Genomic DNA, 40,661 nt, shown 5'->3' on the forward strand with positions numbered 1-40,661 from the left:
TTTTTCAAAATATTAAAGTTGTAAGTTCAATTTGTAAAATTAAAATTTTAAATTTCACTTATGATGTAAATACTAAAAGAAAGGAGTGATTGTCATTGAATATTTATTTTGATAATAGTGCTACTACAATGCCTTATGATGAAGTAATAGAAGAAGTAAGTAAAGGTATGAAGGAGTATTTTGGCAATCCATCATCTTTACATAAGATAGGAATGAGCTGCGAGAAAAGATTAAATGAAGCTAGAGAGTATTTTGCATCTACTATTAAATGCAATAAAGAAGAGATTTATTTTACATCTGGCGGAAGCGAAGGAAATAATCTTGTTTTAAAGGGATTGTTAAAGCCAGGTCATCATCTTATAACAACTACTTTTGAGCATCATTCAATAATTAATACATGTAAAGAGTTAGAAGATAAAGGTGTCAAAATTACATATTTAGATGTAGACAGTGAAGGAAGAATTTCATTAGAAGATTTGGAAGAGTCTATATGTAAAGATACTGTTTTAGTATCAATAATGTATGTTAATAATGAAATGGGTGCTATACAAAATCTTGAGGCTATAGGAAATCTAATAAAGGAAAAAAGTTCTAGAGCAAAATTTCATGTAGATGCTGTTCAAGGCTATGGGAAGTTACCTATTGATGTTAATAAAGCTAAAATTGATTTATTAACAGTAGCAGGGCATAAAATTCATGGACCTAAGGGAACTGGATTAGTTTATATAAAAAAAGGAATAATATTAAATTCTCTTATTTCAGGCGGAGGCCAAGAGAAAGGCTTTAGAGCAGGTACAGAGAATCTTCCGGGTATAATTGGCTTTGAAAAAGCTGCAAAAATTACTTTTGAAAATATAGATAAAAGATATAAAGAAATTTCTGAACTTAAAGCTTATTTTATTGAAAGATTAAAAGAGATAAAGGATATTAGAATAAATAGTGGAATAGAAGGATTTAGTCCTTATATTTTAAATGTATCTTTCCTAGGAGTAAGAGCAGAAGTTTTATTACATTTATTAGAGGAATCAGGAATATATGTTGCTACTGGTTCTGCATGTACGTCAAAAAGTAGTGCTGCTCATGGGAGCTATGTAATAAAGGCTTTAGGATTGAATAATAGAGAAATTGAGTCAGCTATAAGATTCTCATTCTCATACGAAAATACAAAGGAAGAAGTAGATTATACAATTGATGTACTGAAAAAGTCATTAATGTTTTTAAGGAGAATAAAAAGATGAATAATAAATTAATATTAGTTAAATATGCTTCAGAAATATTCCTAAAGGGATTAAACAGAGGGAAGTTTGAAAGAAGATTAAAAGAAAATATAGAAAAGAAACTTTCTGGATTACAATTTGAATTTGTTACTGATCAAGGAAGAGGATTTATTAAAGCAGAAGATATAGATGCAGCTGTAGAAAGAGTAAGAAAAGTTTTTGGAGTATCTGAAGTATGTATAGTTACTGAAGTAGAAAGAGATTTAACTGCAATAAAAGAAGAGGCTTTAAGAAAAGTAAAAGAAGCTAATCCAAAGACATTTAAAATAGAAACAAATAGAGCAAATAAAAAGTTCCAATTAAATTCTATTGAAACTTCTAGAAACGTAGGAGGATATGTACTTCATCATTTTGGAGATGGATTAGAAGTTGATGTTAAGAATCCAGAGTGTTTAGTAAACATTGAGATTAGAGAAAAAGCATATGTATTTACAAGCAAAGATAAAATAAAGGGCGTTGGGGGATTACCTTATGGAATGAATGGTAGTACAATGCTTATGTTATCAGGAGGAATAGACTCTCCAGTTGCAGGATATTTAATGGCTAGAAGAGGTGTAGAGCTTAACTGTGTATATTATCATAGTCATCCATATACTTCAGAAAGAGCTAAAGATAAGGTTAAAGAATTAGCTAAAATCCTTTCTAATTACACAGAAAGAGTTAATTTATACATAGTACCATTTACAGATATTCAATTAGATATAATGGAAAAGTGTAGACAAGATGAATTAACTATATTAATGAGAAGATTTATGATGAGATGTGCATGTGTTTTAGCTGAAAAGTATGGAGTACAATCAATCTCAAGTGGAGAAAGTATAGGTCAAGTTGCAAGTCAAACTATGGAAGGATTAATAGTAAGTACTGATTGTGCAGATAGACCAGTATTTAGACCATTAATTGCAATGGATAAATGCGACATAATGGATATTGCAAAAGAAATAGGAACATATGAAACTTCAATTTTACCATATGAAGATTGTTGTACAATATTCGTACCAAAGCATCCAAAGACTAAACCACAATTAGAAGCTATGAGAAAAGCAGAATCTGTTTTAGATGTTGATGCAATGGTAGAAAAAGCAATTAATAATACAGAATTAGTAGTATTTTAATTTAAATATTAAATAAATTATATAAAAGATGGATTGTTTTAATAGAGCTTAAGATAATCCATCTTTAATTATATTACATAAATTAAAACTTAAAGTTCATTATTAAATTAAAAATTATAATAAAGATTTTTAATTTATAGTAAAGTATAACTTAGCTAGATAAAATCGTATTATCTTTTTGAAGTGTTTATAATGTAAAAATAATTTTCAAAAATAAATGCTACAAGTAATAGTGGTTTCCATAAATTAGAACCATCAACTTTTATAAATATGCTCAATATAAAACTACTTAAAGAAAGAAAAATAATGAGAAGCAAAAATAAATTTAAATATTTAGATTTATTAAAGCTTGAGGATATATATTTAAAGTCATAAATTAATTTTATTATAAAAAGGAAACATAACAAATAAAAAATAGTGTTATTCATAAATTACTCCTGATAATCTTAATTAATAATTTGGTTTCAAGAAATAGACTTTTGTTATAATAAAAAATTAAATGTAGTAGTTAAAAAATTAATTTATTAGAGAACCAAGCCAATAAGCTAAATCATAGGCTAAACTACTTCAAGATATTTGAGGTAAAGTAAAGTTATCTAAGTTTGTGAAGTTTTCCATATTATAAATATATTTTATAGTTTTAACAATGTACTAGTTAAAAATATAATTAAAAAAACAATAAGAAAAAAAATTTTTTTAGGAGAATTATCTAACTTTTTTAATAATATAAAACTAATTCCTATAGATGAATATTGAAATATATCAAGAATATAATTTTGGGATGTAAATAATGTAGCTAATATGCTTAAAAGACCAAAACTTAAAAAATATATCCTACTATATAAAAAAATGAATTTCTATTAACGTTCATTAAATTCACCTATAAAACCTTTCCCAAATTTATAAATAGTGTCAATAGCAAAATAAACTCCGATAATAGCAATTAACAATGATATAAATGAACCATCATTAATTGAGTTTAAATTATCATTTTTGATAGCTAAAAAATTAGTATTTAAAGTTATTTCCATAATAAAAATCCTCCATTTCATATTTTTATTTAATTAATCTTGTATTTTTATTTAATTAATATTTAGAATATATAAACTAAATATAATTCTTACCATATTTATATTATTTTCATCTTCTTATATTATAATATTTTTAATTAATAGAAAATATTTACAAAATAATAATATCGTATAAAAAGAGAAAAGTAAATATTTCACAATAAAAGATTGTATTCAAAATATAAAATATAATAATAAGGATAAGAGTATTTAGATTATATACTCCCTAATAACTTAAATAAAAATTTATTAGCAATATACATAGTAATGATTAGACTATAGATTTTTAATATAATAACAGAATTCTTATTAAATAAATAACAAGATATTCAAATAGAAAAGAAAATTATGTAAATTTTATAGTGTAGTTATAATATTTACTTAAATTATTATAAAAATTTAACGTAATATAGTAATAATATTTACAATAATACTTTATTTACTACTAATGTTAATAGTATAATCAATATTAGTTTGAATAAATTAAGATAAAGAGGATGTAAATAAAGATGGTTGAAATAGCAATAGCAATATTAGTAATTGGTTGTATTATATATATATTTAAAAGTGATTTTATAAGAAGAGATGTATGTGTAACTGTTATTGAAAGTTTACCGTTATCTATTTTTAAAAAGTGGGTTAAAGAAGATAGCAAAACAAAAACTAATAACTTAATAAAAGAAGAGTCAAAAGTTGAAGAAAGTAATGTAAAAGAAAATAGAACTGAGAATACTTGTGATATAAGTAAAGAAGTGTTAGATGAAGTAGCAATGACTACACTTGAAGAAGATATAGAAGTTATAGAAGAAAATATTATAGATGAAATAAGCAATATAAATGAAATAAATAATATGGATGAATTAGATAATACTGAAGAAGTAGTTAGTGAAGATAAAGTAGATGATATTGCAGATACAACAATAGAAGAAAATGAAACTACAGTAGCTATAGATGAGATAGAAGAAAACATAATAACAGAATCTATAAACGAAGTACAAGCTATTACAGAAAATAATTCTGAAGAAATACTTAATGACTCTGAAGATACAAATGAAGATATAAAAGAAATAATTGAAGATGTGGAAGAATTATTTGAAGAAGTTAATAATTTAGATGAAATACGAACTTCTGAAGTTGAAGAGTTAGTTTTCTGGACTCCTAATGGAAAAACTTATCATACTAAAAACACGTGTAGATCACTATCAAGAAGTAAGATAATAAATAGTGGAACAGTATATGAAAGTGGTAAAGATTTTAAATGTGAAAACTGTAAATAAGTAGCAAAGGGTTTTTAGTTTATTATTTAGAATATATTTTATGAAGATAAACATTGATAATATGTAAGGGTTGACTTAAATAGGATATAATATAAATAATTAAAAAAGTTTAAGGAGTGACTTAGGTGAAAAAGAAGTTACCTTATGGGCAAAGTAATTATGAAACTTTAGTAAATGATAATTTTTTATATGTGGATAAAACTAAATATATTGAAACTATGGAAAATTTACATGATAGATTTATATTTTTTTTAAGACCGAGAAGATTTGGAAAAAGCCTTTTCACATCAGTTCTAGAAAATTATTATGATGTAAATAAGAAAAATGATTTTGAAAAACTATTTAAAAATACGTATATAGGTAAAAATCCAACTTCTGAAAAAAATAGTTGCTATATTCTTAAATTTAATTTTTCAGGGCTTATAACTGATACAAAAGAAGAGTTAGTTAAAAGTTTTTCAGAGCAATGTAATAAATCTTATGATAAATTTTTTAAGAAATATAATTTAAATTTTGAATATAATAAAGAAGGTTATCCTTCAGATGTTTTTAATAGTTTTTTAGGTAAGCTAGAATTTGAAATAGATAAGCCACTTTATGTAATAATTGATGAGTATGATCACTTTGCTAATGAACTTTTAAGTTTTAAATTAGATATGTTTTCTCAAATAATAAGTAAAACGGGCTTTGTGAGAAAGTTTTATGAAGTATTAAAAATAGGAACAGAAAGTATAGTAAAAAGAATATTTGCTACAGGGGTAAGTCCAATAACTTTAGATAGTTTAACATCAGGATTTAATATAGCAAGCGATTTTACTAAAGATCCTAGATTTAATGAAATGATGGGATTTACTGAAGAAGAAGTTAGAGATTTAATTTTAAATATAGATGAGTCCCTAGAAGAAAATAAAGTTGATAGTATAGTTAAAAGGATGAAAAAAAACTATAATGGATATTTATTTTCAGTAGATTCAGAAAAAACTGTATTTAATAGTGATATGGTATTATATTATTTAAAATCATTTGAGGATTTTAGAAAAGAGCCAAAAGAACTAATAGACAAGAATATAGCTAGTGATTATGCTAAACTTGGAAATATGTTTACATTAAAAAATAAAGATAGAAATATGGAAGTTTTAGAAGATGTTTTAAGTGGTGAAGAGATAACTGCTGTAATAACATCTCAATTTAGTTTAGAAAAAGACTTTGATGAAGATGATTTTAAATCTTTATTATTTTATTTAGGACTTTTAACGATAGAAAGAGAAGATTTAGGAGATGTAGTTTTAAAAGTACCTAATAATGTAATAAGGGAATTATATTTTGATTTCTTTGGAAAGAAAATAAGTGAAGAAATTGAATATGAATTAAATACTTCTGAAATTAGAGGGGCTATTAAAACAATAGCTCAAAAAGGTGATAATACTAAACTTATAAGCATTGTTGAAAGGACTCTAAATAAACTTTCAAAGAGAGATTATATACAGTTTAATGAAAAATATGTTAAATTAATATTTTTAACTTATTGTTTTTTAAGTAAATTATATTTGGTAAAATCAGAATATGAAGTAGAAAATGGTTTTATTGATATTGCACTTTTAAAGCAAATTAACGTAAACCCAACTTTCTTTGCAATATTTGAACTTAAGTATATTAAGAAAAAAGATTACGAAGAATATGGAGAAAAGTTAGTAGAAGAAAAGTTAACAGAAGCTAAAATACAATTAAAGCAATATGAAACTGCAGAAGAGCTTAAAAATATTAAAAATTTAAAGAAATGGGCAATAGTTTTTGCTGGTGAAAAGTGTGTTGCTAATGAAGAAATATAGATAAAGATTTTATAGAGTTATTAAGAACAAAAAAAAGAGATTTTGCAAAATGCAAAATCTCTTTTTATATTTAAATTATCTAGTTCTCATTCTAGTAGCTTGTTGTCTAGCTTTCTTTATTTGGCTATGATCAAATGGGTGAAGATCTTTTCTTGTAGTTAAGTTTGCAATGTTTGAAGCCATGATAACTTCAGAATTTGCTTTACCTTTTTCACCTTTAATTCCCATAACAATTATTTTGTGACCTTGAGATATATCGATAAACTCTGGTTTTTTAAACCATCTATTTCTCTTATATTCACATTTAGCTATTTGTTTACCAGCATCAGACTTAACAACTAGCCAAACATGTAATCTATTAAAAATTCCTAGAAAACTTTTAGTTTCTGTTTTAACTGATAAAACCGTACCAGAAACACTTGTCATTCTATCTCCATATTTATTCATGTATGCATCAGAGTAATATTTAGTCATTTTATCTTTGAAACCCATTGCAAAAACTCCTTTTATTATAAATTATACTATATTAACAAAAATTATATAGACATTATAGCATAAAAGTTATAGATATAAAACAAAAAATAGTATTAATGAAAGGAAGAATAAATAAGTGGATTTGTTTTCAAAAAAATTCCAATATTCTATTATAATAAGTCATAATCTTATGTATAATAAAAAGTGAAGACATGTAAAATAAATACATAAATAATAAAAAATTCCTTATGTAAGGAGGAGTATTATGGGCAATATTACAGTAGAAGAAATTCAAAAAAATGATATTGTATCAAAGGTACAGGAGGTTAGGGATAAGGGAGGAAGATTAGTAGCTATAAATGGTTACGTCGATACTGAGAAAAATAATGTAGTAGTTTATACCTTAGAATATGATGATGTTAGAAGACATTATCATGTAAAGGGAGAGAAGGTATTACCAACAGTAACTAATGTATATAAAGGTGCACAATGGTTTGAAGAAGAAATACAAGAAATGATGCCATTAAAGTTTGAAGGATTAATATTTAGTGGAAGATTATTTTTACCGGAAGAGTTTAAAGAAGGTGAAGGGCAAATACTTATAATGCCCCTAAATGAACTTAAAAAATTAAAGGTTAATTAGAAGGAGGGGGAAAGATTGAGTTACGTTTTACCATTAGGACCATATCATCCTGCATTAGAAGAGCCAGTGCATGTTAAACTTCTTACTGAAGGTGAACTTATAAAGGATTCAGAAGTTTTTATAGGATATAACCATAGAGGAATAGAAAAATTAACGGAAATTAGAAATCCTATTCAAACCATAACCTTAGTTGAAAGAGTATGTGGAATTTGTTCCCATTCCCATGCTATGACTTATTGTCTAGCAATAGAAAATATTGCTAAGATGGAGGTTCCTAAGAGAGGAAGCTATATAAGAGTAATATTAAGTGAATTAGAAAGATTACATTCTCATTATCTATGGTTAGGGTTAGCGGCCCATATAGTAGCATTTGATTCTTTATTTATGATGTGTTTTGCATCAAGAGAAAAAATAATGGATATGCTGGAGGTTATATCAGGAAATAGAGTTAATTATGCTATGAATATAATTGGTGGCTCAAGAAGGGATATAAGTAATGAACAAAAGGAAATTTTAATAAAAATGATAGAAGAGCTAAGACGTGAATATAAAAAAATTTATAATATTTATGCTAAAGATTCAAGTATAGCGGCAAGAACGAAAGGTGTTGGAATATTAACAAAGGAGGATGCATTAAATTATGGAGCTTGTGGACCACATGGAAGAGCTTCTGGAGTTAATTTCGATGTAAGAAAAACAATGCCCTATAATTGCTATGAAGAATTTGATTTTAATGTAGCTGTGGCAAATGATGGTGATGTTTTTTCAAGAGCTGTTGTAAGACTAATAGAAATTGAAGAAAGCTGTAAGATAATTGAGCAAGCTCTTAATAATATGCCAGATGGTCCTATTAATCTAGGAAATAAGATTCCTAAGGTTCCAGTAGGTGAGTATATGGCAGTAACTGAAGCTCCCAGAGGTGAAGTTACTTATTATGTAGTTTCAAATGGTGGACAGACAAATGGAAGAGTTAATATTCATGTACCAACCTTCAAAAATGCAATGACTGTTCCAGTTATGTTAAAAAATAATACCATTGCAGATGCAGGACTTATAGTAGCAAGTATAGATCCTTGTTTCTCATGTTTAGATAGGTAGAAGTATGCATGAATTATCAGTAACTCAAGGAATACTTAAGATATGTTTAGAAGAATGTAAAAAGCATAATATTAAGAAAATAAAAGAGATAAATATTAAAGTTGGTGAATTAACAGACTTAGTACCAAGTTGTATATCCTATTATTTTAATATTGTTGCTAAAGGTACTATTGCTGAAAATACCAAAATAAATATAGAAAGAATATCAGTAGTAATTAGATGTAATGAATGTAGCTATGAGGGAAAGCTAGGAAAAAATAATTATGTTTGTCCAAATTGCAAGGGAAATAAATATGAAATTACAAAGGGACGAGAGTTTTATTTAGATACTATGGAGGTTGAATAAATGCAAATAAAGGTTGTAAGACAAATTTTAGAATGGAATGAAGATTGTCATAAGGAAGTACAAGAAGAGCTTGGCAATAAGAATGTAAAAATGATTAATATAATGGGATCTCCAGGTGCTGGAAAAACAACGTTTATATTAAATTTAATAGAAGAACTTAAAAGCAAAGACTTAAGAGTTGGTGTAATAGAAGGTGATATAGAAGGTACGATAGATGCTAAAAAGATACAAGAGGCAGGGATACCAGTTGTACAACTTAATACACAAGGAGCTTGTCATATAGAGGCTATGTCTATAAAGAATATAATAGAAGATTTTGATTTAGATGAATTAGATATTATTATAGTTGAAAATATAGGTAATTTAGTATGTCCAGCAGAATTTGATATTGGAGAAGTATTAAAGGTGGCATTATTAAGTATACCAGAAGGAGACGATAAGGTTGTTAAATATCCATTAATGTTTTCAAGGGCTGATGCATTAGTGCTTACTAAATACGATATGATAAAATACTTTAAATTTAACGAGGATGAAGTAAAGGAGCAAACACTTATTAGAAATCCAAATTCAAAAATTTTTAAAATTAACTCATTAGAAAAAGCTGAAACTAAGGAATTCGCAGAGTGGTTAATAAAAAAAATATAAGATAGAAGGTGATTATGGATGAAAAAATGGACATCATTTGTGGGAACTTTCATTTTGTCATACTTATTTTGGATTTTATTTTTAATTCAGGATTTTAATATTCTAAAATTAGGAGCTCAAGAACTAATAGTAGGTGCTATTGTAGCTATAGTTGTTTCGTATTTTTCAAGTTCATTTTTTGCTAGAGAAGATGGACTATGGATATTCAAAAAGTTTAGGTTTATAAATTTAATAATTTTTATTCCAGTCTATATATGGGAGTTAATAAAAGCAAATTTTAGTGTTGCTATAAAATCATTATCGCCAAATTTAAATATTAATCCAGGAATAGTAAAGATAACTACAGAGTTAAAATCTGATTATGGATTAGCAATGTTATCTAATTGCATAACCTTAACACCTGGAACTATAACAATGGATATATATGAAGAAGGGGATAAAAATGCAATGTATATTCATTGGATAGATGCTAAAACAGAAGATACTAAAGAGGCGTCAGAAATTATAAAGGGAAGATTTGAGTATTTTGTAAGGAGGCTTTTTAGGTGATGAATATGAATTCTATATTTACTATAGTTTCAATAATTTTAGCCATCCTAGCTTTGGTTTTATTATACAGAGTATTTAAAGGGCCTAATATGATAGACAGAGTTTTAGCTGCAGATTCAATAGATATAATTTTAGGAATAATTATGATTTTATTTGGAGCAGTAGAAGATAGAGCAATGTATTTAGATCTTGGACTTATAGTAACTCTTCTAGGGTTTATTGGAACTGTATTGATTTCTAAGTATTTAGAGGGGGAATTGTAATGTCTATAGTAGAGATAATAGTTTGTGTATTACTTGTAGTAGGTATTTTTTTTCTTCTTGCAGGTGTTGTTGGTGTAATTAGGATGCCAGATACATTTTGTAGATTACAAAGTGCAACTAATATAGCAACAATGGGAGCCATGCCAATAGCATTAGCATGTAGTATATATGGTTTCGGAAATGGTAATACTTCCTTAGGCATAAAGGCTTTAATAATGGTAGTATTTCTACTTATAAGCAATCCAGTAGGTGCACATGCAATGGCAAGGGCTGCATATAAAATTAAGGCTGAACTTTATGAAAAAACAAAATTTGATCATTATGGGAGGGATATAAATGAGTAGTTTTGATGTATTAAATACTTTAATAATAGTTGGATTAGTTGCATCAGCACTTTGTGTATTTTTCCTAGATGATATACTTCAATGTATTATTGCTATGGCTGTTTTAGGAGGGTTTTTAGCTTTAGAGTTTTTACTACTTAAAGCACCAGATGTTGCTTTGGCAGAGGCAGCTGTTGGAGCTATATTAACTCCAGTAATCTTTATAATAACTTTAAATAAAGTTAAAACAAAAAAGGTTAAGGAGGAAGAGAAATGAGAAAAAAGATAACTTATTTAATTCTTTTCTTACTACTTGTGATTTTTACTTTTTTAGGTTTTAAAATGGGCTTAAACCCACAAGTGTTTGGAGATGCATCTCAAATAATAATAGATGAGACTATTAAGGAAACAGGTGCTATAAACTCAGTTACAGCAACAGTATTTGATTTTAGAGGATATGATACTTTGGGAGAAGCAATAGTATTATTTACTGCAATTTGCGGGGTTGCAGCAGTTTTAAGACCGGAAAAGAAGGCAAAGGAGGAGAAATAATATGAAAAAGAGAAGAGATTCTATCTTAATATCTTGTACAAACTTAGTATTACCAATTTTGCTTACGTTAGGATTATATATTATAATTCATGGTCATTTATCGCCAGGTGGTGGTTTCCAAGGTGGAGTTTTAATAGCTGGTGCCATAGCTATTATTTATATTGGATATGGATTTAAAGGGGTAAATAAAGGAATAGCAGCAAATACATTTAAAATTGCAGAGGATATTGGAGCCTTAGGATTTATAATATTAGCATTTATAGGACTAATAGGATCAGGTGTCTTTTTTGGAAATATTCTTGAAAAGGGTAGTCCAGGGGATTTATTCTCATCAGGAAGTATATTTTTAATGAATTTTGCTGTAGGTTTTAAAGTTTTTGCAGGAATTTCATTTTTAATATTAATTATAATAACTAATTTAAAGAGTAAAGGGGAGGAGTAGATGACAATTAATTATATTGGAGCTTTTCTTTTAATTGTAATTGGACTTGCAATAATTGTTTTAAAGAAAAACTTAATAAAGATAGTTATTGGAATGGGAATTTTAGATTCTGGAATTAATTTGTTGCTAATTTCAATTGGATTTAGAACTAATGGTACAGCACCAATATTTAGTGATAATAGTACTTATTTCGTTGATCCTATTCCTCAGGCTTTAACTCTTACATCTATAGTAATTGGAGCTTGTGTTACAGCACTAGCATTATCTATTGTGATTAAAATTAAAAAACATTATAACAGTATAGAAAGTGATGATGTAAGGAGGATTAGAGGATGAGTACAGAATTGATTAATAATCTTCCAATAATAGCAATAATGACTCCATTTATTTTAGCTTTTGTACTTGGATTATTTAAGGATAAATATATAAGGGTAAAGAGAGCACTGGCAGTTATTGCAACAGTAGTATCATTTTTATGTGTAATATTATTAGTTAAGCCAATTCTAATTAACGGAGAAATTATAGTAAGTTGGATGGGAAATTGGAGTCCAATAGGTGGAAAGGCTTTTGGTATTGGTCTTGAAATAGACTCATTAGGAATGTTTTTAGCTTTAATAATTACAGGGGCATCACTTTTGTCAGTAATTTATTCTTTAAAATACATGAGTCATGATAATGGATTAGAAAAATACTATGTATTATTTCTATTATTGACTTCAAGTATGATAGGCTTTGTATTTACTGGTGATTTATTTAATATGTATGTAATGCTTGAAATAATGACATTTGCAGCAATTGCATTAACTGCATTTAGAAATTATAAGGATAAATCAGTAGAAGCAGCATTTAAATATATAGTAACAGGATCTTTAGGATCATCATTAATTTTATTAGGAACTTGTTTAATATATAGTGAAACAAAGACATTAAATTTAGCTGAGATAGCAGTAGTTATGAAAAATATTGAGTCTATGACTCCAACGTTAATAATAGCATTTTCACTTATGATGGTTGGATATGCAGTTAAGGCCTTCATGGTTCCCTGTCATACATGGCCAACAGATGCACATATGGCAGCACCATCATCAATTTCAATGATACTTTCAGGAGTAATGAGTAAAACTGGAGTATATGCAATTATAAGATTAGTATTTATGATTTTTGGACTAGCATCTAATAAGCCAGTAGGATATTTAATATTAGTTTGGGGTGTTATAACAATGGTAATAGGAGTATCTATGGCATTGTTACAACATGATTTTAAGAGACTTTTAGCATTTCATTCAGTTTCTCAAATTGGATATATTATAACAGCTCTAGGGATGGCAATAATAGAAAGTGGAGAAATAAGTGTTTTAGCAATGGCTGGTGGAACTTATCATATGATTAACCATGCCATATTTAAAGGGTTATTATTCTTAACTGCTGGAGCTATACTTTATACTACTGGAACTACAGATTTGGAATCAGTTTCAGGCTTAGGGAAAAGGATGCCATTTACTATGGCAATGTTTTTATTTGGGGCTGCGGGAATTAGTGGAATTCCACCATTTAATGGCTTTGCATCAAAATGGATGATATATGAGGCTGGATTTACTGGTTCATTAGGAATAGTATCTATAATAGCTGTTGTGGTTTCTGCTCTTACTTTAGCATCATTTATAAAAGTTGGACATTCTGTGTTTTTTGGACCTATAAAGAAAGAACATAAAAATATAGAAGATGTTCCAGCATCAATGAAAATTCCAATGGGAGTGTTAGCTTTATGTACAGTTATATTTGGACTATTCCCAAAGGTAATAGTTAATAAGATATTACTTCCAGTAATTAAAAGCGTATATGATTTGGCTAGATATGTATCTTCAGCATTAGGAAATACTTATGATTCAGTATTTTCTTTTGATGGTATTAATAATGTTGAATTTCTAACAAAAGGTATATATAATCCAACTAATTTTTTAATACTTTTTGTAATATTATTACTTGCTGTTTTAGCATTTGTTATTTTTAAAGGTGATAAAGCAGGAGAGGAAATACATGAAAAATCAGATAATGAATTTGATATGAGTATATTTAAGAGATATAAAAATAATGATTTAAGTGGAGTAAATTATTCAGAAGCTCCTTTAGATGCAGCTTGTAAATATAATATTTATGTTGGAGGAGAAGATGTAGAAAATGTAAAGGTTGGTGCTAATGATTTATTTTGGGGAATGAAGTATCAATTAAGGGGATATTTTAATAGCATACAAAAGGCTCATAGTGGTAGCGTTAATGATTATTCTTTATGGATAGTTGCAACTTTAGTAATAGTATCTGTAATTACAATTATATTTTTATAGGAGGTGGGAATATGGAGTATTTAAGTAAGTTGATATATTTAATTATATTTCCAGGCTTCATTTTTACAGTGATTGTGGGATTATTTTTATCAGGATTAGATAGAAAAATAGTAGCTAGAATGCAACGAAGAAGAGGGCCTAAAATTACACAACCATTTTATGATTTTGTAAAACTTTTAGGAAAAGATACTATAGTTCCAAGAAATGCAAGTGAAAGGTTATTTATTTTATCACCAATAATAGCATTAGTTAGTATCTGTATAATACCAGTATTATTTCCTATATATGATTGGTCATTTTTTGGAGGTACAGCTGATGTAGTTGTAATAATTTATTTATTAATTATACCAACAGTAGCAATGATAGTTGGAGGTATGGCATCAGGATCACCATTTGCATCAATTGGGGTGTCAAGAGAAGTCGTAGCAATGGTTGCCTATGAATTACCTCTAATAACATCGTTACTTGCGGTTTGTAAAAAAGCAGGAATGATATTAGGGGACGGAACAACATATTCTTTATCAGCTATAGCTAATGCACAACAAGGAAATGGAAGCTTCCTATTTACAATATCTTTACTTCCAGCTGCAATTGCATTTTTAATGATATTGCCAGCTAAGATTGGAATAGCCCCTTTTGATGTATCTGAAGCTGAAACAGAAATTTGTGAAGGTGCCCTAGCTGAATATAGTGGACTACATTTAGGCTTATTTAAGCTTACTCATAATATAAAGGTTTATGTTATGACTGCATTATTCGTAGTGTTATTTTTAGGTGGAATAGGAGTAACTACAGGGAATAGAGGAATTGATTTATTAGTTAATACATTAATATTACTAGTTTTAGTAATAGTTATAGCTATAGTGTTTTTATCAATAGTTAGAGGGCTTATGGGAAGATACAAAACTAATCAAATGTTTAAATTCTATTGGACAATACCAACAGTTTTATCTTTATTAAGTTATGTATTAGTAAGCTTTAATCTATAGGGAGGTATAGAAATGTCAATAATTGAAAAAGGAAGAAAAAGATCTCCTTGGATATATCATGTAAATACAGGATCTTGTAATGGATGTGATATTGAACTTTTAGCACTACTTGGGCCTAGATACGATATTGAAAGATTTGGAGTTAAACTTGCTGGTTCACCAAGACATGCAGATATAGTTGTTGTAACAGGACCTGTAACAGTGCAATCAAGAGATAGAATGTTAAGAGTTTTATCTCAAGTTCCAGAACCTAAGGTTGTTGTATCTATTGGTTCATGTCCGGCATCTTGTAATGTTTTTAAGGGAAGTTATTCTGTTGATGGACCTTTAGATAAATGGACAAAAGTTGATGTAACAGTGGTAGGTTGTGCACCAAAGCCAGAGGCTATAGCAAAGGGGATATTGGAAGCTGTTGAAATATTAAATAAAAAGAGGGAGGCTGAAAATTATGTTTAAACTTCCTTACTTTTTAGAAGGAATCTCTAATATATTCAAGCCAGTATTGACAGATGAAAAACCAATTGATGAGGTACAGGGAGCGGAAAATTATAGGGGAAGGCTTTCTTTTGATTCAAATGCATGTATTGGATGTGGAATATGTATTAGGGTATGTGCAGGTGAGGCAATAACTAAAGAAGTAAAGCCAGTAGAAGGCGGCCAAGAGATAAAAATGAATTTTGATTTAACTTCATGTACATTCTGTGGATTATGTAAAGACTTTTGTCCTAAAAAGGCAATAACATTAACAGATGAAGTACTTATGGTTTCAGAAAATAAGGACGAATTAAAGGTCGGTGGAAGTTTTATTAAAAAGTTACCTCCAAAGCCATCAGCTAAGAGTAAAGAATCAGCAAAACAGAAGGAAACTGTGGCAAATAAAGAAGAAGTAAAAAAGAAATAATTATAAGATAAAATATAAAGGCGCACTTAATGTGCGCCTTTACTATATATTTAAGAATAAAAACTTTCTATTTTTGATTTTTTACTAGTTATAAGAACATCTGAAAGATTACCTTGAATTTTAGTAAATTTAGCTGATTGCCAAAGCCCAAAGCATTTATCAAATTTATACAGTACATTATCTATTTCAACAATTGGTGTATTATTTATATCAAAACCTTTAAATGAAACTTTTTGACCTCTATCTTTTAAATATTTTAAAGCTTTACCTAGCATCTCATCTGGATCAGGTATATTTCTTTCAGTTAAAAAAATTTGAAATGAATCTTTTACGTTATTATGCTTATCTCCCATAAAAAAACCTCCTAAAAATTCCCCTGCGTATTAATATTATATGCGTTATGTAAAATATTTACAATGAGAAAAATGATAAATTATCAAAAAAATATTGGAATCAATTCCAAAATAATAAATTTATTAAGAAAAAACGAAATTATAATGATATTATAATAAGAATATTTATACTATAAAAAATAATTAAATCAAAAGTATCCTGTATTTTGATTTGTGTATAAAATATATTAATAAGAAATTATAAAAAAAGCATATATGTAACTGTATATTTTGATTTGAATATCATGTATTGAAGAGCAATTTCAAATTTAAGTTTATGAAAAAATGTAAAAGTAAGAATAAAAGAAATAAATCAAAAAGTACTAATGATAATACTAATAGTAATTCAAATTCAAATAATAATTCAACTATTACAGATGAAGAAAAAAATGCGTTAATTAAGCAAATAGGAATTGCTAATTTATCAGAACTTGGAATTAGTTTAATTATATATGCTTCTATACTTAATATATTATATCTTGAATGGCAAAAAGTAAGAATAGCAGATCAATTAAATTCTACCAACTATGCAGAGACGCTACAGGATTTAACTGAAGTACCTAAAGGAGCCAATACAATATATTTATTTGTAACAGCAATTTTTACAGGGATTTTATTTGATAATTATAAAACAGCCTTATCACAAACTGGAGAAAATAGAAGTGAAAAAGAAATTAGAGATACTTATAAGAGCTTTATCGCAATACTTTTAATACTTTTAGCAACTACCATGAATTTTGAGGTATTAAATTGCTAAATAATTTTAATAAATTAATATATATTATGGTTATTTTTATGAAAAGAATTAAAAATATTTACTTAGATGATTAAAATGGTATAAAATATATATTATTCAATATAATGATAAAATTTTAATTATTTGTATAAAAGTATTGATTGAAAATTATATAATTATATATTTTTTATAAAAGTATTAGGGGGATAAGTATTATGAGAATAATCGTAGGAGCAGGAAAAGTAAAATATGACGGATGGGTTTCAACCCAGGAGAATGAGCTTAATTTATTATCAATAGAGCAATGGGAAAATCTTTCAAAGAATGATGATATAGAAGCAATTTTAGCGGAACATGTATGGGAACATTTATCCTATGAAGATGGATTAAAAGCGGCAGAAAATTGTTATAAGTTTTTAAAACCAGGGGGATATGTAAGATGTGCAGTTCCAGATAAAAATTTTAGAAATCAATGGTATCAAAATATGGTTAAGGTTGGGGGACCAGGACATGAAGCTCATCCAGCATATGCACATAAAATTGTATATGATTATAAAACATTAGTTAATGTATTTGAAAGTGCTGGTTTTGAAGTTACACTTTTAGAATACTGTGACGAACAAGGAGATTTTCATTATAGAGAATGGGATGAATCAAAGGGGAAAATATGTAGAAGTTATAGATTTGATAGTAGGAACTCTAAAAATAATTTAGGAATGGTTTCAATTATTATAGATGCTGTAAAGCCAATAAATAAATAATTTGCTTGTAAATAAAATTTATTATTAATATAATTAATTTAAATGTAATGACAAAAGAGGTGTAATTATGAGTTCATTTAAATCAATTAATAGTATACAAGCTCAAAATTTAATCAAAGATTGTAAAGATTTAATGATTATAGATGTTAGAAGATATAGTGAATTTAAAGAAAATAAAATACCGAATGCAATAAACATACCAGTTGAAGAGTTAGAGTGGGAAATTGAAGAGTTAAAAGAAAATAAAGATAGACCAATTTTAATTTATTGTAAGGCTGGACATAAGAGTGCATTAGCATGCCAAATGTTAGAGGAAGAAGGTTTTACTAAATTATATAATTTAGGACAAGGACTTTTAGGATACACAGGTACAGTAGAATAGAAATAACGTATTTACAATAGTAGAGAGTCAAATAGTGCATATATAGTAATAATAAAATAGTAATTTCAAGGACCTAAATAATAGTAGTATATTACTGTTGTTTAGATCCTTTTTTGTTTTATTCATTGGTATCATCTCTATATTCAACAATTGCTTTGTAAAGTACATTTGCACAATTAGCTTGACCTATGTCTGAAGTAAGATATTTTTCATCAGAAGAGTTTGTTAGAAACCCTAATTCAACTAAAGCTGATGTTGTAGAATTTAATTCTAAAACTGCAAGCTCTTCACCAGGAACATAGGATTTTACTCCTCTATTAGTAGTATAATCTAAATCGATTAGAGCTTGTTGTAGATATTTTGATAAGGTTAAACTACTATCATCAGAAGGATTATACCAAGTTTCAACACCTAAAATTTCATTAGAGTCAGAGCTATAGTTGCAATGAATAGATATAAAGATATCTGCATTACATATTTTTGAGATTTTAATTCTTTCTTTTAAACTATCATTTGCTGTTTCTATCCAATCCATAGTATCTGTTGCACGGGTATAAATAACCTTAAAACTACCATCTTCCTCTAATAGCTTTCCTAACTTTAGGGAAACAGCAAGTGTAATATCTTTTTCTGCTGTGCCATTTGGACTAATTGCACCATAATCCCAATCACCGTGGCCTGGGTCTATGCAAACAGTATAGATTTGTTTTTCTTCTATTTTAGGTATGGCTAAATTAAAGGTTGCAACTGTATTGTTTCTATTTGACATAATAACTATTATGGTTATTAATAGAATTAATAGAGGAATTGATAAAGTTATAAGCTTAAATATTTTCTGCCTTTTTCTTTGTCGTTCATGAAGTAATTTTCGTCTTTCGGTTAAGTTGAAATTATTTTGGTCTATATAAATCACCTCATTTCATAAAAGAGAAACTCCAGAGTTATCTAATTGGTAATTTTATTAATAAAAACTTTTACCTTTGACTTAAGGATGGATTATGTTTCTTAATATAAGTATAATTAAAATAATTATAATTGTAAATGATTGGAAATAAATAAAAATAAAAAAATTAAAAAGTTGGGAACAATTTAAATAAGAAGACAGTCTAATGAAGTGATAAGACAATTGACATAACAAAAGAATAAAGTGAGGTTATAATAATGAAAAAAATATTAGTAAGTGCGTTAATAGCAGTTATGGTTGGAGCAACTTTAACTGGATGTGGAAATAAAAATTTAGGAAATGCTTCATCAGCTGAGCAAAGTACACAACAAACAAATTCAGTATCAGCAAAAGAAGTAGTTGAAAAGTTAAATGAAGAAGGATATGTAAGAGCTGCTGCTGAAATTGATGATACTGTAGCATCAGAAATTTATCATTTAAATTTAGATGATGTAGAAGATTACGGAATATTAGAAACTCAAATGTCTCCAGGACCAGGATTTATTATGGTTGTAAAAGCAAAGGAAGGTAAAGTAGATGAGGTAAAAGCTTCAGTAGAGCAAGTTTTACAAGATAAAATAGGAAGTGCTTTTTATCCAGAAGAACAAGAAGTTGCTGAAAGTGCAGAAGTAAAGGTTGATGGAAATTTAGTTTCATTATTTATAGTAAATAGTGAAGTAGCATCAGATGCACAAGCAACTTATGAAGAATTAATAAAATAGTTAAATTAAAAAAGGAGTATATTGAAATCAAGATACTCCTTTGTATTTTATACGATAAAGTTATGTTACCAATATAGATTTTTAACTTTAGCGCATTTTTTACAAGTTAGCTTTTCATAATAGCCACCTTTAAAACAAATATTTCTTACTATTTCAGAATTATATTTGTGTATACAAAAAATAAATTTAGGTATTAACAAAATCAACCCTCCTAATTAAAATAAAAAGCATTACTTTAATTAGTATGAACAATAGTAAATGAATTATTACTTATTAATTTTACCATTCTCCAGGATAGGCCAGGACATATAAGGTGACATTTTGTCTTCCCCATTCATTACATTCATTTTCAGAATTTAAAAATAAATCGATTCTATGGCCTTTGATAGCTCCACCGGTATCAGCGGCAATAGCTTCACCATATCCAGGTATATAAACTTTTGAACCTAAAGGAATTATTGATGGATCTACAGCAATAGTACTAAGTCCATTTGAGTTACGAACAGGGGTAACACCAGTAGCAGTGGTAGTATCTCCAGTATATGCAGTAGCTTCCATTGTGTAGGTAGCTTTATATGAATTACTGGATTCTTGAGTTTCAGCTACAGTTTCAGCAGTGGTATCAGCTTCTGCTTTCATGTTATCAGACTTCTCATTAACTTGTTTTTCTTCCACTTTTTTATTATATATAGAAACATCATTCATTATATTATCAACTGTAGAAGTAAATTTAACATTTACATTAGTATTGGTAGTAATGTCGTGAATAATTACATCATTATTAGAGTTAATTAATATAGCATTACCTTTATTAGTTGAAACATCATCTGAGTTTGTCCCATTATTATCATTATGTTTTTCTAAATAACTAACATTAATAACTTTTTTATTTTTATTATTTAAAACACTTGCATGTGCATAAAATTCATTTATACCAAACATTGATAGAGCAAGTGAAGTTGTTAAAACAAAAATCTTCTTAAACAGAAAATACACCTCCAAGATTGTGAATTTAATTCCTTCGTCCTGCAACTAGTTTATACTATAGATCAAAAATACTGTCAAATTATTGTGGGATAATATAACAAGGAGTAAAATTCCAAAAATAAAATAGATAATAATGGAAAAATACTTCTAACACCTAAAGCTAAAGAGGTTGAAGCATATTAATAAATAAAAGTCAAGAAAAATAAAAAGTATAAATATGGATAAATAACCTTGAATATTATAATAGAGTAAATTGAAATTTTAATAAAAATATATAGACAAATTTAAAAATTGTGTTCTATTAAAATTAAATTTTGAGATATAAAATAGAATTGGTATTTTGAATAAATTATAAAAAAATATGGTATAATTTTATAGGTAAAGAATTATTAAATTAGGGGGAGAGAGATGGCTGTTATTACATATAAATGTCCTAATTGTGGAGCAGAGATTAAATTTGATCCAAAATTACAAAAAGGTAAATGTGATTTTTGTCTAAGTGAGTTTACTGTAGATGAAATAGAGAGGTTAAATGGTTTAGATAGTCAACATATAAATAAGGAAAATTTAGAATATACTTATAATAAAGAATGGGATAACATAGGGGAAAAAACTAGAATTTATTCATGTCCAAGATGTGGAGCAGAGGTAGTAGCAGATAATAATACTACAGCTACATTTTGTTGTTATTGCCATGGACCTGTAGTTTTAAGTGATAAGTTTAATGGAGAATTTAAGCCATCTAAAGTTATTCCATTTAAAATAGATAAAGATGAAGCTATTGAAAATTTTATAAAGTGGAGTAAAAAGAAATGGTTTTTACCTAAAGAATTTTCTTCATCTAAACAATTGGAAAAAATAACTGGTATTTATATTCCTTTCTGGATAGTTGATTCTAATGTAACTGGACAAATGAGTGCAAGAGGCAAAAAAATTACAACATGGGTAAGGGGAGATTATAAATATACTAAGACAGATATATATAATATTTATAGAGAAGCAAATTTAACATTTAAAAATGTACCTAGCAATGCATCAAGCAAAATGGATGATAAGGTTATGGAAAGTATAGAACCATATGATTCTAAAGAGTTTAAAGATTTTTCTATTGCTTATTTACCAGGTTTCTTTTCGGAAAAATATGACAAAACAAAAGAGGAGGTTTTACCTTTAATAGAAAATAAAATAAAGCAAGGAACTAATGATATATTAAGAAGTTCAATAAGTGGATATTCAATTGTTGATGTTATAGGAACTCATGAGAACTTTAATAAAACTTCTTGTAATTATGCATTAATGCCTGTATGGATGATGACATATAGTTCAGGAAGTAAAAATTATATTTTTGCTATGAATGGACAAACAGGAAAAGTTTTTGGTGCATTACCTGTATCTAGGGGGAAAATATTTATATTATTTTTAGTTATTTTTATAATAGTATTTTTATTAGTATTTATAGGGGGTATGATTATATGAATAGTTTAAAGAAAAAGTGTATACCTTTTATTAGTACATTAATTTTTATATTATCATTTAGTTTTATAGTTAAGGCCAATGTAAATCCAATAGTTGATGATGCAAACCTTTTATCACAGAGTGAAAAAAATGAATTAATAGAGGATATTGAAAACTTTAGAGAAAAATATAATATGGATGCAGTTATAGTTACATCCAATGATTTGGAAGGGAAAACTCCTAGAGATTATGCAGATGATTATTATGATTATAACGGTTATGGATTAGGTAATAATAAAAGTGGATTATTATTATTAATAGATATGGATGATGGAAAAATATCGATTTCTACTAGTGGAGATGCAATAGAATATTTTACTGATAATAGAATAGACTCTATTATTAGTGATATAAGTAAGTATTTGAGTAATGGAGAGTACTTTCATGCATGTAATATATTTTTGACAGATATACAATATTATATGGATAGCGGAGTACCGGAAGGGCAATATACCTATAGTGAAGAAGAGAATACTTTAAAGGTAGGCTTAATTGCTTTAGGTGTTGCAGCCATAGTAGCAAGTATAACATGTATAATTGTAGTTAATTCTTACAAAAATGCAAAGTCAGTATCTAGTGTAAATTATGTAGATAATAACTCTATAGTATTTACTAGAAGAAGGGATACTTTCGTAAATACATTTACTACTAAAACAAAAATTGAAAAAAATAATTCAAGTGGTGGTGGCAGAAGCTCCACTCATAGATCAAGTAGTGGAAATACCCATGGCGGTGGGGGCGGAAGCTTTTAAAATTAGAAATAGCTCTTTAAGATTATATTTTAAAGAGCTATTTCTATTTTATAGTTAGCTAATAAATAAAAAATGAAATATAATAGTAGAAATTGATTAATATCTTTAAATAAACTATACTAAATTTATATATAAATAATATACATAAAGGAGTGATTATTTGTTTGGTTATGTGACTCCGCTTAAACCTGAACTTAAAATAAGAGAATATGAAATGTTTAGGGGATATTATTGTGGTGTATGTATGCATATTAAAGATAACTTTGGAAATATTCCAAGATTAGCTTTAAATTATGATATGGCTTTTTTGGGTTTACTTTTAGATGCGTTACATAGCGAAGAACCTAATATTCAATTTAAAAAGTGTATGGCTCATCCATTAAAGAATAAGCCTATGATTATAAATAATAAAGCATTAGAATATACAGCGGCTATGAATGTTTCATTAGTATATTATAAGCTGATTGATGATGTAAATGATGATAAGAGCTTAAAAAGTAAACTTGAAAGTGCTGCTCTAGCTCCATATAAACGAAAATTTAACAGAAATGTTACTATGATTAATGATATAATAGAAGAAAATTTAAATATGCTATCTAATTTAGAAGAAAATAAGGAATTTTCATCAATAGATGAAATTTCGCACCCTTTTAGTTTAATAGTAGCTAAAATTTTAGAGTTATATCCTGAGAATATTGATGATGATTGTGATGAATTAAGATATCAACTTTATGATTTAGGCTATGCCCTTGGAAAATGGATTTATTTAATAGATGCATTAGATGACTTAAAGGAAGATATAGAAAAAGATAAATTTAATCCAATAAACTATTTATATAATAAAGAAAATAAAAGTTATGAAGAATTATTGAAGGAAATTAAACCAAGAATGGAATTTACTATTCTAAATTGTGGATACAACTGTAAATATGCATTAGATAAATTACCTTTAAAAAGAAATAAATCTATATTGGAAAATATAATTAGTCTTGGTATGATGGATAAATATGAAAATATAATTAATAATTGTAAGTGTAAGAATAAGAAAAAATAAACATTAAGATATATTTAAGGTTTATAAGTCATAATGATAGCAGAGGATAAAAGGAGTGTTTTAAAATGAATCCGTATGAAGTATTAGGAGTGAAGCCTGGAGCTTCTCAAGAAGAAATAAAATCAGCTTATAGGAAATTAGTAAAACAGTACCATCCAGACCAATATGTAGATAATCCGCTTAAGGATTTAGCACAAGAAAAATTAGCAGAAATAAACAAAGCTTATGATATGTTAAAAAATGGTGGTGGGAATTCAAGTTATAATTCTTCATCAAATGGATATAATGCTAGTTATAATACTGGATCTAATTCATATAGTAGTAATACTGTCATTTATGCAGAAGTAAGAAGTCTTATTCAAATGAGAAGTATAACGGCTGCAGAAGCAAAGCTTAATGCTATAAAGCAAAGAGATGCAGAGTGGTATTACTTATATGGAAATGTTATGATGGCAAAGGGATGGTTTGAATCAGCTTATAATAATATACAAAGGGCATGTGCTATGGATCCTAATAATTTTGAGTATAGGCAAGCATTAAATCAACTACAATCAAGAGGTAGGGGATATAGTCAAACATATAGAACTTCAACTGGAAATATGGATACTTGTGATTGTTGTATGAATTTATGGTGCTTAGATTCATTATGTGAATGCTTTGGTGGAGATCTTATAGGCTGCTGTTAGTTTAGTGACAAGTTTTAAGCTAATGAATAAATTCAGCTTAGGATGAATTTAAAAAATATATTATAAAAACTCCACAAGGAATTTCAAACACAATTTGTCACTTGCCACCTGTCACTTATCACTGAATAGAGGGGGGAGTTTTATGAAGGCTAGGGATATAGCTCTTGGTGGGATTTTAGTTGCATTAACGACTATAGTATTATATGCAACATCAATACTACCAATAAGTACATTAGCAATATTAACAATTGCATCGGCGTTAATACCAGTATGTATTATAAGAAGTAATATTCAGACATCTATTTTTGTATATATATCATCTAGTTTAATTGCTTTTTTCTTAGTTCCAATTAATATATCATTTTTATATTTTATATTCTTTGGAATATATGGAATAGTTAAATTTTTTATAGAGAGAATTAGAAAAGAAAAACTAGAGATACTATTTAAGATTGTATTTTTTAATATAGCATTTATAATTGGGTTTATAATAATGCAGAATGTTTTAGGAATAAATATAATAGCTGGATTAGAAGTATTAATGTCTAGATTCTTTGATACTTCAGGTAGAACTATTGCATCTATAATATTATGGATAGTAGCACAACCAATTTTTCTAATTTATGATTATGCAATGACTATGATTATTACATTCTATATGGAGAGAATACATAAAAATATATAGAGTAATAGTAAAAAAATGAACTGCTAATAGTAGCAGTTCATTTTTTGCTAAATATCTAATAAATTCTTCTTATATGAAGAGTATAGATGTCTTAATAAGCTCATTTTATCTTCTAATTCTAAATAAAGATCAGAAGCAAGGGATAAGTTATCTTCATTAATTGCATCTTTAAGTCTTGTGAAAAGACTCTTAGTAGAATTAGTATCTTTCATTATATAAAGTCTTAATTCATGAATTCTCATCCAGTTAGTTAAATCTAAATCAAGAGCTTTATTTACATCGTGAAGGCATTTAGAAGCTCTTATTTCAGTAGTAAACTTATTTACTATTCTATGAGATATTTCCATTTTCCATCTCTTAATAGTTGCCATTCTAAAGCTGTTAATAAGTTGATCTGTTAATACACCATTTCTCTTTAGAACTTCTACTTTTTCAGGGTATTTGTCTAAAGCACTGATATTTTCATAAATTGTAGCTGGTGCTTTACTAAAATATTTATTTCTCTCTTCTTCAGTGAAGTCTTCAAATACATCTTCTTCGGCTCTGTATTTTCTATTCTTTTCTAAGTAATCTGCCTCTTCACCATATTCTTTAGAAAGTTCATCTAGTAATTCATCATCAGTTTTATTATTATTTACTGCATAAAGAATACCATCAAGCATAGCCATATAGCATACAGCTATAGTTATATATGCATTTGAATGAGGATTTGGAGATCGTAATTCAAATCTTGTAGCCAGAGGATTAGCTAAATCTCTAATAAGTCCAACAAGTATAGATCTATTTCTAGATGGATTACTTGGAGATAATCCAAGTGAAGTAACTATACAAACTGGAGCTTCAAATCCAGGCTTTAATCTCTTTAAAGAATTATTAGTTGAAGAGATAAATGGATTCATAACTTCATAGTTTTTAAGAAGACCCATTAATGAACCATAACCAATAACACTTAAGAAGTGATCTTTTGTAGTATGGAATAAGTTTATTCTCTTACCATTTTTAAGTTTTAAGCTAATACCTAGATGAACGTGCATACCAGAACCAGCAACACCATCAAGAGGTTTAGCCATGAATGTAACGTCTAATCCATATCTTCTATAAGTTTCTTGAACTAATATTTTTATAAATAGTTCATTATCAGCAGCTTGAACTGCATCAGAATATTTCCAGTCAACTTCAATTTGTTCCATTACATGGTTAAAGTTACCAGAGGCATCTAGTTTGGCTCTAACGCCACCAACTTCCTTATGTCCCATTTCTGGTTCAAATCCATAGGCTTCCATTAGTAATAAGCTCTCTTCTAATGCTGTACGAACTTTACCTTTAGTTCTTGTCCAATATTGCTCGTGAAGTACTTGAGAAGTAGATAATTCTTCAAGTTCAGCATCAGTATTTGGTGTTTTAACCCAAAATTCTAACTCTGTAGCAGAAGTTATAACTATTTCATCAATATCATCTTTTTTTATGTTATAAATATCTAACACTTCAGGATGTGTTTCAAAGATATTCCATAAGTTATCTTTAAATGTTTTAACTGCATTATTTAAAATGTTTCTTGAATCTACAGGTTTGTTATCATGATATAAGAAACAAGGTATTCTTAAAGTACCTACAGGTTTATTTGTTGAGTAATCAATAAAATCATAGTTATAATCAACAAACCATTTGCAGTTTAGATCAGCAACCATATCTACTTTTGCGTTATTTAATGTAGCTATTCCAGGTAAAACAACTGATGAACCATCTGTTTGAACTGCAACTCCATGTAGGAATGAATCTAAGTCATCTAAAAATAAATTTACTGGAATTTTTTCATCAGTATCATTTCCAGAAAGATCAATACCAACAAATGATACAAATTTTATTTCTGGATGGGCAGATAGAATTTCTCTTACTTGCTCTTTTGTGTGATTTTCTTTAGGTATAGTGTAAAGTAAATTATCAATCATAAGCTTTAATTTCGTAATATCTATATAATATTTACGAAATAAGTTCACATCCTCTCATTTAAAAGTCGAATAATAATAAGGATAAGAAGAAAAATATTCGCAATTTCCTTATAGTGATTTTATTACAAATTTGATAAATATGTCAATATATTTATCAAATTTGTAATAAAATATCACAATTTTTCATAAATTATTCCTATTTACAAATTATAACATACTTTTAAAAATTTGATAAACATATATTTAAAAAAGTTAACTACTATAATTGCATAATAATATTTAAATGATTAATAATAAAAATATATAAATATAGTTTTAACAATAAGAGGAGATTTATTATGAATAACGTTGTATGTCCTAACTGTGGAGAAATAATTTTTGAGGAACCAGGTTGTGAGGCTAATGGAATTATAACTTGTGATAGCTGTAAAGAACAAATTAAATGGAAATGTGATGGTAAGAAAACAATAACTAAAATAGGAAATTAAAATATTAATTTAAAATCTCACGTCTAAGTGAGATTTTTATTTTTTTACAAAAAAAAGGAAGTGGCGTGGAAAAATATGGAATAATATGGTAAAATAGTATTGTAGTATACGTTTTAATTAGTAGTTTATATATAGTAAATAAAAAATAGGGATGAATAATAAAGGAGATGGGGAAAATGAATAAGTGCAAAGAAAAGGTGAAAGAAGAAAGGTATGGAGTAGTAATTACATTAGTAGTAATGCTTGTTAGTGTACTTCTTTCTAAGAGTTATTTAAATAAGTATTTTGACGTAATATTATATGCAGGTATATTTTCGGTTATTGGTGGATTTTTATATTCAATTATAAATATTGATAACATAAAAATAGCACAAACAGTAATTATAGGTGGAATAGCTACTATGCTTTTAAGTTGTGTATTATAAAGTTTGTTAAGTAAAATAACATATTATAAAATAAAAAAGTCTGAAGTTCAGACTTTTTTATTTTATGAATAAATATCTAATTTTCTGTTAAGTTTGAATTTGTGTATTCTTCATACCATTTATTAAATAAAACTCTAATAGAAGCTGCTACTGGAACTGCAAGTAACATTCCAAGTAAACCACCTACATTACCACCTATTATAATTGCCATCATAGTAAAGACAGCATGAAGCCCAACACTATTTCCAACGATTTTAGGGGCTAATAAATTATTATCAATTTGTTGAACAACAAGCATAGCGATAATAGCATAAATAACTTTAATAGGTCTACCACTCAATAGTCCCATAATTGCAGCTAGAAGTGTACCAACTAAAGGTCCAACATAAGGAATCATATTGCAAATACCTGCAATAAGGCCTATTACAATAGCATAATCTATGCCAACTAGAGATAAAGCTATTGCTGATAATGCACCAACAAAAAATGCCTCTAACAATTGACCTCGAATAAATTTTGAAAATACGTCATGTACTAGCCTAAATATTTCTTCAATTTTATTTCCAACACGGCTTTCTCTAAAAATTAAATAATATAATTTTTTCCACAATCTAATAAAGTATTCAGAATCCTTAAGAATATAAATACTTATAATAATTGCTACAAAGAATGAAGCAATACTACTTCCGATAGACATAATATTAGAAGTCATAGCTCCAAAATTAATCATAATATATTTTTGAAGAGTAGCAACTATTTGAATTATATATGGTTGTAAGGTATCAATGAATGGTATATTAAGGTTTTTTAAAGTATTTTCTATTGTGGAAGTAGAAAATGAATTAGTACTCAAGTATGAAGATATATCCGATATTATATTTGTTATTGTTGTATTTTTTGATAGCTGACCACCAATCATGAAATAAATACCCCAAAGTAAAGAAAGTACAATTCCAATTATTGAAACATAAGATAATACAATAGCTATTACTCTTCTAGTAGATTTATTTTTTATTTGGTATAGGTTATTTGTTTTAAGAAAATTTTCTATAAACTTTGTTAAAGGATATAGTAGATAAGCTATAACTATAGCAATAAGTAGTGGCTTAATTAGACTTAGTCCAGCTCCAATAATATTAAAGGTAGTAGTGAATATTTTACCTACATTGGACATAATAGTTAAAGCCAAATAAATAGCAATAGCTGTTAAAGTAACATATATTGAATACTTTAATAGTTTTTTATCAAAATGTATTTTCAATTATTTCACCGCCTTAATCTTAAAGTAATTTTAATAGCAATTAAAGTATATTATAACATAAATTTAAATTGTTTTATGGATAATATTAGTTGAAAATAAGATTTTTAAATTAGATATAATATTAAAAATAAAAAAGTTTAAATGAAATAGAAGGATAAATATCAAAAATATAGAATAATCATAATTATCAGAATTTTTGTAAAAATATACTAAATTTTAAGGGGGAGAGGGTAATATAGGAATATTTTAATTAATCAAAATATATAATAAATATAAATTACTTAAATATATATGATGTAATTTAGAAAGTATTAATTTAAAAAATTAGGGAGGAATGCAGCATGGAGAATGTTTATTCACAAATTGATGTTAACGCTTACGTAGCAAAATATATGGATGAAACAGGATGTAATTTAAATGAGGCTTGTGAGGAGTTAGGAATTGATCCTTCAAAAGTATTTACAGTTTCTTCAGAAGAAGATGAGATATAATAAATAGTAAAAAGTAGAAACTAAATAAAATTGATTTAAAGTAATATTTAAAGATTATAAGTATAATTTTTAAATATTACTTTGAATCAGCATTTTTAGTGTTTTAAATATGCAAGGCTTTACTATGATGATACATGCTGATATACTATAAAACATTAGTAACATATTTTGATAAGAAACAAAAGGCTATACAAATTAAGAGGGAGGAACAACTTGAAGAAAAGAAAAAAGGAAACGATTTTAATAGGTGTTGGACTTGTATTATTGTCTGTAATTTTACATTATGTACATGTTTTAATTTTTAAGGATGTACATCATACAATGATATTTTTAATTGCAGATATAGCATTTATTCCAATGGAAGTATTTTTTACTACTATAGTAATAGATAAAATGCTTGAAAGAAGAGAAAAGGAGCATTTATTAGAAAAATTAAATATGCTTATAGGATTATTTTATACTGAGCTTGGAACAAAATTATTATCGGATATAGTAAAGGGTGATGCACATGGGGTTATGGCTAATCATAGAACTATAACATCTGATACATGGTGTGATAAATCATTTGCAAAATTACATGAAGATATTCTTAATTATGATTATGAAATAAATATAGATAAGATTAATTTAAAGGATATAAGAAATAGATTAGATGATAATAAGGATTTACTTATTAATTTAATTTCTAATGGAAATTTATTAGAGCATGAGACATTTACAGAAATGTTAATGACAATAATGCATTTAAAAGAGGAATTGGATACAAGATATTGTGAAGATATTGAAGAATATGAAATAAAGCATATAGAAAAAGATTTAATGGCTGTATATAAGTATTTAACAATAGAATGGGCTGAATATATGAAGTACTTAAGCAAAAATTATCCAAGCTTATATTGTAAGGCTCTTATAAATAATCCTTTTGATAATAGGGATAAGAGAATTAAAGATAAATGCTTTTTAGGAAGTATAAAATAGATAAATTTAATATGTATATAAGTGGCAACTTTATGAAAAATAAGGTTGCTATTTTTTTATATAATAATTATTGTATTACAAATAAATGTAAATATGTTAAAATTAATATAGGTTTAAAGGAGGGGTTATGAGAAAAGTTAATGGGGAGAAAGTGTATTTAAATAGTGTTTTAAAAATATTAATGAGTATATTTACTGCAATATCAATTATAGCAATTTCTACGATAATAGCATTGAATCTTAGGTTTATATATAAGTTTATTATAGATAAATATGATTTAGTTAATATTACTGGAGTTTCAGTAGAGAATCTAATGATTGATTATAGTGGTTTAATAAATTATCTTCAGAATCCATTTATAGGATCATTAAAATTTCAAAATTTTCCTATGAGTCCTTATGGTGAAATACATTTTTATGAAGTAAAAAGAATTTTTATTGCGTTAATTATTATATCTTTAATTTTTATAATAGGTAATTTGATTTATGTTATTGTTTGTAGGATTAAAGGCTATAAGTATTTTAGTAGAAGAGTTATAGGAAATCTTAACTCAGGATCAAATATTTTAATTATGTTTTTTATAATATTAGTAGCAGTATATATTATAGATTTTTCAAAGGCTTTTATAATATTTCATAAAATATTTTTTAAAAATGATTATTGGGTATTTGATGAGAATATGGATCCTATAATAAATGCGTTACCTGAGGATTTATTTATGATATATGGAGCTATAATATTAGGAATAATTATAATATCATCTATAATTATTAAAGTTATAAATAAAAAATGTATCAATGACAAAGTATCTAGATATTAGATTTTAATTTTGAAAGGGCCTTAGAGGTAGGTTTTTAACTAGAATTAAATAATTAGGTAGTAATGCACATGTTGTAATAAGATTTCTTATTATAATATGTGCATTAATTTTTATTTTAATGAAGGAGATACATGGAGAGAAAGGTTTCTTTAAGTTTATGTATGATTGTGAAGGATGAAGCAAAAACCCTTGAAAGATGCTTAAATTCAGTGAAATCATTTATAAATGAAATTATAATAGTAGATACAGGTTCTAAGGATGAAACAAAGATAATTGCATCAAGATTTAATGCTAAAATATATGATTTTAAATGGATAAATGATTTTTCGGCAGCAAGAAATTTTTCATTTAGTAAAGCAACTAGTGATTATATAATGTGGTTAGATGGTGATGATTATATCAATGATGACGATATTAGAAAAATAAAATTACTTTTAGAAAATATGGATGATAGTTATGATTATGTAAGTGCAGAATATATACTAGCTAGAAATAATGAGGGTAAGGTGACTACATCGTTAAGAAGAAATAGAATAGTTAAAAGAAAATGTAGATTTATTTGGATAGGAAATGTTCATGAATATCTAGAGGTTTATGGTAAAGGTCTTGAAGGAGATTTTGCTATTGAACATGGTAAAATTAAAGAGTATACAGATAGAAACCTTCAAATATTTAAAGACATGGAGAAAAACAACAAAAAATTTACTCCAAGAGATATGTATTATTATGCTAATGAATTATTTGACAATAAATATTATAATGAGGCCATAGAACAATATAGAAAGTTTATAAATACTAAGCAAGGATGGATAGAGGATGTAAAGGGTGCATATTTAAAGATTATAAGTGCATTAAATATAATAAATAAAAAGGATAAAATACCTGATATTGCATTTGAATCCTTTAAGATAGATACGCCCACAGCAGAAATTGCATGTAGTTTGGGAGAGTATTATATTGAAAAAAAGAATTTTAAACAAGCAGCATTTTGGTATAGAGTGGCATTAGATTCAAGGCCAGATAGTTATAATATGGCTATTTCAAATAGTGATTATTATACATGGATACCAAGCTTACAGTTATGTGTTTGCTATTATAATCTAGGTCAAATAAAATGTTCATATTTCTTTAATGAATTAGCAGCAACATTTAATGGAGAAACAGAAAAAATTTTATATAATAGAAATGTATTCGAAAGAGATTTTAAAGAATTAAAGATAGAACCACCTAAATTAGAGTATCCACTAAAATTAAGTGATTATACTAAATATCTATAGATTAAGCATAGTAAGGTTTTTTCATTTAATAGAATAGATAAATAAAAAGTAATTATAATTCCTATAGAAGTTTATATAGAAGTTTATATAGTCTTCTTTTGGGAAATATAATTACTTTTTTCATAAAATTTTATAATTGCATGAAGTTTTTTAAAGAAATATCGAATGCTTTTACTGAATGGGTTAATTCACCTGAGGAAATAAAATCTACACCAGACAATGCATAATTTCTTACAGTATCTAAAGTAATATTTCCTGAACATTCTGTAAGAGCACGTCCATTTATTAATTTAACCATTTCAGTAGCTTGGGATGGAGACATATTATCTAGCATAATTATGTCAGCACCAGCTTCAAGAGCTTCTATTACATCTTCTTTAGATTCAGTTTCAACTTCTATTTTTCTAACAAATGAAGAATTTTCTTTAGCTAGCCTAATTGCTTCTTTTATGCTACCAGCGTATCCAATATGATTATCTTTAATTAAAATTCCATCTGATAAAGAAAAACGATGATTATTTCCACCACCTATTTTAACAGCATATTTTTCTAATATCCTAAGATTAGCCGTAGTTTTTCTTGTATCTAAAAGTTTTGTATTAAGTCCTTTAAGTTCATTTACATATTTGTTAGTTAATGTTGCAATTCCACTCATTTTTTGAAGTAAATTTAAAGCAACTCTTTCCCCCATTAAAATATTAAGAGCATCGCCCTTAACTTCACCAATTATATCGCCAGTTTTTACTTTTGAACCTTCTGAAATTAATGATATAAATTCAACTTCACCTAATATGGTAAATACTCTTTCAAATACAGGTAATCCACAAATGATTCCATCTTCTTTAGCAATTAGAGAAGCTTTTGCTTTAGAACCTTTAGTAATTACAGAGGAAGCTGTAATATCACCGTAAGGAATATCTTCTTCTAGTGCATTTTTAATTATTTTATCAATAATTAAATAGTTTAGCATATCTATTATCCACCTTTCTTTTTAAAAAGTTTATTAATTCTTCATAAGAATCTAATGCATATGATTTAGGTTCTTCAATAATTTCTTTAAATTTTATTTCATTTATTTTAGAGTTAATATTTTCAGAAGCTTGTTTACCAAAAACTAAGGCTTCTAGTAGTGAGTTACTAGCAAGTCTATTACTTCCATGTACTCCAGTACAACTAGCTTCGCCAACAGCATAAAGATTATTCATAGATGTTCTAGAAAATAAGTCAACTTTAATTCCTCCCATACAGTAATGATGAGCGGGAGCTATAGGAAGAAGATCTTTATCCATCTCATAACCTCTTTTTAAACATTCATTATATAGAAAAGGAAATCTACCCATTAGAAATTCTTTTGATTTTTTAGTCATATCTAGATAAACATAAGGAGTATCTGGTGTTTTTTCTATTTCTTTTAATATTGCAGTAGATACAATATCTCTAGGAAGTAAGGAATCAATAAATTCTTCGTGGTTTTGATTTAAAATTATTCCACCCTCGCCACGTAGAGATTCTGATAAAAGCAATTTCTTTCCTTTAGCTGATGGTTCATATAAAACAGTAGGATGAAGTTGCAAATATTCCATATCTTTAATTTCAATATTATTTTTTAGGCTGATATTAAGACCATCTCCAGTTAGAGACTCGATATTAGTTGTAGAATTAAATATTCCACCAATACCGCCAGTTGCTAAGATAGTAAATTTACTATTTACCTTATAAGTTTTATTTGAGTCCTTTAAGATTCCACCATAACAAATATTATCTTTAGAGATTAAATCTATTAATGTTATATTTTCTATCATAGTAATATTCTTTTTATTAGCAGCAATGTTTAATAAAGTTTCAGTAACTGATTTTCCAGTTTCATCTTTAACATGGACTATTCTAAATTCACTATGACCACCCTCTCTTGTATATCTTAGGTTATCTTCAGTTCTATCAAAAGGTACTCCCATTTTAACTAAATTATTAATATTCTCAACGGAGTTTTTTATTAGAAATTTAACTGCTTCAGTATCATTATGATAATTTCCTGCTTTCATTGTGTCATTAAAATAATTTTCTTCATCAAAAATGCCAAGGGAAGTTGAAATTCCTCCTTGAGCTAAATAACTATTACAATCTCTAAAAGTATCTTTAGTTATCATTAATATCCTAATATCATCTCTTAAATTAAGAGCAGTATAAAGGCCTGCAACACCTGTACCAACTATTAAAACATCATAATTCATAATTTTACACTGATAAAAGATGCATATTTTCTAGAGCTTTATGAGCGCTAACTCTAAGTTCTTCGTCAATATGAATTTCAAATTCTTCATTTTTTAAACAATTATATAAATCATTAAGAGATATTTTTTTCATATTAGGACAAATCATTCCTGTCTTTGTAGGAATAAAAGTTTTATTAGGACTTTTTAATTTCATTTCATAAAATACACCTTCTTCAGTTACTACAATAAATCCATCAGCAGTTGAAGAAGCACTATAATTAATAAGTTCTGATGTACTTCCTATATAGTCAGCTAAATCACGAACTTCTTTATTACATTCAGGGTGAACTAAAACAGGATAGTTTGGATATTTTTCTTTTAGTTCTATAATCTCATCTTTTTCAATTCTTTCATGAGTAGGACAAAAACCAGGATATAAAGTGAATTTTTTATTTGGTAGTTGTTCAGCTAAATACCTACCTAAGTTTCGATCAGGTAAGAAGATTATTTCGTCAGAATCTATATTATTTAATATATTAATAGCTGATGATGAAGTAACACATACATCAGACAAAGCTTTTATATCTAAATTAGAATTAATATAACTGACTACCTTAGCATTAGGATGCTTGTCCTTTAAAACTTCAAGGCGATTAACTAAAGCCATATCAGCCATAGGGCAAGTTGTACTATTTGATGGAATAAGTACTTTTTTATTTGGAGAAAGAATTTTTGCACTTTCAGCCATGAATTTTACTCCACAAAAGATTATTAAGTCTTTATTACTTTCCATAGCTTTTTTACTTAAGAAGTAAGAGTCACCAACTATATCAGCAATTTCCTGAATTTCATCACACTGATAAAGATGAGCAACTATTAATGCATTTTTTTCTTCTTTTAATTTTAGTATTTCTTCTTTTAAGTTCATTTTTACACTTCCTTTTAAAAATATTTACATGTGTATATACACAAGATTATCATAAAAGTATATACAATTCAATATAACTGTATCTGTAGAAAAGGATAAGCTTCCTCTGAGGTCAATACATATATTTACAGAATATAATTTGAAAAATGGCATAAGGAACAAATTAGTAGGGAATATAGTCTAATTAAGAAGAGAAAAATATTAAAATAACGCCTCTGAGGTTCATGAAAATATTGGTAATTAAGAGGCGTAGGAAAGAGAGAAAAAATGGTTTTTAGTAGTGTTTTATTTATATTTAGATTTTTGCCTATAGCAATGATTTTATATTTTTTAACCCCAAATAAATTTAAAAATTTAACTTTGTTGCTTGTAAGTTTAATATTTTATTCTTGGGGTGAACCTAAGTACTTTTTAATAATGGTAGCATCAATATTTGTAGATTACTTTGTCAGTAGAGGAATAGAGAAAAGTAGAAATAATAAGAAGGTAAGTATAATGCTTTTATCCATATCTATATTATTTAATTTAGGAATTTTATTTTTCTTTAAGTATTTTAACTTCTTTTTAGAAAATATAAATAATATTCTTGGGTTATCTCTAAAATATGTAAAAATAACATTACCTTTAGGTATTAGTTTTTATACATTTCAAACTATGTCATATACTATAGATGTATTTCTAGGGAAAGTTAAGGCTGAAAAAAACATTATTAATTTTGGAGCATTTGTATGTTTATTTCCACAGCTTATTGCAGGACCTATAGTTAAATATACTGATATAAATCTTGAATTAAAACATAGAAAGATAGATATAAAGCAAATTCAAGATGGGATAGAGTTATTTATACTTGGATTAGGAAGTAAGGTGCTTATAGCAAATAATATAGGAGCATTTTGGTCTGAAATTGAAGGGAAGGGATTTGATGGAATAGGAACAGTAATAGCATGGATATCTGTTTTAGCATTTGCATTTCAAATATATTTTGATTTTAGTGGATATTCATTAATGGCAATAGGACTTGGTAAGATATTAGGATTTAACTTCCCAAGAAATTTTAATTATCCTTACATATCAAAAAGTATAACTGAATTTTGGAGAAGATGGCATATTACATTAGGATCTTGGTTTAAAGAGTATGTATATATACCTTTAGGAGGGAACAGAGTAGGAAGATTAAGAGTATATATAAATCTTTTTATAGTATGGTTTTTAACTGGATTTTGGCATGGAGCTAGTTACAATTTTATACTGTGGGGATTATACTTTTTTATTTTAATTAGTATAGAGAAAGCTTTCTTATTAAAATTTTTAGAAAGACATAAAATAATTTCACATATATATTCAATATTTTTTATATTGCTTGGATGGGTAATATTTGCAATAGTAGATTTAGGACAACTAAAAATATTATTGAAAGAAATGTTTAGCATAAGTAAAAACAGTCAATGGATATATTATGTACGAAATTACGGGATTACTTTTATAATTGCATTAGTATTTTCAACTCCCATATTAAAAAACATATATAATAAAGTTATTAAAAGTGATGTCTTAAATACGTTTATTTTGATGAGTATATTTCTGGTATCTATAGCTTATTTAGTTGATGCTACATATAATCCATTTTTATATTTTAGATTTTAGAGGATGGTGATTATATGAAGAAAAATTATTTATTATATTCTTTTGTCATAGCAATTATAGTATTGCCAATAGTTAGCTTAATTAGCAATGATAAAGAGTTTTCAGAATTAGAAAATAGAAATTTAAAAACGAGTGTTACATTTTCAATAAAAAATTTTTTAGATGGAAGTTTTCAAAAAGAGTATGAAAAGTATATTAATGATCAATTTCCATTAAGAGATAAATGGATAAGCTTAAAATCAATGAATGAATATGTTTTAGGCAAAATTGAAAATAATGGAATAATATACGGGAGTAATGGAGAGCTATTTGAAAAATTTGATTCTTTAAATGAGGAAAGATTAAAAAATAATGTTGAGGTTATAAATAATTTCGCAGAAAAGTATTATGATAAGGTTTCATTAATGATTATACCAAATTCATATGAGATATATAAAGAAAGTTTACCAATGGGTTCACCTATAATTATGCAGGAGGAAACAATTAACAAAATATATGATTTTTCAAAATATACTAATAATATAGATGTAATGAAAGAATTATTAAATAATAAAAATAGCTATATTTATTATAAAACAGATCATCACTGGACAACATATGGAGCTTATTTAGCTTATTGTAATTTTATTAATTCAATTGATGGAAATAGAGTTAATTTAGAAAATTTTCAAAAAGTAGAATTGCCTAATTTTTATGGCTCATATTATTCGAAAGCAAAACCTTTTAATATTAAGCCAGATATGATGACTTATTATGATTTTAATAATTTAACAATGGAAATAGTGGGAGATAAAATATATGATTCTATATATGATTATTCGAAGAAAATTTTAAGAGATAAGTATTCGTTATTTTTATATGGAAATAATCCATTAACTATAATAAAAAATAAAGATATTAAAAATAATAAGAAAATATTAGTTATAAAAGATTCCTTTGGAAATTCATTAGTGCCATTTTTGACTCAAAATTATGAAGAGATTCATGTTATAGATTTAAGGCATTTTAGTAGTAGATTAAGTAGTTATTTAGAAGAAAATGATTTTGAAAATATTTTGATTATATATAATTTTATAAATTTAGCTACAGATAATAATGTATTAAGGCTTAAGTATTAAATTAGCGCAGTAATAACAAAAGTATTAATTACTCTTTGTATGTTACTGCGTAAATTATTTATATAATTATAAATAAGATAGAATACTAATAGTTTTAGTATCGATTATTTCACCTTTTTTTATCATTAATTTTAGGTCATCTAATGTAAATTTTTTTATATCTGTAAACTCATCTTCATCACATGCTTTCTTACCTTCATATAAATTAGTAGCTTTAAATAAGTGAATTATTTCATCACAAAAGCCAGGCGCAGTAGCAATTTTTCCAAGATAAATCATATCTTTAGCTTTATATCCAGTTTCTTCTTCTAGTTCTCTATGAGCGCAATTTATAGGGGATTCGTTCTTATTAAGCTTTCCAGCTGGAATCTCAAGAAGTGTTCTCTCTAAAGGTTTTCTAAATTGTTCTATCAATATAACTTCATTTTCACTTATAAAAGGAATTATAGCACAAGCTCCTGGATGTTTAATTATATCTCTATTAGATAAATTTCCATTAGGTAATTCCACTTGAACATTTATTAAATTTAAATAGTTACCATTATATATTGCTGTTTCTTTAATAGTGGTTTCATAAAATTTCATAAATATATCTCCTTATATATAGTTTTATAATAATTTATACTTAATATATTATTTAAATATTATATCATAAAGTTTAAATGTAGTATTATGAGATATTTTATCTAAATAATATGTAACAATAAAAAAATATGGACATAAAATGAAAGTATAGACAGAGCAAATGACAAATTTTAGTATGTAATTAGGAGGATAAAATGCGTTACTATAATAACTCAATGAACAATCCTAAGAATGAGGATAGATTAAGAAGAAGAAGATTATGTAGAAGTAAAATGAATGAATGCAATACTGGTAACGAAGATGAAGAGTTCTTTTCAGATGATATAGATGAAAATATGGACTGTTCATCTAAAGAATATTATGATGATGAATATAAATGTTGTTGCGTTGGACCAAGAGGGCCAAGAGGACCAAGAGGTTGTCCAGGAGCAACTGGAGCAACAGGAGAAAGAGGAGCAACAGGAGAAAGAGGGGCAACAGGAGCAACAGGAGCACAAGGACCACAAGGATTAAGAGGAGCAACTGGTGCAACAGGAGCAACAGGAGCACAAGGTGTTCAAGGTATTCAAGGACCAACAGGACCAACAGGGGCAACTGGTGCAACAGGAGCAACAGGAGCACAAGGTGTTCAAGGTATTCAAGGACCAACAGGACCAACAGGTGCAACAGGAGCAACTGGTGCAACAGGAGTACAAGGTGTTCAAGGTATTCAAGGGCCAACAGGACCAACAGGA

The 40,661-nt window shown here is 27.0% G+C and carries 46 protein-coding genes and 2 pseudogenes; 37 read left to right on the forward strand and 11 right to left on the reverse strand.

All coding sequences use genetic code 11. The features are described from left to right. Window positions 1–95 precede the first annotated feature (95 nt). Together I2E98_RS04735 and thiI are read left to right on the forward strand one after the other, a co-directional pair. Window positions 96–1,238: a cysteine desulfurase family protein gene (locus I2E98_RS04735; RefSeq protein WP_195467815.1), complete on the forward strand. Its 1,143-nt coding sequence runs from the start codon at window positions 96–98 to the stop codon at window positions 1,236–1,238. Next, window positions 1,235–2,392 carry a tRNA uracil 4-sulfurtransferase ThiI gene (thiI, locus tag I2E98_RS04740; protein ID WP_195467816.1) on the forward strand — a complete coding sequence of 386 codons (1,158 nt, stop codon included), beginning with the start codon at window positions 1,235–1,237 and terminating at the stop codon, window positions 2,390–2,392. Before I2E98_RS04735 ends, thiI begins: the two co-directional genes overlap by 4 nt. Window positions 2,393–3,252: 860 nt before the next feature. Here thiI and I2E98_RS04745 read toward each other — a convergent pair. Beyond that, the gene (locus I2E98_RS04745; protein ID WP_195467817.1) at window positions 3,253–3,423 is read right to left on the reverse strand and encodes a hypothetical protein; all 171 of its coding nucleotides are present in this window, start codon (window positions 3,421–3,423) and stop codon (window positions 3,253–3,255) included. A 548-nt stretch (window positions 3,424–3,971) separates the two neighbouring features. Here I2E98_RS04745 and I2E98_RS04750 point away from each other — a divergent pair. Together I2E98_RS04750 and I2E98_RS16295 are read left to right on the forward strand one after the other, a co-directional pair. Then, window positions 3,972–4,739, forward strand: coding sequence for a hypothetical protein (locus tag I2E98_RS04750; protein ID WP_195467818.1), 768 nt, complete (start codon window positions 3,972–3,974; stop codon window positions 4,737–4,739). Window positions 4,740–4,864: 125 nt separating this feature from the next. Further along, window positions 4,865–6,568: an ATP-binding protein gene (locus tag I2E98_RS16295; protein WP_195467819.1), complete on the forward strand. Its 1,704-nt coding sequence runs from the start codon at window positions 4,865–4,867 to the stop codon at window positions 6,566–6,568. A gap of 75 nt (window positions 6,569–6,643) precedes the next feature. On the opposite strand, the gene I2E98_RS04760 is transcribed toward I2E98_RS16295, so the two are convergent. After that, on the reverse strand, window positions 6,644–7,060 hold the full coding sequence (locus I2E98_RS04760; protein WP_195467820.1) for a hypothetical protein: 417 nt from the start codon (window positions 7,058–7,060) through the stop codon (window positions 6,644–6,646). A gap of 247 nt (window positions 7,061–7,307) precedes the next feature. Between I2E98_RS04760 and I2E98_RS04765 the strand changes: the two genes are divergently transcribed. The 15 genes from I2E98_RS04765 to I2E98_RS04835 are packed head-to-tail and all read left to right on the forward strand — an operon-like array spanning window position 7,308 to window position 16,135. Beyond that, window positions 7,308–7,685 carry an NADH-quinone oxidoreductase subunit C gene (locus tag I2E98_RS04765; RefSeq protein ID WP_195467821.1) on the forward strand — a complete coding sequence of 126 codons (378 nt, stop codon included), beginning with the start codon at window positions 7,308–7,310 and terminating at the stop codon, window positions 7,683–7,685. Window positions 7,686–7,700: 15 nt separating this feature from the next. Continuing rightward, window positions 7,701–8,783: a nickel-dependent hydrogenase large subunit gene (locus tag I2E98_RS04770; RefSeq protein WP_195467822.1), complete on the forward strand. Its 1,083-nt coding sequence runs from the start codon at window positions 7,701–7,703 to the stop codon at window positions 8,781–8,783. 4 nt (window positions 8,784–8,787) lie between these two features. Further along, window positions 8,788–9,129, forward strand: a complete 342-nt coding sequence (hypA, locus tag I2E98_RS04775; RefSeq protein WP_195467823.1) for a hydrogenase maturation nickel metallochaperone HypA — start codon at window positions 8,788–8,790, stop codon at window positions 9,127–9,129. Further along, entirely contained in the window at window positions 9,130–9,774 is a 645-nt protein-coding gene (gene hypB, locus I2E98_RS04780; RefSeq protein ID WP_195467824.1) for a hydrogenase nickel incorporation protein HypB, read from the forward strand. Between the two features lie 18 nt (window positions 9,775–9,792). After that, window positions 9,793–10,323: a Na+/H+ antiporter subunit E gene (locus I2E98_RS04785; RefSeq protein ID WP_195467825.1), complete on the forward strand. Its 531-nt coding sequence runs from the start codon at window positions 9,793–9,795 to the stop codon at window positions 10,321–10,323. Continuing rightward, a complete protein-coding gene (locus tag I2E98_RS04790) occupies window positions 10,323–10,586 on the forward strand; it encodes a monovalent cation/H+ antiporter complex subunit F (RefSeq protein ID WP_195467871.1) in 264 nt (87 codons plus the stop codon). The genes I2E98_RS04785 and I2E98_RS04790 overlap by 1 nt, the downstream gene beginning before the upstream one ends. Beyond that, the gene (gene mnhG / locus I2E98_RS04795) at window positions 10,586–10,930 is read left to right on the forward strand and encodes a monovalent cation/H(+) antiporter subunit G (protein WP_195467826.1); all 345 of its coding nucleotides are present in this window, start codon (window positions 10,586–10,588) and stop codon (window positions 10,928–10,930) included. Before I2E98_RS04790 ends, mnhG begins: the two co-directional genes overlap by 1 nt. Then, the gene (locus I2E98_RS04800; RefSeq protein ID WP_195467827.1) at window positions 10,923–11,186 is read left to right on the forward strand and encodes a hydrogenase subunit MbhD domain-containing protein; all 264 of its coding nucleotides are present in this window, start codon (window positions 10,923–10,925) and stop codon (window positions 11,184–11,186) included. Before mnhG ends, I2E98_RS04800 begins: the two co-directional genes overlap by 8 nt. After that, window positions 11,183–11,461, forward strand: coding sequence for a hydrogen gas-evolving membrane-bound hydrogenase subunit E (mbhE, locus tag I2E98_RS04805; protein ID WP_195467828.1), 279 nt, complete (start codon window positions 11,183–11,185; stop codon window positions 11,459–11,461). Before I2E98_RS04800 ends, mbhE begins: the two co-directional genes overlap by 4 nt. Window position 11,462: 1 nt before the next feature. Beyond that, window positions 11,463–11,903, forward strand: coding sequence for an MnhB domain-containing protein (locus tag I2E98_RS04810; RefSeq protein WP_195467829.1), 441 nt, complete (start codon window positions 11,463–11,465; stop codon window positions 11,901–11,903). After that, complete coding sequence (locus I2E98_RS04815; RefSeq protein ID WP_195467830.1) at window positions 11,904–12,239, forward strand: cation:proton antiporter subunit C; 336 nt, start codon at window positions 11,904–11,906, stop codon at window positions 12,237–12,239. Beyond that, window positions 12,236–14,245 carry a proton-conducting transporter membrane subunit gene (locus I2E98_RS04820; protein WP_195467831.1) on the forward strand — a complete coding sequence of 670 codons (2,010 nt, stop codon included), beginning with the start codon at window positions 12,236–12,238 and terminating at the stop codon, window positions 14,243–14,245. The genes I2E98_RS04815 and I2E98_RS04820 overlap by 4 nt, the downstream gene beginning before the upstream one ends. Before the next feature lie 11 nt (window positions 14,246–14,256). Beyond that, window positions 14,257–15,234 carry a complex I subunit 1 family protein gene (locus I2E98_RS04825; protein ID WP_195467832.1) on the forward strand — a complete coding sequence of 326 codons (978 nt, stop codon included), beginning with the start codon at window positions 14,257–14,259 and terminating at the stop codon, window positions 15,232–15,234. Between the two features lie 12 nt (window positions 15,235–15,246). Further along, complete coding sequence (locus tag I2E98_RS04830; protein WP_195467833.1) at window positions 15,247–15,690, forward strand: NADH-quinone oxidoreductase subunit B family protein; 444 nt, start codon at window positions 15,247–15,249, stop codon at window positions 15,688–15,690. Beyond that, window positions 15,683–16,135 carry a 4Fe-4S binding protein gene (locus I2E98_RS04835; protein ID WP_195467834.1) on the forward strand — a complete coding sequence of 151 codons (453 nt, stop codon included), beginning with the start codon at window positions 15,683–15,685 and terminating at the stop codon, window positions 16,133–16,135. Before I2E98_RS04830 ends, I2E98_RS04835 begins: the two co-directional genes overlap by 8 nt. Window positions 16,136–16,185: 50 nt before the next feature. On the opposite strand, the gene I2E98_RS04840 is transcribed toward I2E98_RS04835, so the two are convergent. Further along, complete coding sequence (locus I2E98_RS04840; RefSeq protein WP_195467835.1) at window positions 16,186–16,488, reverse strand: hypothetical protein; 303 nt, start codon at window positions 16,486–16,488, stop codon at window positions 16,186–16,188. Window positions 16,489–16,804: 316 nt separating this feature from the next. On the opposite strand from I2E98_RS04840, the gene I2E98_RS04845 reads away from it, so the two are divergent. The 3 genes from I2E98_RS04845 to I2E98_RS04855 all read left to right on the forward strand — a co-directional run bounded on the left by I2E98_RS04845 (window position 16,805) and on the right by I2E98_RS04855 (window position 18,406). Next, the gene (locus I2E98_RS04845) at window positions 16,805–17,284 is read left to right on the forward strand and encodes a hypothetical protein (protein WP_195467836.1); all 480 of its coding nucleotides are present in this window, start codon (window positions 16,805–16,807) and stop codon (window positions 17,282–17,284) included. Between the two features lie 194 nt (window positions 17,285–17,478). Then, window positions 17,479–18,024 (forward strand): methyltransferase domain-containing protein, encoded by a 546-nt coding sequence (locus I2E98_RS04850; protein WP_195467837.1) that lies wholly within the window; start codon window positions 17,479–17,481, stop codon window positions 18,022–18,024. A gap of 67 nt (window positions 18,025–18,091) precedes the next feature. Next, the gene (locus tag I2E98_RS04855; protein ID WP_195467838.1) at window positions 18,092–18,406 is read left to right on the forward strand and encodes a rhodanese-like domain-containing protein; all 315 of its coding nucleotides are present in this window, start codon (window positions 18,092–18,094) and stop codon (window positions 18,404–18,406) included. A gap of 118 nt (window positions 18,407–18,524) precedes the next feature. Here the strand turns inward: I2E98_RS04855 and I2E98_RS04860 are convergent, their stop codons facing one another. Next, window positions 18,525–19,175 (reverse strand): N-acetylmuramoyl-L-alanine amidase, encoded by a 651-nt coding sequence (locus I2E98_RS04860; protein WP_243250946.1) that lies wholly within the window; start codon window positions 19,173–19,175, stop codon window positions 18,525–18,527. Window positions 19,176–19,567: 392 nt separating this feature from the next. On the opposite strand from I2E98_RS04860, the gene I2E98_RS04865 reads away from it, so the two are divergent. After that, on the forward strand, window positions 19,568–20,071 hold the full coding sequence (locus I2E98_RS04865) for a DUF4358 domain-containing protein (protein WP_195467839.1): 504 nt from the start codon (window positions 19,568–19,570) through the stop codon (window positions 20,069–20,071). Between the two features lie 279 nt (window positions 20,072–20,350). On the opposite strand, the pseudogene I2E98_RS15965 reads toward I2E98_RS04865, so the two are convergent. Further along, window positions 20,351–20,629 (reverse strand): annotated as a pseudogene (locus I2E98_RS15965) (3D domain-containing protein); the annotation flags it as partial. Between the two features lie 837 nt (window positions 20,630–21,466). Between I2E98_RS15965 and I2E98_RS04875 the strand changes: the two are divergent. The 5 genes from I2E98_RS04875 (at window position 21,467) to I2E98_RS04895 (ending at window position 25,750) form a co-directional block, all read left to right on the forward strand. Beyond that, window positions 21,467–22,534, forward strand: coding sequence for a hypothetical protein (locus I2E98_RS04875; protein ID WP_195467840.1), 1,068 nt, complete (start codon window positions 21,467–21,469; stop codon window positions 22,532–22,534). Continuing rightward, the gene (locus tag I2E98_RS04880) at window positions 22,531–23,325 is read left to right on the forward strand and encodes a TPM domain-containing protein (RefSeq protein ID WP_195467841.1); all 795 of its coding nucleotides are present in this window, start codon (window positions 22,531–22,533) and stop codon (window positions 23,323–23,325) included. The genes I2E98_RS04875 and I2E98_RS04880 overlap by 4 nt, the downstream gene beginning before the upstream one ends. 160 nt (window positions 23,326–23,485) lie before the next feature. Further along, window positions 23,486–24,379 (forward strand): DUF5685 family protein, encoded by an 894-nt coding sequence (locus tag I2E98_RS04885; RefSeq protein WP_195467842.1) that lies wholly within the window; start codon window positions 23,486–23,488, stop codon window positions 24,377–24,379. Window positions 24,380–24,444: 65 nt separating this feature from the next. Further along, window positions 24,445–25,065 (forward strand): J domain-containing protein, encoded by a 621-nt coding sequence (locus I2E98_RS04890; protein WP_195467843.1) that lies wholly within the window; start codon window positions 24,445–24,447, stop codon window positions 25,063–25,065. 142 nt (window positions 25,066–25,207) lie between these two features. Next, the gene (locus I2E98_RS04895; protein ID WP_195467844.1) at window positions 25,208–25,750 is read left to right on the forward strand and encodes a hypothetical protein; all 543 of its coding nucleotides are present in this window, start codon (window positions 25,208–25,210) and stop codon (window positions 25,748–25,750) included. A gap of 47 nt (window positions 25,751–25,797) precedes the next feature. Here the strand turns inward: I2E98_RS04895 and I2E98_RS04900 are convergent, their stop codons facing one another. Further along, a complete protein-coding gene (locus tag I2E98_RS04900; RefSeq protein ID WP_195467874.1) occupies window positions 25,798–27,699 on the reverse strand; it encodes a glutamine synthetase in 1,902 nt (633 codons plus the stop codon). A gap of 338 nt (window positions 27,700–28,037) precedes the next feature. On the opposite strand from I2E98_RS04900, the gene I2E98_RS04905 reads away from it, so the two are divergent. Both I2E98_RS04905 and I2E98_RS04910 read left to right on the forward strand, forming a co-directional pair. After that, window positions 28,038–28,187, forward strand: a complete 150-nt coding sequence (locus I2E98_RS04905; protein WP_195467845.1) for a hypothetical protein — start codon at window positions 28,038–28,040, stop codon at window positions 28,185–28,187. A 176-nt stretch (window positions 28,188–28,363) separates the two neighbouring features. Further along, entirely contained in the window at window positions 28,364–28,612 is a 249-nt protein-coding gene (locus tag I2E98_RS04910) for a hypothetical protein (RefSeq protein ID WP_195467846.1), read from the forward strand. Between the two features lie 76 nt (window positions 28,613–28,688). On the opposite strand, the gene I2E98_RS04915 is transcribed toward I2E98_RS04910, so the two are convergent. Further along, on the reverse strand, window positions 28,689–29,873 hold the full coding sequence (locus tag I2E98_RS04915; RefSeq protein ID WP_195467847.1) for an AI-2E family transporter: 1,185 nt from the start codon (window positions 29,871–29,873) through the stop codon (window positions 28,689–28,691). A 341-nt stretch (window positions 29,874–30,214) separates the two neighbouring features. Between I2E98_RS04915 and I2E98_RS04920 the strand changes: the two genes are divergently transcribed. The 4 genes from I2E98_RS04920 to I2E98_RS04935 all read left to right on the forward strand — a co-directional run bounded on the left by I2E98_RS04920 (window position 30,215) and on the right by I2E98_RS04935 (window position 33,439). Further along, window positions 30,215–30,364 carry a hypothetical protein gene (locus I2E98_RS04920; RefSeq protein ID WP_195467848.1) on the forward strand — a complete coding sequence of 50 codons (150 nt, stop codon included), beginning with the start codon at window positions 30,215–30,217 and terminating at the stop codon, window positions 30,362–30,364. Between the two features lie 213 nt (window positions 30,365–30,577). After that, complete coding sequence (locus I2E98_RS04925; RefSeq protein ID WP_195467849.1) at window positions 30,578–31,342, forward strand: hypothetical protein; 765 nt, start codon at window positions 30,578–30,580, stop codon at window positions 31,340–31,342. Between the two features lie 127 nt (window positions 31,343–31,469). Continuing rightward, window positions 31,470–32,162 carry a TIGR01906 family membrane protein gene (locus I2E98_RS04930; RefSeq protein ID WP_243250948.1) on the forward strand — a complete coding sequence of 231 codons (693 nt, stop codon included), beginning with the start codon at window positions 31,470–31,472 and terminating at the stop codon, window positions 32,160–32,162. Window positions 32,163–32,293: 131 nt separating this feature from the next. Then, window positions 32,294–33,439 (forward strand): glycosyltransferase family 2 protein, encoded by a 1,146-nt coding sequence (locus I2E98_RS04935; protein WP_195467850.1) that lies wholly within the window; start codon window positions 32,294–32,296, stop codon window positions 33,437–33,439. A gap of 130 nt (window positions 33,440–33,569) precedes the next feature. Here the strand turns inward: I2E98_RS04935 and nadC are convergent, their stop codons facing one another. Genes nadC through nadA form a run of 3 tightly spaced genes read right to left on the reverse strand, consistent with a single transcriptional unit; the run spans window position 33,570 to window position 36,580 of the window. Further along, a complete protein-coding gene (nadC, locus tag I2E98_RS04940) occupies window positions 33,570–34,409 on the reverse strand; it encodes a carboxylating nicotinate-nucleotide diphosphorylase (RefSeq protein WP_195467851.1) in 840 nt (279 codons plus the stop codon). After that, window positions 34,387–35,670, reverse strand: a complete 1,284-nt coding sequence (locus I2E98_RS04945; protein ID WP_195467852.1) for an L-aspartate oxidase — start codon at window positions 35,668–35,670, stop codon at window positions 34,387–34,389. The genes nadC and I2E98_RS04945 overlap by 23 nt, the downstream gene beginning before the upstream one ends. Window positions 35,671–35,674: 4 nt before the next feature. Beyond that, on the reverse strand, window positions 35,675–36,580 hold the full coding sequence (gene nadA, locus I2E98_RS04950; protein ID WP_195467853.1) for a quinolinate synthase NadA: 906 nt from the start codon (window positions 36,578–36,580) through the stop codon (window positions 35,675–35,677). A gap of 267 nt (window positions 36,581–36,847) precedes the next feature. On the opposite strand from nadA, the gene I2E98_RS04955 reads away from it, so the two are divergent. Together I2E98_RS04955 and I2E98_RS04960 are read left to right on the forward strand one after the other, a co-directional pair. Beyond that, window positions 36,848–38,224, forward strand: a complete 1,377-nt coding sequence (locus I2E98_RS04955; protein ID WP_195467854.1) for an MBOAT family protein — start codon at window positions 36,848–36,850, stop codon at window positions 38,222–38,224. Window positions 38,225–38,238: 14 nt separating this feature from the next. Continuing rightward, the gene (locus I2E98_RS04960; protein ID WP_195467855.1) at window positions 38,239–39,342 is read left to right on the forward strand and encodes a DHHW family protein; all 1,104 of its coding nucleotides are present in this window, start codon (window positions 38,239–38,241) and stop codon (window positions 39,340–39,342) included. A 66-nt stretch (window positions 39,343–39,408) separates the two neighbouring features. Here the strand turns inward: I2E98_RS04960 and I2E98_RS04965 are convergent, their stop codons facing one another. Next, window positions 39,409–39,927: an NUDIX hydrolase gene (locus tag I2E98_RS04965; protein ID WP_195467856.1), complete on the reverse strand. Its 519-nt coding sequence runs from the start codon at window positions 39,925–39,927 to the stop codon at window positions 39,409–39,411. A 194-nt stretch (window positions 39,928–40,121) separates the two neighbouring features. Between I2E98_RS04965 and I2E98_RS15970 the strand changes: the two are divergent. Further along, window positions 40,122–40,661: pseudogene (locus tag I2E98_RS15970) on the forward strand (hypothetical protein); the annotation flags it as partial.

It is taken from the genome of Clostridium sp. D43t1_170807_H7 (assembly GCF_015555905.1).
Taxonomy (GTDB): Bacteria; Bacillota; Clostridia; order Clostridiales; family Clostridiaceae; genus Clostridium.

Coding starts and splice junctions, on each gene's coding strand:
- I2E98_RS04825 (WP_195467832.1), top strand. CDS start 14,257: ATGGAGTATTTAAGTAAGTTGATATATTTAATTATATTTCCAGGCTTC.
- thiI (WP_195467816.1), top strand. CDS start 1,235: ATGAATAATAAATTAATATTAGTTAAATATGCTTCAGAAATATTCCTA.
- I2E98_RS04835 (WP_195467834.1), top strand. CDS start 15,683: ATGTTTAAACTTCCTTACTTTTTAGAAGGAATCTCTAATATATTCAAG.
- nadC (WP_195467851.1), bottom strand. CDS start 34,409: ATGCTAAACTATTTAATTATTGATAAAATAATTAAAAATGCACTAGAA.
- I2E98_RS04785 (WP_195467825.1), top strand. CDS start 9,793: ATGAAAAAATGGACATCATTTGTGGGAACTTTCATTTTGTCATACTTA.
- mnhG (WP_195467826.1), top strand. CDS start 10,586: ATGTCTATAGTAGAGATAATAGTTTGTGTATTACTTGTAGTAGGTATT.
- I2E98_RS04930 (WP_243250948.1), top strand. CDS start 31,470: ATGAGAAAAGTTAATGGGGAGAAAGTGTATTTAAATAGTGTTTTAAAA.
- I2E98_RS04900 (WP_195467874.1), bottom strand. CDS start 27,699: ATGATTGATAATTTACTTTACACTATACCTAAAGAAAATCACACAAAA.
- I2E98_RS04880 (WP_195467841.1), top strand. CDS start 22,531: ATGAATAGTTTAAAGAAAAAGTGTATACCTTTTATTAGTACATTAATT.
- I2E98_RS04945 (WP_195467852.1), bottom strand. CDS start 35,670: ATGAATTATGATGTTTTAATAGTTGGTACAGGTGTTGCAGGCCTTTAT.
- I2E98_RS04850 (WP_195467837.1), top strand. CDS start 17,479: ATGAGAATAATCGTAGGAGCAGGAAAAGTAAAATATGACGGATGGGTT.
- I2E98_RS04935 (WP_195467850.1), top strand. CDS start 32,294: ATGGAGAGAAAGGTTTCTTTAAGTTTATGTATGATTGTGAAGGATGAA.
- I2E98_RS04865 (WP_195467839.1), top strand. CDS start 19,568: ATGAAAAAAATATTAGTAAGTGCGTTAATAGCAGTTATGGTTGGAGCA.
- I2E98_RS04800 (WP_195467827.1), top strand. CDS start 10,923: ATGAGTAGTTTTGATGTATTAAATACTTTAATAATAGTTGGATTAGTT.
- I2E98_RS04910 (WP_195467846.1), top strand. CDS start 28,364: ATGAATAAGTGCAAAGAAAAGGTGAAAGAAGAAAGGTATGGAGTAGTA.
- I2E98_RS04765 (WP_195467821.1), top strand. CDS start 7,308: ATGGGCAATATTACAGTAGAAGAAATTCAAAAAAATGATATTGTATCA.
- I2E98_RS04920 (WP_195467848.1), top strand. CDS start 30,215: ATGGAGAATGTTTATTCACAAATTGATGTTAACGCTTACGTAGCAAAA.
- I2E98_RS04890 (WP_195467843.1), top strand. CDS start 24,445: ATGAATCCGTATGAAGTATTAGGAGTGAAGCCTGGAGCTTCTCAAGAA.
- I2E98_RS04810 (WP_195467829.1), top strand. CDS start 11,463: ATGAAAAAGAGAAGAGATTCTATCTTAATATCTTGTACAAACTTAGTA.
- I2E98_RS04895 (WP_195467844.1), top strand. CDS start 25,208: ATGAAGGCTAGGGATATAGCTCTTGGTGGGATTTTAGTTGCATTAACG.
- I2E98_RS04905 (WP_195467845.1), top strand. CDS start 28,038: ATGAATAACGTTGTATGTCCTAACTGTGGAGAAATAATTTTTGAGGAA.
- I2E98_RS04965 (WP_195467856.1), bottom strand. CDS start 39,927: ATGAAATTTTATGAAACCACTATTAAAGAAACAGCAATATATAATGGT.
- I2E98_RS04960 (WP_195467855.1), top strand. CDS start 38,239: ATGAAGAAAAATTATTTATTATATTCTTTTGTCATAGCAATTATAGTA.
- I2E98_RS04860 (WP_243250946.1), bottom strand. CDS start 19,175: ATGTCAAATAGAAACAATACAGTTGCAACCTTTAATTTAGCCATACCT.
- hypB (WP_195467824.1), top strand. CDS start 9,130: ATGCAAATAAAGGTTGTAAGACAAATTTTAGAATGGAATGAAGATTGT.
- I2E98_RS04840 (WP_195467835.1), bottom strand. CDS start 16,488: ATGGGAGATAAGCATAATAACGTAAAAGATTCATTTCAAATTTTTTTA.
- I2E98_RS04855 (WP_195467838.1), top strand. CDS start 18,092: ATGAGTTCATTTAAATCAATTAATAGTATACAAGCTCAAAATTTAATC.
- I2E98_RS04790 (WP_195467871.1), top strand. CDS start 10,323: ATGAATATGAATTCTATATTTACTATAGTTTCAATAATTTTAGCCATC.
- I2E98_RS04820 (WP_195467831.1), top strand. CDS start 12,236: ATGAGTACAGAATTGATTAATAATCTTCCAATAATAGCAATAATGACT.
- I2E98_RS04760 (WP_195467820.1), bottom strand. CDS start 7,060: ATGGGTTTCAAAGATAAAATGACTAAATATTACTCTGATGCATACATG.
- I2E98_RS04830 (WP_195467833.1), top strand. CDS start 15,247: ATGTCAATAATTGAAAAAGGAAGAAAAAGATCTCCTTGGATATATCAT.
- I2E98_RS04745 (WP_195467817.1), bottom strand. CDS start 3,423: ATGGAAATAACTTTAAATACTAATTTTTTAGCTATCAAAAATGATAAT.
- hypA (WP_195467823.1), top strand. CDS start 8,788: ATGCATGAATTATCAGTAACTCAAGGAATACTTAAGATATGTTTAGAA.
- nadA (WP_195467853.1), bottom strand. CDS start 36,580: ATGAACTTAAAAGAAGAAATACTAAAATTAAAAGAAGAAAAAAATGCA.
- I2E98_RS04815 (WP_195467830.1), top strand. CDS start 11,904: ATGACAATTAATTATATTGGAGCTTTTCTTTTAATTGTAATTGGACTT.
- I2E98_RS04845 (WP_195467836.1), top strand. CDS start 16,805: ATGAAAAAATGTAAAAGTAAGAATAAAAGAAATAAATCAAAAAGTACT.
- I2E98_RS04750 (WP_195467818.1), top strand. CDS start 3,972: ATGGTTGAAATAGCAATAGCAATATTAGTAATTGGTTGTATTATATAT.
- I2E98_RS04875 (WP_195467840.1), top strand. CDS start 21,467: ATGGCTGTTATTACATATAAATGTCCTAATTGTGGAGCAGAGATTAAA.
- I2E98_RS04955 (WP_195467854.1), top strand. CDS start 36,848: ATGGTTTTTAGTAGTGTTTTATTTATATTTAGATTTTTGCCTATAGCA.
- mbhE (WP_195467828.1), top strand. CDS start 11,183: ATGAGAAAAAAGATAACTTATTTAATTCTTTTCTTACTACTTGTGATT.